The organism is Shewanella sp. SM71, assembly GCF_025653905.1.
In the GTDB taxonomy this organism is placed as follows: Bacteria; Pseudomonadota; Gammaproteobacteria; order Enterobacterales; family Shewanellaceae; genus Shewanella; species Shewanella oncorhynchi.
In genome coordinates, this window is sequence record NZ_JAKKRW010000013.1 from 1 (window position 1) to 57,671 (window position 57,671).

General features: G+C 45.6%; 42 protein-coding genes and 4 tRNA genes (1 of these 46 running past the window's edge). 24 read left to right on the plus strand and 22 right to left on the minus strand.

Annotated elements, in window-relative coordinates:
* From L5L97_RS13610 to L5L97_RS13640, 7 genes are all read left to right on the plus strand, one after another.
* A partial coding sequence (locus L5L97_RS13610) for a VCBS domain-containing protein (RefSeq protein WP_411568958.1) occupies positions 1-5,891 on the plus strand: 5,891 nt, incomplete at its 5' end.
* Between the two features lie 90 nt (positions 5,892-5,981).
* Positions 5,982-8,159 carry a type I secretion system permease/ATPase gene (locus L5L97_RS13615; RefSeq protein WP_173496184.1) on the plus strand — a complete coding sequence of 726 codons (2,178 nt, stop codon included), beginning with the start codon at positions 5,982-5,984 and terminating at the stop codon, positions 8,157-8,159.
* The gene (locus L5L97_RS13620) at positions 8,156-9,538 is read left to right on the plus strand and encodes an HlyD family type I secretion periplasmic adaptor subunit (RefSeq protein ID WP_168825932.1); all 1,383 of its coding nucleotides are present in this window, start codon (positions 8,156-8,158) and stop codon (positions 9,536-9,538) included. The genes L5L97_RS13615 and L5L97_RS13620 overlap by 4 nt, the downstream gene beginning before the upstream one ends.
* 30 nt (positions 9,539-9,568) lie before the next feature.
* A complete protein-coding gene (locus tag L5L97_RS13625; protein WP_212600653.1) occupies positions 9,569-10,990 on the plus strand; it encodes a TolC family outer membrane protein in 1,422 nt (473 codons plus the stop codon).
* On the plus strand, positions 10,987-11,595 hold the full coding sequence (locus L5L97_RS13630; protein WP_105250449.1) for an OmpA family protein: 609 nt from the start codon (positions 10,987-10,989) through the stop codon (positions 11,593-11,595). Before L5L97_RS13625 ends, L5L97_RS13630 begins: the two co-directional genes overlap by 4 nt.
* 19 nt (positions 11,596-11,614) lie before the next feature.
* Positions 11,615-12,322, plus strand: coding sequence for a transglutaminase-like cysteine peptidase (locus L5L97_RS13635; RefSeq protein ID WP_105250450.1), 708 nt, complete (start codon positions 11,615-11,617; stop codon positions 12,320-12,322).
* Positions 12,323-12,330: 8 nt separating this feature from the next.
* A complete protein-coding gene (locus L5L97_RS13640) occupies positions 12,331-14,250 on the plus strand; it encodes an EAL domain-containing protein (protein ID WP_105250451.1) in 1,920 nt (639 codons plus the stop codon).
* Between the two features lie 257 nt (positions 14,251-14,507).
* Here the strand turns inward: L5L97_RS13640 and L5L97_RS13645 are convergent.
* The 4 genes from L5L97_RS13645 to L5L97_RS13660 form a co-directional block, all read right to left on the minus strand.
* A tRNA-Pro gene (locus tag L5L97_RS13645) sits at positions 14,508-14,584 on the minus strand.
* Positions 14,585-14,640: 56 nt separating this feature from the next.
* Positions 14,641-14,717: transfer RNA gene (locus L5L97_RS13650), tRNA-Pro, on the minus strand.
* Positions 14,718-14,749: 32 nt separating this feature from the next.
* Positions 14,750-14,825: transfer RNA gene (locus L5L97_RS13655), tRNA-His, on the minus strand.
* 53 nt (positions 14,826-14,878) lie between these two features.
* A tRNA-Arg gene (locus L5L97_RS13660) sits at positions 14,879-14,955 on the minus strand.
* Between the two features lie 206 nt (positions 14,956-15,161).
* Between L5L97_RS13660 and L5L97_RS13665 the strand changes: the two genes are divergently transcribed.
* Positions 15,162-17,810: a diguanylate cyclase domain-containing protein gene (locus L5L97_RS13665; protein ID WP_263182376.1), complete on the plus strand. Its 2,649-nt coding sequence runs from the start codon at positions 15,162-15,164 to the stop codon at positions 17,808-17,810.
* A 47-nt stretch (positions 17,811-17,857) separates the two neighbouring features.
* Here L5L97_RS13665 and rep read toward each other — a convergent pair whose 3' ends face one another.
* On the minus strand, positions 17,858-19,870 hold the full coding sequence (gene rep, locus L5L97_RS13670) for a DNA helicase Rep (RefSeq protein ID WP_131523358.1): 2,013 nt from the start codon (positions 19,868-19,870) through the stop codon (positions 17,858-17,860).
* A gap of 234 nt (positions 19,871-20,104) precedes the next feature.
* Here rep and ubiK point away from each other — a divergent pair, with 234 nt between their 5' ends.
* From ubiK to L5L97_RS13685, 3 genes are all read left to right on the plus strand, one after another.
* On the plus strand, positions 20,105-20,359 hold the full coding sequence (gene ubiK, locus L5L97_RS13675; RefSeq protein ID WP_006083441.1) for a ubiquinone biosynthesis accessory factor UbiK: 255 nt from the start codon (positions 20,105-20,107) through the stop codon (positions 20,357-20,359).
* Positions 20,360-20,453: 94 nt separating this feature from the next.
* On the plus strand, positions 20,454-20,819 hold the full coding sequence (locus L5L97_RS13680) for a hypothetical protein (protein WP_263182378.1): 366 nt from the start codon (positions 20,454-20,456) through the stop codon (positions 20,817-20,819).
* 36 nt (positions 20,820-20,855) lie between these two features.
* Complete coding sequence (locus tag L5L97_RS13685; protein WP_263182379.1) at positions 20,856-21,203, plus strand: hypothetical protein; 348 nt, start codon at positions 20,856-20,858, stop codon at positions 21,201-21,203.
* Here L5L97_RS13685 and L5L97_RS13690 read toward each other — a convergent pair.
* On the minus strand, positions 21,200-22,372 hold the full coding sequence (locus L5L97_RS13690; protein WP_263182380.1) for a winged helix-turn-helix domain-containing protein: 1,173 nt from the start codon (positions 22,370-22,372) through the stop codon (positions 21,200-21,202). The genes L5L97_RS13685 and L5L97_RS13690 overlap by 4 nt on opposite strands.
* Before the next feature lie 251 nt (positions 22,373-22,623).
* Between L5L97_RS13690 and L5L97_RS13695 the strand changes: the two genes are divergently transcribed.
* The 3 genes from L5L97_RS13695 (at position 22,624) to L5L97_RS13705 (ending at position 25,712) form a co-directional block, all read left to right on the plus strand.
* The gene (locus tag L5L97_RS13695) at positions 22,624-23,154 is read left to right on the plus strand and encodes a hypothetical protein (protein WP_168825954.1); all 531 of its coding nucleotides are present in this window, start codon (positions 22,624-22,626) and stop codon (positions 23,152-23,154) included.
* Between the two features lie 176 nt (positions 23,155-23,330).
* Positions 23,331-24,809: a cell envelope integrity protein CreD gene (gene creD, locus L5L97_RS13700; RefSeq protein WP_263182382.1), complete on the plus strand. Its 1,479-nt coding sequence runs from the start codon at positions 23,331-23,333 to the stop codon at positions 24,807-24,809.
* 93 nt (positions 24,810-24,902) lie between these two features.
* The gene (locus L5L97_RS13705) at positions 24,903-25,712 is read left to right on the plus strand and encodes a phosphatase PAP2 family protein (RefSeq protein WP_263187171.1); all 810 of its coding nucleotides are present in this window, start codon (positions 24,903-24,905) and stop codon (positions 25,710-25,712) included.
* A gap of 83 nt (positions 25,713-25,795) precedes the next feature.
* On the opposite strand, the gene L5L97_RS13710 is transcribed toward L5L97_RS13705, so the two are convergent.
* Entirely contained in the window at positions 25,796-26,521 is a 726-nt protein-coding gene (locus tag L5L97_RS13710) for a substrate-binding periplasmic protein (RefSeq protein WP_263163980.1), read from the minus strand.
* 189 nt (positions 26,522-26,710) lie between these two features.
* On the opposite strand from L5L97_RS13710, the gene L5L97_RS13715 reads away from it, so the two are divergent.
* Positions 26,711-27,211, plus strand: coding sequence for an Lrp/AsnC family transcriptional regulator (locus L5L97_RS13715; RefSeq protein ID WP_105253008.1), 501 nt, complete (start codon positions 26,711-26,713; stop codon positions 27,209-27,211).
* Positions 27,212-27,551: 340 nt separating this feature from the next.
* On the plus strand, positions 27,552-28,916 hold the full coding sequence (locus L5L97_RS13720; protein ID WP_263182384.1) for a sodium-dependent transporter: 1,365 nt from the start codon (positions 27,552-27,554) through the stop codon (positions 28,914-28,916).
* Positions 28,917-29,158: 242 nt separating this feature from the next.
* Here the strand turns inward: L5L97_RS13720 and L5L97_RS13725 are convergent, their stop codons facing one another.
* The 10 genes from L5L97_RS13725 to ilvC form a co-directional block, all read right to left on the minus strand.
* A complete protein-coding gene (locus L5L97_RS13725) occupies positions 29,159-30,022 on the minus strand; it encodes a Tim44 domain-containing protein (RefSeq protein ID WP_263182387.1) in 864 nt (287 codons plus the stop codon).
* 303 nt (positions 30,023-30,325) lie between these two features.
* Positions 30,326-30,652, minus strand: coding sequence for a hypothetical protein (locus L5L97_RS13730; RefSeq protein ID WP_147250511.1), 327 nt, complete (start codon positions 30,650-30,652; stop codon positions 30,326-30,328).
* A 693-nt stretch (positions 30,653-31,345) separates the two neighbouring features.
* On the minus strand, positions 31,346-31,864 hold the full coding sequence (locus L5L97_RS13735; RefSeq protein WP_263182389.1) for a DUF4303 domain-containing protein: 519 nt from the start codon (positions 31,862-31,864) through the stop codon (positions 31,346-31,348).
* A gap of 47 nt (positions 31,865-31,911) precedes the next feature.
* On the minus strand, positions 31,912-32,532 hold the full coding sequence (locus L5L97_RS13740; protein WP_263182392.1) for an imm11 family protein: 621 nt from the start codon (positions 32,530-32,532) through the stop codon (positions 31,912-31,914).
* 185 nt (positions 32,533-32,717) lie between these two features.
* The gene (locus L5L97_RS13745; protein WP_263182479.1) at positions 32,718-33,851 is read right to left on the minus strand and encodes a pyridoxal-phosphate-dependent aminotransferase family protein; all 1,134 of its coding nucleotides are present in this window, start codon (positions 33,849-33,851) and stop codon (positions 32,718-32,720) included.
* A gap of 209 nt (positions 33,852-34,060) precedes the next feature.
* The gene (gene ilvA / locus L5L97_RS13750; RefSeq protein WP_263182482.1) at positions 34,061-35,662 is read right to left on the minus strand and encodes a threonine ammonia-lyase, biosynthetic; all 1,602 of its coding nucleotides are present in this window, start codon (positions 35,660-35,662) and stop codon (positions 34,061-34,063) included.
* 17 nt (positions 35,663-35,679) lie between these two features.
* Positions 35,680-37,539 carry a dihydroxy-acid dehydratase gene (gene ilvD, locus L5L97_RS13755; protein ID WP_131524929.1) on the minus strand — a complete coding sequence of 620 codons (1,860 nt, stop codon included), beginning with the start codon at positions 37,537-37,539 and terminating at the stop codon, positions 35,680-35,682.
* Between the two features lie 57 nt (positions 37,540-37,596).
* Positions 37,597-37,854: an acetolactate synthase 2 small subunit gene (ilvM, locus tag L5L97_RS13760; protein WP_007651625.1), complete on the minus strand. Its 258-nt coding sequence runs from the start codon at positions 37,852-37,854 to the stop codon at positions 37,597-37,599.
* Complete coding sequence (gene ilvG, locus L5L97_RS13765) at positions 37,851-39,524, minus strand: acetolactate synthase 2 catalytic subunit (RefSeq protein WP_263182395.1); 1,674 nt, start codon at positions 39,522-39,524, stop codon at positions 37,851-37,853. The genes ilvM and ilvG overlap by 4 nt, the downstream gene beginning before the upstream one ends.
* Before the next feature lie 675 nt (positions 39,525-40,199).
* Positions 40,200-41,678: a ketol-acid reductoisomerase gene (gene ilvC, locus L5L97_RS13770; RefSeq protein ID WP_263182398.1), complete on the minus strand. Its 1,479-nt coding sequence runs from the start codon at positions 41,676-41,678 to the stop codon at positions 40,200-40,202.
* A 231-nt stretch (positions 41,679-41,909) separates the two neighbouring features.
* Here ilvC and ilvY point away from each other — a divergent pair, with 231 nt between their 5' ends.
* The gene (ilvY, locus tag L5L97_RS13775) at positions 41,910-42,782 is read left to right on the plus strand and encodes an HTH-type transcriptional activator IlvY (RefSeq protein WP_105250471.1); all 873 of its coding nucleotides are present in this window, start codon (positions 41,910-41,912) and stop codon (positions 42,780-42,782) included.
* 195 nt (positions 42,783-42,977) lie between these two features.
* Here the strand turns inward: ilvY and L5L97_RS13780 are convergent, their stop codons facing one another.
* The 4 genes from L5L97_RS13780 to L5L97_RS13795 all read right to left on the minus strand — a co-directional run bounded on the left by L5L97_RS13780 (position 42,978) and on the right by L5L97_RS13795 (position 49,721).
* Positions 42,978-44,294, minus strand: coding sequence for a hemolysin family protein (locus tag L5L97_RS13780; RefSeq protein WP_105250472.1), 1,317 nt, complete (start codon positions 44,292-44,294; stop codon positions 42,978-42,980).
* 755 nt (positions 44,295-45,049) lie between these two features.
* Positions 45,050-46,834 carry a GGDEF domain-containing protein gene (locus L5L97_RS13785; RefSeq protein ID WP_263182484.1) on the minus strand — a complete coding sequence of 595 codons (1,785 nt, stop codon included), beginning with the start codon at positions 46,832-46,834 and terminating at the stop codon, positions 45,050-45,052.
* Positions 46,835-46,879: 45 nt separating this feature from the next.
* Positions 46,880-47,908 (minus strand): ABC transporter substrate-binding protein, encoded by a 1,029-nt coding sequence (locus L5L97_RS13790; protein WP_198573256.1) that lies wholly within the window; start codon positions 47,906-47,908, stop codon positions 46,880-46,882.
* Positions 47,909-48,602: 694 nt separating this feature from the next.
* Positions 48,603-49,721 carry a YwqG family protein gene (locus tag L5L97_RS13795; RefSeq protein WP_263182400.1) on the minus strand — a complete coding sequence of 373 codons (1,119 nt, stop codon included), beginning with the start codon at positions 49,719-49,721 and terminating at the stop codon, positions 48,603-48,605.
* Positions 49,722-49,937: 216 nt separating this feature from the next.
* Between L5L97_RS13795 and L5L97_RS13800 the strand changes: the two genes are divergently transcribed.
* From L5L97_RS13800 to L5L97_RS13810, 3 genes are all read left to right on the plus strand, one after another.
* On the plus strand, positions 49,938-51,464 hold the full coding sequence (locus L5L97_RS13800) for a YifB family Mg chelatase-like AAA ATPase (protein ID WP_263182402.1): 1,527 nt from the start codon (positions 49,938-49,940) through the stop codon (positions 51,462-51,464).
* 112 nt (positions 51,465-51,576) lie between these two features.
* Complete coding sequence (locus L5L97_RS13805) at positions 51,577-52,473, plus strand: acyltransferase (protein WP_105250476.1); 897 nt, start codon at positions 51,577-51,579, stop codon at positions 52,471-52,473.
* Positions 52,474-52,486: 13 nt separating this feature from the next.
* Positions 52,487-53,431, plus strand: a complete 945-nt coding sequence (locus tag L5L97_RS13810) for an acyltransferase (protein ID WP_113941621.1) — start codon at positions 52,487-52,489, stop codon at positions 53,429-53,431.
* Between the two features lie 7 nt (positions 53,432-53,438).
* On the opposite strand, the gene L5L97_RS13815 is transcribed toward L5L97_RS13810, so the two are convergent.
* On the minus strand, positions 53,439-53,933 hold the full coding sequence (locus L5L97_RS13815; protein WP_263182403.1) for a DUF523 domain-containing protein: 495 nt from the start codon (positions 53,931-53,933) through the stop codon (positions 53,439-53,441).
* A gap of 300 nt (positions 53,934-54,233) precedes the next feature.
* On the opposite strand from L5L97_RS13815, the gene L5L97_RS13820 reads away from it, so the two are divergent.
* The 4 genes from L5L97_RS13820 to acnD all read left to right on the plus strand — a co-directional run.
* Positions 54,234-55,001, plus strand: a complete 768-nt coding sequence (locus L5L97_RS13820; protein WP_263182405.1) for a GntR family transcriptional regulator — start codon at positions 54,234-54,236, stop codon at positions 54,999-55,001.
* Positions 55,002-55,054: 53 nt separating this feature from the next.
* Positions 55,055-55,933 (plus strand): methylisocitrate lyase, encoded by an 879-nt coding sequence (gene prpB / locus L5L97_RS13825; RefSeq protein WP_006084450.1) that lies wholly within the window; start codon positions 55,055-55,057, stop codon positions 55,931-55,933.
* Positions 55,934-56,028: 95 nt separating this feature from the next.
* Positions 56,029-57,156 (plus strand): 2-methylcitrate synthase, encoded by a 1,128-nt coding sequence (gene prpC / locus L5L97_RS13830; protein WP_263182407.1) that lies wholly within the window; start codon positions 56,029-56,031, stop codon positions 57,154-57,156.
* An 80-nt stretch (positions 57,157-57,236) separates the two neighbouring features.
* A protein-coding gene (acnD, locus tag L5L97_RS13835) for a Fe/S-dependent 2-methylisocitrate dehydratase AcnD (protein WP_263147565.1) crosses the window boundary here: on the plus strand, positions 57,237-57,671 show its 5' portion. The gene runs 2,169 nt beyond the window's last position; the window shows 435 of its 2,604 coding nt (coding positions 1-435); its start codon is at positions 57,237-57,239; the stop codon falls past the right edge of the window.

Here is a 57,671-nt window from a genome sequence, read left to right on the forward strand (position 1 = left end):
GCGACAGCGATGCCGGCACCGTCACCGAAGACGGCGATACCGACACCYTGCCAGGCACAGTACAAACGGTGGCCGGCACCTTAACCGTCACCGACGTCGACAACGGCGAAGCGGTATTCCAAGTGCAAACCAATGTCGCCGATGGCAACTACGGTTTCTTCAGCATTGATGCCGACGGTAACTGGACCTACACCTTAAACAACAGCCACAGCGACGTGCAGTCACTCAAGGCGGGTGAAACCCTGACCCGTGACATCACGGTCACCAGTGCCGATGGCACCGCCAGCCACACCGTGACCATCACCATTGTCGGCGCGAACGACTATCCAGTAATAAATTCCGTATCAAATGCTACGGTATCTGAAGAGGGGCTACTTAACGGTATAGTAGATGACATTGGTAATTCTGATACTACAGATGATGTTTCTGCTAGCGGCACAATAAATATTAATGATGTTGATGGTGACTCTTTAAGCGTTTCACTTTCTGGCCCAACAGAATTAATGTCAGGCGGACAAGCTGTAAATTGGCTCTGGGATGCAAATACACAAACACTAATAGGCTACACAGGTGTTATTGGCGGCTCTTCCTATGTTGAAGTTATGGCTGTAGTTCTAACCGCTCCAACTTCTGGTGATTCCAATTGGACCTATGATGTGACTTTAAAGGCACCACTTGATCATCCAGACACTACATCTGAAGATACTATTACATTCGATATAGGTATTACTGTTAATGATAGTCATGGTGGCACCTCTACAGGTAGCTTTAGTGTTACGGTTGAAGATGACGCACCTGAAATCGCATCTATTAGCCCTGTCGAAGTAACGAATATAGATATTCCTGATACTTTAGTCGGTCTATTCTCTCTAACTGGCTATAGTGGCAACAACAATCTTCTTGATTTTGATGGTTTTACGATCACAGCCAAAGGATTTACCTCTTCAACAAACTCTAATTTAATTGATGCCGCAATCTATGGAAGTGGTAACGGGATAGGAGTTAGCAGTGTAGGGGCTCCTTATCATAATCTCGCGAACGAAGTCGATTTCCGTAAATTTGCAGATGGAAGTTCTGCATCTGAAGAAATCATCATTACTCTCGATCCAGGTACTGTTGCCTACGGCGTGAATATCCAGTTTTCCCATATGTTTGGCGGCGAGCTAGAAGTAGGAATTGTTGAGTTCTGGCGTGATGGTCAGCTTATTGCCACTCAAACATTTAGCTCTGACGCTAATAGTGGTGACTATGCTGCTAATTTCCAAGTCTTACAAGGCGGATTTGATACCATGGTTATCAAGGCGCTAGATAATGGTCAAGGGCCTCACAGCAGCGATAATAGTGATTTTACAATAACGGCAATTGAATTTACTGGTTCACCAACCCCTCCAGCAATCGCTTTTGCTACGGGAGTAATCAGCCCAGAGTGGGGGGCTGATGGTAAAGGCTCATTAACGTTGACTGGCAGTACAGAAAACAATCTGCTTACAGCATCAGGCAGCACAATTACCATTACTCAAAATGCAAATACGCTTACTGGTATAGATGAAAATGGTGAATTAGTATTTAGATTAGAATTTACGCCTGGAACAGGCACTTGGGAGTTTTTCCAATACCAAGAAATGCTCCAACCTTCTGATGGCGATATTGATTTCACAGTAAGAGCAACAGATCGTGATGGTGACTACACCGACGGTTCTTTCTCGGTTATTCCGCAGTTATACATAGCGCCACCTTCTGCACCAGAAGTGACCATTATCGATGACACTAATAATGACTCGTATTTAAGTCCTACTGAAGTAGGAAATGACGACGTTCAAATACAAGTCGAAATTGATGCTGCTGATTTTGCTGCTGGAGGCTATGTCAATCTCACTATTACAAACAGTGGTGTAACAACCAATGTCGAACTCAAACTGGTCAACGGTGAACTGCAACTTGCAGATGGTTCTCCAGCAACAGGTTTTAGTTATAGTAATGGTGTCATCAGTTGGACCGAAAGCACACCTGCGGCAGGCCAAAACATTACAGTAACCGCCAGCCAAACAAACTTTGCAGGAAATACTTCTCCTTCCGGCTCTGACAGTGCAACTATTTATCTGCCTGATAATCGCCAAACCATTGTTAATGAAAGTGATCTTCGTGACAATATTCCTAATGTTGTCTCAAGTACAATTAGTTTCACCGCAGGAAACCAACCACTGACACAGTTCCGTTTTAATGAGTCCACCATTAACGCTGCGACCAACCTTGCTGCTGGTGTAAGCATAGTGTGGGCCATTGCCACAAATGGCGCGCTAATAGGTTCGATAGATGGTATTGACGTGATTCAATTAACCCTCAGCGGCGGCTCAATTGCTGCTGGTACAACGGGTGATCTCACTATTAATGTTGAACTTCTCGATAACATAAAACACGTAAATGCTCTCGATGGCACAAATCTAAATTCACTGATCAATGGTATTGTTATTGAAGCTGTTAGCGCCGATGGTAGCATTTTGACCGGTAATTTAAGCATCGTCATTAATGACGATCTAATCTCCACCGACCCTGTAAGTACCTCTGGAGTAAATAGCTCTACTGCTGCCAACATAGTAGGCGCCCTCAATATTATTGGAGCCGATGGTAATGATCATACCCTTGATGATAATTACAGCATAAGCCTTACAACGAATATTACGGGATGGAATGGAACAACAGTTACATTCGCTAACTCTGGTATAACGGCCGATGGATTAACTGTCTTTTACTACGTTGATCCAGCTAATCCAAATGTGCTTATTGCATATACAGATACCAATGGTACAGCCTCTGCCTATACGGGAGCAGCCAACCAAACGTTAATATTTACATTAACGACTGATTCTAATAGCAATGAGTACACTTTCGATATCAATCAAAGCATTGATGAACTTTCGACTATCCAAATCGCAGGCTTAGTTGGTGGACAGGGCGGTATCGGTGACGCTGTCTACGTCACGAGCAATAACTCAGCGAGTGGCTATGGTGTCTATAACGATATTTCTAAAATCCCATCAGGGGAGAATATTGCATTCACACTTACCGCCCGAGATCAAAATGGTGATCTTGGCCGTGTCAATGGCACCAACAACGGCTTTGGAGTTGACAATCCAAGTGTTAGTGGTAACGAAGTTTTAATTGTTAATTACTCTGAAGATGCTGCGACTGCGAGTTTTAATTTTACAGGCGCGACATCAATTCATTTTAAAGCCTATGATGAACAAGGTAATCTGCTAGGTGAAGGAAATATTACCAGCGGCCAAGTCATCCAGAACTTAGGTTCGATTGGTTATATTGAATTATCAGCTTTAGCAGGGACAAACTTCCAATTTACTGGCACAACTGCACAGACAATTGTGAGCTCAACTCAAAATGTCGATTTACATTTTGATGTAACAGTCACAGATAGTGATGGTGATACTAATACTGGCGGATTTAACGTCCATCTTGAAGCACCCAATACAACCCCAATCGCACCTGTTGCTCTAACCACTAACGCTATTGCAAGCCTTAACGAAGCTGACTTGCAGGCTGGCGCCCCTGATATGAGCGTACAAACACTCAGCTTTAAGTCCGGTAGCAACTCCATTGGTAGCTTCCAATTTGGTGATTTTAGTAGTATTTCCGTAACTGGTATTAATGCTCAAATTCATTGGGTGATAAATGCCGCAGGTCAATTAATCGGTACCGTTTATGGACGCGAAGCACTTCGCTTAACTTTAGATTGGGATCGTATTAATGCAGGAGAACAGGGAGATGTCACAGTTACCGCAGAATTACTCACTAATTTACCCCACAGCGTAAATGTGGATAATCTTACGGTAAATGGAATTAAAGTTGTTGCTATCGATGGTGCGGGTAATACAGCACATTCCACTGTCATTGTTAATGTTGCTGATGATGTGGATATTGCAAAAAATGATACAGACCAACTAGATGTTGTTGTTGACTCATTTAAGTTTTCTGGAGTTGTTGCTAATTGGCAAGGTACTACTGGTGGTACAAATATCACTAAATATGATGGTCCAGATAACGATACAGGCCTAGATCAGATTCGTTGGGGTGACCCATCTAGTTGGTATGGAAGCCAATCAGGCTATGGCTTTTTGGATAACGATGCAGCTTTACAGGGCTCGCTATCGCTCAACCAGGATATCGTTTTGGGTACATTTACCCACTACAATTATTCAATTACATCAGGTACATCTATTACTGCAGCCACAATGCAAGTGACCTTTAACGTCACAGATGCATACGGAGTAACCACACCTGTAACCTTAACACTTAACTTCAATCATAACGAAACACCTAATACGAACGACCCAATTGCTTCACGCGATATTGTCACTGTAGGGCAAACTAGTGTGACCTTCAACTATGAAGGTCAAGTATACACAATGCAAGTTATTGGATTTAAAGACACTAATGGCAACATTGTCACATCTATCTACACGAATGAAGATGCTGCGACAAGTTACCAACTGGTTGTACGTATGGTTGCTGGTAATGGGTATACCTTACCAAACACTGACGGTAATGTATTGACAAACGATGTAGTTGGAGCTGATGGTCCATTGACCATTATTGGGGTAGCCAAGGGCGATCTTACCAATACAGGCGGGGTATCTGGGCAAGTAGGTTCAACCATAACGGGCTTATATGGCACTCTGGTACTAAATGTAGATGGTACCTATAAGTACCAACTCACAGCGAATGCAAGCCAATTACCAACAGTAGGAGCGGTAGAAACCTTCACTTATACCATTCGTGATAGTGACGGTGATGTATCAAGTGCAACCTTGAAAATCAACGTTAATCCCGTCAATAGCGATGGTATTAATATTGCGGACGCCAACCTTATTACCACTCAAGGCTCTAGTCTGAATGACACTATGGTCGTTGTTAATGGTGAAAATGCTAATAACCAAAACCAAAAAATATTGAACGTCAGTTTTGGTGGTGGCCAAAGCGGTATCATCACAAACAGTAACGGCAAAGAGGTTATTGCTTCTGGAGCTAACAATAAGAGCTATAGCTCTACGGATACCCAAATCGTTAATAGCGGCGAGGGTAACGATCATATTGAAACCGGCAAAGGCAACGATGTTATCTATGCGGGTAAAACAGGCTCGACTGGATATGGTTCTGATGATGCTCTTGAGCTATCAGTCAATACGCTCCTAAATCACCATATTATGACGGGCGAATTAACTGGCTCTAACAGAATGGTTGATAGTAACGGCCTATTATTGGCTAATGATGTCGCTTCACATAACGCTGATATTGTAAATGCTGGCAGCGGTGATGACCGAATTTATGGTCAATCTGGCTCTGACATTCTCTATGGTCATACTGGTAATGATTATATTGATGGTGGTAGCCACAACGATGCACTTCGTGGTGGAGACGGTAACGACACCTTAATTGGTGGACTCGGTGATGACGTCCTGCGTGGTGATAGCGGCGCTGACACCTTCGTATGGCGCTATACGGATGCAGACCAAGGTACTGACCACATCATGGACTTCAATGTAAGTGAAGATAAGCTTGATCTGAGTGATTTACTCCAAGGAGAAACGGCTAATACTTTAGAAAGCTATCTGAACTTTAGCCTAGATAGCAATGGCTCTACCGTTATCGATATAGATGCAAATAAAGATGGAGTTATTGATCAACATATTGTGCTTGATGGGGTTAACCTCTATAGCCAATATGGTGCAACTGATAATGCGGGTATTATTAATGGCTTACTCGGTACCAATGGTAGTGGGCCGTTAATTATCGATACCCAGCCTGTAAATCCAGAAACACCGCAGGGATTAACTAGATTTACTGATGACCCTAATACCAATGGCAATGTGATCCCTTAGATAAAATCGTTTGGATGGCCTATAGAAATATAGGCCATCATGACCGATACTTGCCATAACCATATAAAAATCCAAAGGATAAGTAATTAGGTGTCTGCTGCAGCTTCTGAAAAAATTGATCAATGGACCATTTCTGCCTCACAAAGAGTGTTAGTGGATCCTTTGCTGGATTGTTTAGTGTTACTCACTGAGCATTTTGGCAATCCGTGCTCGAGCGATTCGCTTGCGGCAGGTTTACCCTTGTCAGGTACCGTGTTATCACCCGACTTATTGCCTCAGGCAGCTTCAAGAGCGGGTCTAGCGGCTAAGCTGTCTCGAAAAGGCTTAAACGAAGTATCACCTATATTGCTCCCCTGTATTTTATTATTAAAAGACAAAAAAGCCTGTATATTGCGAGAACTTGATGTTGCATCAGATAAAGCAATTATTCAATTACCCGAGACGGGCGGTGAAGAGACACTGACAATTGAGTCGCTCGAAGCCTTATATGTGGGATATTTATTCTTAGTCAAACAAGAATACCGTGGCGACATGGGCTTCGATGTTTATCTACACGATAATAAAACCCACTGGTTAGTACAAACCCTCAAAGATTCAGCCCCCATTTATCGTGATGCATTAATCGCTTCTGTATTGGTGAATTTATTCGCCTTAGTTTCACCGTTATTTATTATGAATGTGTATGACAAAGTCGTCCCAAACCTCGCCTTTGAATCCCTTTGGGTTTTAGCGATTGGTGCGGCGATTGCTTATATGTTCGATCTTATCATGCGGCAACTTAGAAGTTACCTCATCGATGTTGCAGGAAAAAAAGTAGATATTATTGTGTCTTCGCAACTTTTTGCTAAAGCGATAGGTATTCCCCTAGAAAAACGTTCTCCTAGTATCGGCGGCATGGCGAAACAGTTAGGTGAATTCGATAATATTCGTGAAATTTTAACTTCGGCAACGATCACAACTTTAGTCGATCTCCCCTTCGCGATATTTTTCTTAATCATTATTTTTATTGTCGCTGGTGATCTCGCTATAGTTCCAGTCATTGGCGGCATCATCATTATTGGCTTCACGCTTTATATTCAACCTAAACTCAAAGCGGCAATCGAAGAAGGCAATAAATTTTCAAGCTTAAAACATGGGCATTTAATCGAGAGCTTATCAGCGCTAGAGTCAATTAAAGCTAATGGTGCTGAAGGAATTGTGCAAAAAAGCTGGCAACAGATGATAGGCCACAGTGCAAACTGGCAATTAAGGTCAAAAAAGCTCTCCAACTCTGTATCGAACGTGGCGAACTTTACGGTGCAATTTACCGTTGTCTGCGTGGTGATTTTGGGCGTTTATCGTGTGGCTGATAATGCGATATCTATGGGCGGAATTATTGCTGCGGTCATGCTATCGAGCCGCGCCATTTCACCTATGGCACAACTTGCAGGCCTGATGACTAGAGCAAACCACACAGCCAGTGCACTACGCCAACTGAATGAAATCATGACTCAAGAAGATGAGTTTGAAAATAAAGGACATTTAGTTAGCAAACAAAGACTCATAGGCAAGATCAATGCTGATCATGTCGGTTTTAGTTATCCAGGTTCTGAAAAGCCTGTGTTGCATCCGATGTCGCTGACGATTAATCCTGGCGAACGTATTGCCATTATCGGTCGAAATGGTTCAGGTAAAAGTACGCTCGCTAAGCTACTGGTCGGGCTATTTCAACCCACGGCAGGAAGCTTGCGCTACGACGGTTTAGACTCAGCACAGATTCATCCGAGTGATTTACGTCGTAATTTTGGCTACTTACCCCAAGATGTCACCCTATTCCATGGTTCTATTCGCGACAATATTTTATTTGGTACACGTCAAGTCACTGAACATCAACTCATCCGCGCGGTACAGCTTTCTGGTGTGAGTCAATTCACCAACCTAGAAGCAGAAGGCCTAGACCAACAGGTCGGCGAAGGCGGCATGTCACTCAGTCGCGGGCAAAGACAAACTGTCGCCCTTGCTCGCGCCACACTGAATGATCCCCCAGTGTTACTGATGGATGAGCCTACGGCGAGTTTAGATGCTCGCGCTGAACAACAATTTATTCGTTCAATGCAAAATGTCAGCAAAGATAGAACGTTAATTCTTATTACCCACAAGATGCATTTATTGCAACTCGTCGACCGCATTATTGTACTTGAACGCGGCCATGTGGTTGCCGATGGACCTAAAGCAGAAGTGCTAGAAAAACTCAATTTTGGCCTAGTGAACGGAGAGGCTAAAAGATGAGTAAACATTTAACAACAAACGACTTAGACATGGTTGATGATGTCTATGGCGCCATGATGACAGACGCTCCCAGCGGACACAGATTAATCATATGGGCACTTGCTGCTATGGTAGTGTGTTTTTTACTGTGGGCGGGGTTTGCTCAATTAGATAAGGTTACTACTGGAACGGGAAAAGTGATTCCTTCATCACAAGTTCAAGTTATCCAAAGTCTAGATGGCGGCATAATGCAAGAACTCTACGTTCAAGAAGGTGAGATAGTCACAAAAGGGCAGCCTTTAGTGCGTATTGATGATACCCGCTTTCGCTCCGACTTTGCTCAACAAGAGCAAGAGGTTTATGGCTTAAAAACCAATGCTATCCGCATGCGCGCCGAACTCGACAGCATTCTAATATCAGACATGACCTCTGATTGGCGTGAACAAGTGCTTATCACTAAAGAAGCGTTGATATTCCCTGAAGCTATCATTGCTGCGGAACCCGCCTTAGTGAAAAGACAACAAGAGGAATACAACGGGCGCTTAGATAACTTAAGTAACCAACTTGAGATCCTTGTACGTCAAATTCAACAAAGACAGCAAGAAATTGATGATCTCGCCTCTAAAACAACGACATTAACGACGAGCATGCAGCTAATATCCCGCGAGCTTGAACTCACTCGACCTTTAGCCAAAAAAGGTATTGTTCCTGAAGTTGAGTTACTCAAACTCGAACGCACGGTAAACGACTTGCAAGGTGAATTGAATTCAATGCGTTTACTCCGCCCTAAAGTGAAAGCTGCATTAGATGAGGCTATCTTAAAACGCCGTGAAGCCGTATTTGTTTACGCTGCAGAACTGCGCGCACAGCTCAATGAAACTCAAACCCGCCTCTCTCGCATGAATGAAGCACAAGTTGGCGCGCAGGATAAAGTCAGTAAGGCGATTATCACCTCCCCTGTTAATGGCACCATTAAAACCACGCATATCAATACACTGGGTGGTGTAGTGCAACCTGGGATCGATATTATCGAGATAGTTCCGTCGGAAGATCAACTGCTGATAGAAACTAAAATCTTGCCTAAAGATATCGCTTTCTTACATCCAGGATTACCCGCCGTAGTAAAAATTACCGCCTATGATTTTACCCGCTATGGCGGCCTTAAAGGAACTGTCGAACATATTAGTGCCGACACTTCTCAAGATGAAGAAGGCAATAGCTACTATCTCATCAGAGTTAGAACTGCAGAATCTAGTTTAACCAAAAACGATGGCACACAGATGCCAATTATTCCGGGAATGTTAACTTCAGTTGACGTTATCACGGGGCAAAGATCCATACTTGAGTACATTTTAAATCCAATTTTAAGGGCTAAGGACACAGCGCTCAGAGAGCACTAAGCCTTTTTTTTATAAACCGGGAGGTTGGTCATGAAGACTTCAGCAATACGACAATTTCAATGTTCAAAGATAGCCATAGTGCTGTCATTAATCCTGTTACCTTTATCGGCTCAAAGTCAGACGTTAGAACAAGCCGTTGCACATACGCTAGATACAAACCCAGATTTACGAGTGGCCTTCAACCGCTTTAAAGCGCGAGAAGAACAAGTTAATCAAGCGATAGCAGGCTATATGCCAACTATTGATGTCAATGGTGGCTACGGTTATGAACAAACCGACAGCGTATCGACACGTAGACGACCCAATATCGGCGAAGTCGATAGCAAAGGGGTGGCTGAATTAAATCCCGGAGAGTTTGGTGTTAGCATAAAACAAATGCTTTTCGATGGTTTCTACACCAGCAGTGAAGTTGATCGTTATAGTTTTGAAGCTAGCGCAGACCAGTGGGCACTGCTTGCTGCCGCTGAAGATATGGCACTCGATGTCAGTAAAGTCTATCTCAACTATTTACGCACCGATGAAGTGTTAAAATTAGCCGAGAAAAACCTTAACAGCCATAAAGAAATTTATGACCAGATTAAACAACGTACTGACTCAGGTTTAGGCTCAATCGCAGATCTATCCCAAATCTCGGGACGTTTGGCGCGTGCTAATGCTAACGTTATTTCTGCTCGCAACAATTTACTTGATGCAAAAGCACAGTACGTCAAAATTGTAGCGTCGGCTCCGGCAGACTTAATATTACCAGTGCCAGATGCAGACATGCTGCCAAAGGATCTTAGCTCTGGCATTATTGTTGCGCAAGAGAATCACCCCATACTCAAATCTGCAGCAAACGATATTAGTGCCGCAGAAAATGAACGCTCTTCAGTACAATCCAATTACTATCCTCAGGTTTCTTTAGAACTGAATGGTAACTGGAATAACGATATCAGCGGCGAAGATGGAATATCAGGTGCTGGTGCTTTCCGCAGTGATGTGGGTGGTCATAGTAACGATCTCGTCGCCATGGTGAGGGTGAGATACAACTTATTTGCGGGGGGTAAAGATCTTGCCCGTGAAAAAGAAACTGCTTACAAGTTAGGTGAAGCGAAAGAAATCCGCCAACGCGCCCAACGTGAAGTTGTTGAAGGGGTAAACCTAGCTTGGAACGCATTTGAAATGCTAGCGCCGCAAAAACAATATATTCGCGATCATGTCGTGGCCGCAAAGGATACTCAAACAGCCTATGCACAACAGTTTAATTTAGGCCAACGCAGTCTACTCGACTTATTAGATACCGAAAATGAGCTCTTCGAGGCACGTAAAGACTACTTACAAGCTGAATATGATGAAGTTATTGCTAAGTATCGCGTGCTCAATTCTACAGGGCGATTATTAGACTCACTTAAAGTCACTAGACCTGATGCGTGGCGCGGAGAGCGCAATTATGAAGGAGGAGCTAACAAATGAAAACTCTCACATTTTTTCTAAGTGTCACTCTTTTAGCTGGTTGTTCGATGCGCGATACGGTTAATATTGACGAAATGGTCACAACTCAAACCTATGATCTATCTGATAAAGATAGCGATGGTGTCATTGAAGCCCGTGAACGCTGCAACGACACAGCCCAAGGGGCAGGTATTGATAACTATGGCTGTGGCAAAATAAAAGCGATTAACGAGCGAAAGGAAATAAATATTTTATTCCCGAATGACTCTGCTTATATTGCGCCGGAGTACTATCCTCAAATTGAAGAGGTGGCTATTTTTCTACGTCAGTATCCAACGACCAAAGTGACTATCGAAGGTCACACGAGTCGCACAGGAACCGATGAACGAAATACAGTATTATCTCAAGAACGTGCAAATGCTGTCACCGCAGTACTGGCTGAACGCTTTAGTATTGATAGAAGTCGATTAACTGCTATTGGATATGGGTCTAGCCGCCCAATTGTTTTAGAACAGACGCCGGAAGCAGAAATTCGTAACCGTCGTGTTGTTGCAGAAGTCACTGGTGATGATACGGCAGCAGACATGAAATGGACAATTTACTCGGTCGATGACAACTCAAAATAAAGGACTAACACATTAGGTTATGAACGGCAGACTTGATTATAAAGATTCATTATTGCGAGTCTGCCGCTTTAGCCTAATAGCGTCAGCCTTAGGCATATGTTGCCTATATGCGGCCCCCACACAAAACCTTGATGAAGTGAAGATAACTTCAACCCTAGAAAAACATTACGGCGAACGTGCTGGAATGCGAGCAAGGGCTTGGTTCAAAGTGTTATCGGAAGCGAGTACGCTAGATGAAAAAGAAAAGTTATTGAAGGTGAATAACTTTTTTAATTTATTCCGTTTTGTGGATGACAGTAAATTATGGGGAGACTCGAATTATTGGGCAACGCCGATGGAGTTTATTGGTGTGAATGGCGGTGATTGCGAAGACTTTTCGATCGCAAAATACTTCACCCTACTCCAACTTGGTGTTCAAGAGGACAAGATGCGGATCACTATGGTTAAAGCCACTACGGTTAATCAATACCATATGGTATTGGCTTACTATGAAACACCATCATCAATTCCTTTAGTGCTCGATAATCTTGACCATGAAATAAAACCCGCCACAAAAAGAAAAGATCTACTGCCTGTTTATAGCTTTAACGGTAAACAGTTATGGCTCAATAAAGAGCAAGGTCGAGGCGTACTGGCAGGGTCCTCAAAACGATTAGAAAAATGGAACGATCTTAACCATAGATTAGGTGTTGACCGTCTTAGGCAACCAAAATTAAAACTGGAGTAGCACCAAAAATGACACTGTTTAGACAGATTTATTCGCTGCTTTTTAGCCTGTTCTTGCTTGTAGTTGCAAGCCTTGGCTATGTGCAATTCACTGAGACTCAAAGCTTTTTAACAAAGCAAATGGAGTCCGATCTAAACAATGCCAGCACTTCACTCGGTCTAATGCTTACCCCAGCACTCGAAGCCGGCGATACCGCAGCGGCAGAAACCTTAGTGAATGTTATTTTTGAAGGTGGTTACTATCAAAATGTAAAATTGACTTGGATGGTCGATGGTAAGCAACAAGAGTGGAATAATCCTTTAAAAATTGAAGATGTCCCTCAATGGTTTATCAATCTAGATCTGTTTAAAACCATCAAAAAACAAAGCACTATCACCTCAGGTTGGCTGCAGCTAGCACAGCTTGAAATCACTGCTCATCCTGGTTTTGGTTATCATGAACTATGGCGAATCATGTCCAATACCATCATAGCCTTCTCACTACTTTTTCTCGTTGCTATTTTTACAGCAAGAGTAGGCTTAACATGGATATTGAAACCTCTCCACACCCTGTCTGAACACGCGAAAAGTATCGCAGCACGCCAATTTGGTCCAGACATGGCACTACCCAAAACCACCGAATTAAAAGACTTAGTGACTGCATTTAACAGCATGTCAGCTCAATTGAAACAAGTGTTCCATTCTCTTGACGAAGAGGTTGGCGCGTTACGTAAGAAGAATCTTGTCGATCCGGCGTCAGGCCTGCCTAACCGCCAATATGTAGTAAGTCGTTTAAATGGTTGGTTAAGTGAACCTAGCAGCGGCGCTTTATTCCTCGCCAAGCTCGACTGGCTCGAAGAAGTGCACAGTAAATATGGCTATCAAGTTCGAGATGAAACCATACGGATCCTCGCAGAAAAGTTTCAACAGCAATTAAACGAAATAACGCCTTCGGTCATAGGGCGTATTGCCGCCTATGAATTTGCATTTTTAGTGACCGATGTTGAACACGATCAGATCAGCAAATATTTACAAACACTTATCCGTACCATCAATCAAGAAATGTCAAAAGCAGGCTGTAAGCCCAACGAAGACTTTGCTATCGGTATTGCTGAACGTATTGGGCAAATGAATGTGTCGGATATTTTGGCCCAAGCCGACAATGCCCTTCAAAAAGCATTACAAGAAAATAAAACCTTCCACTGGTTTGAAACCACAGAGCAGCAATTATTCACCCGCGAGCAATGGCGCGATAACCTCAGCCATGCCATCAGCAATAAGAAGTTTAAGTTTAGATGGCAACCCATACAATTTTGCGATGGTGATGGCATAGCGCAACGGGAATTGTATTGCCAATTAGAGCTTGGCGATCAACTCGCCCATGCAGGGCAATTTATGCCTTATATCGAGTTATTATCACTTGGTGCCTTACTCGATAAATGCTTAATTGAAACTGTCTACGAGCAAAAACTGCTCGAGCGGAGCTATGAACCGCTCGCAATTAACTTAACCCACCAAAGTATTAACGATCCTCAGTTCCATGAATGGCTAAATCAATTTTTGCGAAATGCCACATTTATTGAGCGCATCTGCTTCGAAATCCCTGAGGCTGGTGTTTATAGTGATCTTAAGTCATGCCAGCACTTATGTAACATCATTCGCGATAACGGTGCTAAGTTTGGTATTGACCACTTTGGTCGTCAGTTTGGCTCTATGTCTTATCTACAGGAATTAAGACCTAGCTATGTGAAGCTGGATCAATCCTTCGCCTACTATGATGAGACACACCACAATAGCGAATTGTGCCGCGCCCTAATCAACGTAGCAAAAGGATTGGACATTCAAGTCATAGTGACGGGTATTCAAGAAAAAGCTCAGCTAGAACGTTTTAACGAGCTTAGAACAGATGCCTATCAAGGCTTTATCGCCCCGCCAGTGAATCTTGACTAAGCCGTATTATTAAGAAGTGATGCTTGCAAACAAAAAGCTCCGTAAGGAGCTTTTTGTTTTTCTACGGTTGAGTGACTATGCCGATACAGTTCTGCTCTGCCAGGTGTAAATAAGAACTGTGGCCAACTTCTATACTCATTGAGGATACGCTATCAAGCAACAACAAACATGATAATGCAAGTGAGTAAGTTCCATTTCGCCAATGCAAAAAAGCCTCAGTGTATTCATTAATGAATGCTGAGGCTTTTCTACTTATTTGGTCGGTGATAGAGGATTCGAACCTCTGACCCTCTGGTCCCAAACCAGATGCGCTACCGGACTGCGCTAATCACCGTAAAACATTAACTATTTACCTAACTTACATTAAGCTCGCTAGTCACGCGAAGAATTTGGTCGGTGATAGAGGATTCGAACCTCTGACCCTCTGGTCCCAAACCAGATGCGCTACCGGACTGCGCTAATCACCGAGAATGAAAATCTTTATATCAAAGTAAATGAATGGGGTGACTGATGGGGCTCGAACCCACGACAACCGGAATCACAATCCGGGACTCTACCAACTGAGCTACAATCACCACTGATTTTCACTTACTTTACTAACCTTAAAGCTCACAACTCTATTCGGAAGTGGTGCGCCCAAAAGGATTCGAACCTTCGGCCTCACCCTCCGGAGGGGTGCGCTCTATCCAGCTGAGCTATGGGCGCTCGCCTTGGTTAGCGCCGCATATACTAGGGTCAAATCCCCTTTGAGTCTATAGCTGTTTTGCACTTTTTTTACTGACTGCTCAAGTTTTATCACATTAGCTGACTTTTAAAGCGGAATGCAGCCAAAATATGACTTGGATGTTACAGTATTTCATGCTAATTATAGACTTTGGTAAAAGCAAACATATATTTAACTAGTGAGTATCATGTTTAAGGATGAAGATGAAACTGGCCAGCCGCGTGTGAGTGAAACTGAACGCTTACGCAAAAAAATTATTCGCTTAAAACAATTAGCGCATAAATATAAGCATGCTGAGATCATTCAAAACGCATTACTCGAAATATCCAATATTGCGACTCATGCTTCTTCACTCGAAGAATTCTATGTTGGCGTACATAGCCATCTAAAACAGCTCATTCCCGCTGATAATTTTTTTATTTCAACCCTGGATACTCACACAGGTGAACTCGCCATCCCCTTTTTCGCTGATGAGAAAGATGCCCATCCAGCGGAGCTTTATCCTGAACAATCACTATCTACATTATTACAGCAAGGATTAACAGGCTACGTACTCAGAACTGGGAAAGCTTTGTTGTGTAACAATGACACAGTCAATGAACTGATTGCCGCTGGAGAAATTGTTAATTTAGGTTCTCCCTGTCATCTGTGGCTGGGCGTGCCCATCAAACAAGATGATATAGTAACGGGTGTGTTAGTGGTGCAAACCTATGACACTAATATCAGTTATGGTGAAATCGAACTCGAGTTAATGACGTTCATTTGTCACCATATTGCTGGGGTAATGGAACGGCTAAAACATCAAGAACAATTAGAGCAAGCTATCCAGCAAAGGACAAAAGAACTCAGCCAAGCCTACGATAAGTTAAAACTAGAAGTCTATGAACGGCGTAGAGCTGAACGCTTACAAAAATCACTGTTCGAAATCGCCGAGCTAGCAAGTTCCAGTGCAGACAACCCAGACTTTTATGCCCAATTGCATAATGTTATTCGACATTTAATTCCGGCCAATAACTGCTATATCGCCCTATTAGACGACACAGAAACCCACCTCACGTTTCCTTTTTATGTATCGCAATTAGCCAATAAGCACCCAGGCACTCGGCCGCTACAAGACGGCTTAACCGAATATGTGCTCAAACATAAGCGCCCACTATTGCTAGATCAAAGCAGTATCAATGCATTAATTGCCTCTGGTGAGCTGTATTCCCAAGCGCCAGCGTTAAATCATACTCAAACCATGCATCAGTGGATCGGAATCCCGCTTTTTATCCATGATCAAGTTCGTGGTGCGTTAACGATTTACAGTTTTAGCATGACACAGAATTACCAAGTTAAAGACTTAGAATTACTGACATTTGTATCACAACATATAGGCTCGGCTATCGAGAAAAAGCTGTCCGCAGAGTCCTTACAACGCAGTTATGAAGAGCTAGAAGAAAAGGTTATTGATCGTACCAAAGCGTTAGCCGAACTGAATAAAAGTCTTGAGAAAGAAATTCAACAACGCCGTAGTATGGAAGCCAAGCTAGTTCACGATGCCAAACATGATGCACTCACAGGCCTTCCTAATCGCGCTATGTTTATGGAGCGTTTATCTCAAGCGATCAAGCATGTTCGTCGCCATAGCTTAGAACAGTTTGCCCTACTGTTTATCGACCTCGACCGCTTCAAACAGATTAACGATACTATGGGACACCTAGAGGGTGATAAATTCTTAATTGAGACGGCAAGCCGCCTCAAGTCCTGCATTCGTGATAACGACACCTTAGCGCGACTCGGTGGCGATGAGTTTGTGATACTGCTCGATAGCATTAACAACATCAACGACGCGAAAGATATATCAGAACGAGTGATCCAAAAAATATCCCAGCCCTATCGACTTGGCACAATGGAATTTAGTTCTGGAGCCAGTATCGGTATCACCATCAGTGGCAAACACAGAATTGATACCAGTGAATCTATGTTACGTAATGCAGATACTGCCATGTATCAGGCGAAAGCCAATGGTAAAGGTTGCTATGTTATTTTTGATGATAACGCCCAACATCAGGCCATGCAGGATGTCGAGTTAGAAACTGAATTTAGACATGCATTACACCATGCTGAAATACAGCTTAGTTACTTACCAGTAGTCAATTTTAAAACAGGTCAAGTGCATGCATTAGAAAGCCGCCTGTTCTGGCAACATCCGCAGCGTGGGCTCTTACAGCAGGAACAACTTAGCACGCTTGCTGAACAGTCACACCTTACCGTTGAGCTCGATAAATATACGATCAGCATCATAGATAGCAGCTATCCCCAACTCCTCAAACAACATGATGAATCTGTTGAATTACATGTCATGCTTTCGAGCCAACATCTCAAGCATAAGCATGTACTGCGCAGTTTGAAAAACACTCTCAAGCAAACCCAGTTAAACCTGAGCCATTTGTGGTTATTCTTCAATGAAAAAGCCCTAGTGCAAGAAACTGAAAATCATATCAATGGCTTTGAATTGTTGCAGAAACTCGGGGTAAAACTCGGCATCAGCCAATACGGTAGCGGCTATAGTGCATTAAATAGCTTATTGTTTCTGCCGATAAAAGGCTTAAAACTCGATGCCAACCTCACCAAACAAATACAAGGCGAGCAACAGCTTAAGTTAATGTCAGCCTATCAAAAAACGGCATCAACCTTAGAGCTTCAAACCTTTGTCGATGGCATTGATAACCCTGAACAAAAACGTATCTTCAGTGAACTGGGTTATCAGCTGGGCCAGGGGGCTTCTTTAGCCGACACTTTTACCTTATGTGAAACCCAACCACAGATATGTGCTCAGCTCGAATATGCCTAGTAAAAAATAAGTAGCTGATTTAAAAGAATAGTAAGCGAAACCGCTCGCTATTTTTTAAACATATCTCTTAAGCTAGAAATATTTGCTCGCCCCGTTTGCATCCGCTCCTGTTCCGTTTGTTGTGGCTTACGATTTTCCCACACCACATCATCTTGAGGTAACTCAAGTAAGAAACGGCTTGGTTCACAACGCATGGTTTCACCAAATTGGCGCCTTTCGCGGCAGAGGGTGAACCAAAGCTCTCGTTGAGCTCGAGTAATACCCACATACGCCAACCGACGCTCCTCATCGACATTGTCTTCGTCTATGCTGGTCTGATGGGGCAAGATACGTTCTTCTACCCCAACCATAAACACAAACGGGAACTCTAGGCCCTTAGAGGCATGCAAGGTCATCAACTGCACCTGATCGCCGCCTTCATCCTCACTATTGCGCTCCATCATGTCCCTGAGCGTCAATCGAGTCACCACCTCTGGTAGAGTCATAGGCTCATCTAACTCATCACCCGCGAGCATCTCAGTCACCCAACGGTAAAGCTCTGAGATATTCTTCATCCGCATTTCAGCGGCCTTGGCACTGGTGCTGGTTTCGTATAAATAATCTTCATAATTGATCTTACGGATCAAATGCTTCACCGCCTCGACGGGTTCACCACGTTCGGCATGATCCCCAGTCTCCACGATAAAACGACCAAACTGATACAAAGATGACATAGCCGCAGGCGGTAAATGATGATTCAGTTCAGGCTCAAAAATCGCCGCAAACATAGAAATATGCTTCTCGTTGGCAAAATTACCTAGACGCTCTAAGGTCGATGGCCCTATGCCACGTTTAGGTAAATTAACGATACGCAGGAAAGCGTTATCGTCGTCGGGATTCACCACTAACTTCAAATACCCCATGATGTCTTTAATTTCAGCACGGGCGAAAAATGATGTACCGCCACTCAATTTATAAGGAATACGGTTCGTCATCAGTGCGCGTTCGAGTAACCGTGATTGATGGTTACCCCGATACAAAATCGCATAATCGCCAAACTGAGTACGGCCGACAAACTTATGTCGAACAATCTCGGCCACGACACGTTCAGCCTCTTGCTCCTCATTGGCGGCAAACAGCACCCGCAACGGTTCACCATAGGCAAGCTCGCTAAACAGAGCTTTATCGTAAACATGGGGATTATTAGCGATAAGAATGTTCGCAGCCCGTAGGATCCGCTGACTAGAACGGTAGTTCTGCTCCAGTTTAATCAGCTTAAGCTGCGGAAAATCTTTACCCAATAACACGAGGTTTTGTGGCTTAGCACCGCGCCATGAATAGATAGACTGATCGTCGTCCCCCACCACAGTAAAGCGCGCCCGCTCACCCACTAACAGCTTTACCATTTCATATTGGCTGGTATTAGTATCTTGATATTCGTCCACCAGCAAATATTGGATCTTGGTTTGCCAGCGCGTACGCACTTCTTCATGGTGGCGTAACAATAAGGTTGGCATCAGAATCAAATCGTCAAAATCTAAAGCGTTATAGGCTTTCATATGTTGAGCATAACGCTGATACAACATAGCAAATAAGTGCTGTTGCTCATCTTTAGCGATTTTGCGTGCATGCTCGGGAATAACTAAGCCACCCTTCCAGTTTGAAATCGTACTGGCGAGCGCTTTGAGTAAATCTTTATCTTCATCCAACTCGTCTTGGGTTAACTCTTTGAGCAGTGCCAAGGTATCTTGATCATCAAACAGCGAAAAGCCTGGCTTTAAGCCTAAGACCTTATGCTCGCGTTTAATGATCTCAAGCCCTAAAGTGTGGAAGGTTGAAATCCACAGACCTCTGGCTTCCTTGCGGCCCATCGACTGAGCGACCCGCTCTTTCATCTCGCGGGCAGCCTTATTGGTAAAGGTCACCGCCGCGATATTACGCGCCTTATAGCCACATTTTTCGACCAAGTAAGCGATTTTATTGATAATGACGCGCGTTTTACCACTACCCGCACCCGCCAATACTAGGCAAGGGCCTGAAACATAATGAACAGCATCGTTTTGGGCGGGATTGAGTTTCATCTTTGCGCAATATCCAAACAAGTCGACAGAAAGGGATGGGATCATAGCAGAATCGACAGTTTTAAGGCTAACAAATCCCCGCTTAGGGTGAGCAGAACTCAACTCTGTAGATAAGCTTCTCCGTGATATAAACCCCAACAACAGCCAACTAAAGTGTTCACGCGTCTGCTTTACTTTTGAAAGCTAACGTACTGAGTTACAATCGAGCTATTCAGTAAAGAGGCGGACAAGATTATGATCAATCCAAAGAAAATCGAAGAAATGGCGAAACAATTGAGCGAAAGTTTGCCCAGCGGTCTAAAGCAATTTGCCGGTGAATTTGAAGAGCGCAGTAAGCAAGTACTGCAAAATCAATTGCTCAAGTTGGATATGGTTTCCCGTGAAGAATTTGATGTGCAGCAACATGTACTACTGAAAACCCGCGAAAAATTAGAAGCCCTACAAGCTCAAGTCAATGAGTTAGAAAAAAAGCTCAACGCGGCGGGCTAACTTATCATGCATGTTTGAAAGAGCACAGTTAGCAATAGCGCAGCTGTGCTTTTTTGTTTTTAACACTTCAAGCATTGAGTCACTTGGGGAAATAATGCAACAATTCGCCAGCTATATCCTTGCTATTGAAGGCTATCCAAGCCCTGTCTACGTGGTAAGCCAATCAAACGAGCAGCAAACCTATCACGATGATAATGTGGAGATTTGTGAGTCCATAACGCTTTATCACTTCGATAACGGGGTTGTGATTAGCAAGCTAAGCGAGCAAGATAAACAAGCTTATGCGTCAGACATGGTTTGTGAAGATTATTGGCTCAGCTATCGGGTTGTAACAGCTCATATTGCGATTTCGCCGCAGCAAAAATCCTTTAGCAATCTATGTCAGCAAAGCTTTTGGCTTAAGATGCAGCAAGGGCTGGCAGTAAGGCCACCGCTGCAACCAGAGCATAAACAGACTTAATGCTTTAGCGTCGAACAATCAAGGAATGAAGCTACAATGGATGTCACAATCAGCACACACTATCAGGACTATCTTCTTTGGGGATTATTGTTGCTTGGTGGCGTGCCGCTACTCACTTATCCCGGTGTGCTTCTCGCCAGTTTGATGGGACTGGCCAGTCAATCAAGCATTAAACCCGCTTTTATCTATCGATTGATGAATCAGTGTTTTCTATGGGGAAGCCTAGTTTATCCCGCCGTGTATATTCCCTGTTATCGCATTACGAGCGATAGCACTGCGACTTCTTCATCTTTAGTCATTGCTGCGTTGCCACTGCTGTATCTAATCTTACTGTATGGCTGCTTTCGCTTTATGGATGCTCCAACTAAAGAGACAAATAATTAAAGCTTTTGTTGGCGAGCATACTTTTGCTTAAGGCCTTTATGGTTAGCCTTAACTAACTTCCAGCGGTCACAACCATTGAAACGAGCATATTCACTGACTGCGATATCAAAGGCCGCACAGAAATCCTCATCTAAGCCATTCACCATCACGCCCTCTTCTAAAATCAATTGCTGTAATAGCAATAGGTTAGCTTGGCGATCGGCTTTAACATCCACGCGGCCAACAAAAGTGTCGCGCCACAGAATTGCTAAAGAATAATAACCATACTGACGCTTTTCGGCTGGGACATAGACTTCAATTTGATAATCAAAATCAAACCATTGCTTTAATCTTTGCCGTTGGATCAATAAATTATCGAAGGGATTAAGCAGCCACACTTTATTAGGTAATAGTGCATTTAGCTGTAATGAAGGGCGATAAAAGTAGCTTTGGCCCGCAGCCTTAAAACACGCTAATAACCCGTGAGCTAACAACTCTGCCAATTCTTGGGCTACTGCTGATTTCATACCTTTGCGTAAATAAGCCATTTGCGCCGCAGTACCGAAGGCGTGGGCATCGAGATAACGATCAATCAAATAGCTCGTAAACTCGCTATCTGTCGGTGCTTGAGCATCAACATCTTTTGATAGTACCCGCGCAGTGAGATCGTAAACCTTCTGGAATTTTTCCCGCCGCACCACCATCAGCTCACCACGCATAAAAAGCTGCTCTAGGGCTTTTTTCGCGGGTTTCCAATCCCACCAGGCACCGTTTTTAGCTTCACTATGTTCAAAATCACTGGCCTTGAGTGGCCCTTCTGCAAGGATTCGCGCCCGCACTTCCTGCATTATTTTATCGTCGGGGTCAAACCAATGCTTACCGCCATTTTGCAGCTGCTGTTTACGCTGCAAACTAAAACGGTAATCGGCAATAGGTAAATAAGCTGCCGCATGGGACCAATATTCGAAAATCTCTCCTTTGGCTAAAGCCATATCGAGCATCTTTGGCTGATATTCTGGCATACGACTATGCAGCACATGATGATGCGCTCGCTCAACCACGTTGATAGAGTCAATTTGTACATAACTGAGACGTGAAATGGCCTCGGTGACAGAGGTATATGGTTGCAATAATCCTTGCTGCTGCATATTTAATTGCAGCCACTCGCGAGGTGAAAAGGGATTAGACATCGATTCTCCAAATTCAACGACAAGCAAATACCAAACCAGAGCAAAAAAAACATAACAAACTGAAAATAAAAGCATTTAGCACACTATTCAACGAGTAGGTTTGTGAAATGTACGCACAAGTCTACTCACTAGGCAGTATCTTCGGATAACATAAGCCATTTATACCTTAACGGCTATCGGTTTACCTGCCCGTTAGTTTCACGACTCGAAATAGAGCCTATCTGGCATAGGCTCTTCATTAAGGATTGATGATGAATATCTACTATCGCCAAGCACAACTCTGCGGCCGCAAAACGGGTAATGGCACTAAGCTGCCATTTTTGATGAATATCTTGTATTCACTTGCTGCTAAAAATGGCGATCACCAGCCCTTTTCAATGGATGACATTAACGCCGTACTGTTTAATCAGCATCAGTCGATTGGTTGCTCTATCGAGGCGCCGCTACCGATAGTGAGTTGGCGCACCGAAGCGATAGAGTATGAGTTATTTAAAGGCGAAGAACTGGTGTACCTGCCCCAATGTATCATCTTTAGCAATGGCGCCATTGCCTATGTCATTGTCGTCATGGGTGATGAGTATGAGCTACGTATTTGGCCCGATTACAGTAACCGTGATCGAGAAAAACACCACTGGTTTTCTCACCATGCCGTAGTCTATTCCGCAGAACTTGACGTCTTTAAACAAAGCTTCGAAGCACTGCTCAAGCATATTAAAAAAGAAAATGACTACGAGAAAAAACACCCAAAATTTGGCAAAGACATCCCACTATCAGATTCATAAACTTGAATAATGAGTATGGATTTAGCGGCAATCGCCATAATTTTGCCACTATTGATCAGCAACTTGCCCGCAACTTTTGTAAAAAAATCTGTTTTAATACCCGCCGTGATACCGAGTTAACTCTGCACAATCTTAGCGGATAAGTCTCGGTCGTATTTCATAGGGAATGAAATTCAATGTTCAGCATTATTTTCTGGGTACTCACCCTACTTAGTTTGGCCTTATTTGGTAGCGCAGCCTATTTAGTGGTGCGCGCACTCCTCAAAAAATTTAATCGAAGTCAAGGAATCGATATGTCAGCACAAGAACCGTGGGCAGTAGCCACCGCAAAGGGAACGGCATTAAAAAACACCATCTTATTAAAAGCCTTAACCATTGGCATACTGTCAATCCTCGCGTTGATCCCGCTGGGGATCATTATGGATATGACTTCTGATCGCCAAGCCCTTTACCACAGCGTTGTCGATGAAATCGGCCGTTCATGGGGTGAGCAGCAAACCCTCTCAGGTCCTGCGCTGGTGATCCCTTACAGCTATTTTGTGTTGCAAGAAGAAGTCAGTAACGACGGTAAAACTCGCCATGAAGTGAAGCGTACCTATCAAGATGAGCTAGTGATCCTACCGAAAAAGCTCACCCTCGACTTAGACCTAAAACATGATTTTCGCACCCGTGGCATTTATCAATCGCTGGTGTATAACGCAGCTCTACAAGGTCAGGCCGACTTCAGCCTTAACCGTTATGATATTCCTAACCTTATCGCCTTCGATAACAAAAATGCCCGGTTAGTCTTTGGGGTGTCATCGAATCAAGCAATTGATAAAGTAGAAAAAATTGAAATCACCGGTGAATCGACATTACTCTCTGGATCACTGATGTCTGGCACGGGGTTAACCACTGGCGGTTTAGAAAAAGGCTTTAATCAAAAGATCCAAGTCAGCGAAGCGAGTGATTTTAGTGTGGATTTTGCCATGACACTACGCGGCTCTCAGTCTATCAGCGCATTGCCACTAGGCGAGCAAACGCTAATCAATATTCGCGCCGACTGGCCGCATCCAAGCTTTAAGGGATTATTACCCGCAGAACGGGACATCAACGCGCAAGGCTTTACTGCAAGTTGGAATATCAGCCACTTAACCCGTAACTATCCACAAGAGTTTATTAAGAGTAATCAATCGACTCTCACTGAAGTGTCGGCCAATGCGATTTTATTCGAACCAGTGACTCACTACGGCAAGATTGATCGCTCGGTAAAATACGGCCTACTGTTTATCGTGCTGACTTTTATCATGTTGTTTATCTTCGAAATCGGACAAAAAACCAGCCTAAGCACGATTCAATATGTGTTAGTCGGCAGCGCCATGGCCTTGTTCTATTTGCTACTACTCTCGCTATCTGAACATCTAGCCTTCTTGCATGCCTATTTAATTGCCGCCTGTATTCCCGTGCTGTCGGTATCGGCTTATGTAGGGAGTGCCACAGCAAGTATTAAGCGCGGTGCATTAGTAGGCATCATGCTGGTGAGTTTATATGCCGTGCTGTACTCGATACTGCAACTGGAAGATTACGCCCTATTGATGGGCTCAGGTTTACTGTTAGTCGTACTGTTGATTTTGATGTTCGTGACTAGGCATCACCCTAAGAACACGGCGCAATAGCGCCCTACCGATCCACCCTTGAAGACCCCCGACAGCACCATCTTTTGCTGTCGGGATTTTTTTATTGGCAAAACCATTGCCGCGTTGTAGCCTATGGCGTTTTATGAAGAGGCTTATATTTTGACCCATAGCGTCTATCTTTTACGCCGTTTAGGTTTAGCTTGGATACTGTTGGCAACCATTCCGGGCTTACTATTACTGACACAGAATCAGCTGTTTCCACTGATCGATCTGCACTCTACCTTAGCCAAAACCTTATATTGGATTACCATGACAGGTACTGCGCCCTATGGCGTCGTAACAGTCTTGTTTGTATTGGCGATCGCCTATCGTCATATGCCTAAACCACTCTTTATAAGTTTATTTTTTGCCATCAGCCTCAGCCAAGTTATCAGTTTAGGCTTAAGCCACACCCTCAAATCCTATTTTAAAGAACCCAGACCTAATCTCGTTTTTCTAGCAGAACAAGCACTGCCTAAGCATGAACCGCTTTCACTCGATGCCTTTTATCAATTGGATAAACAGTCACGTTCAAAGACAATTGCCAATGCACTCGATGGCTTGATCGCTGCAGAACCCGCCTTAAAACTCGACTCACGGATCCATCAGCATTGGGAAGATGAAATCGGCTATTCTTTTCCTTCGGGACATACCATTTTTGCTGTGACGCTAGTGCTTACCGCCAGCTACTATTTGCTACTCGCTGGATTACCTAGCTTAGTCATGGCGTTATGGAGCTGGGGATTTTTGATGGGATTAAGCCGTATGCTGCTTGGCATGCATTGGCCACAGGATGTACTGTTTTCAACCTTTTTAGCCGCCATCATCAGCGGATGTAGCGTGTTCTTTGTCAGTAAGTTGCGTCCACTCTCGCATGCGTTTGCTAAAGGATCTGAGCGCTAACGCTGTTAATTCAGCGTCTGGATTTGGCTGTCGACTCACATACGACAGCTTCAAACACTATGAAGTTAAATACTTAGGCATTGCTAAGCACTGCCTAAGTATTTTGCCACTAGAGCCTGATAAATTCCATTGGCCTTAATTCTAGCGAGCCCTTGATTGAAAGTATCCCGCGCCACTGAGTTGTGGAACACCATTCGATAGGATGTTGGGGGGAAAATAAAGTGGTAGCTTAATGCTTGCTGGGTATCAACATCATCCTCAACGAACTTATTCAGTTGAGCGAATATATAACGATCGGCAATCACAGTATTAATGCGACCTAAGTACAACATACGGTTCTGGCTTAATTGGCTATCGACTTCACGATAAATAGTCTGTTGCGCTACGGCATTAAACTCAGGGCCAAGTAAGAAGCGAGCATTTTCAAAAGCGGCGACACTGTACTTTTTAAGATCCACAATACGTGTTATTTCAAGGTGTTGTTCGGCCAAACTGATCGCCACATTGGTATATTCAACATAATCATTGGACCAATAACCATCAACGCCATTTGCAGGGTTCATCGTCATTACAGCATCTAATCGATCTTTATTGAAATATAAAACTTGGCGTTTACGAGAGTAGAATTTGAAGTTGACTGGCTGCCCCATTTCCTTAAACGCGGCCTTAATAATCTCGATCTCAAGCCCTGATTCAGCATCTTCGATAATATAAGGCGGTCGATTTAGAGCGCTACCAATGGTTAACGATGCAGAAAATGCATAAGTCGGTAATATGAATAAGCAGATTAGCAACAAACTCAAGCGCATACAGTGTCTCACTCTTATTAGTATCATAACAATAGCGGTAAATAACGGGAGTTCCAAACAGCACGACTCCCAAAATCTCTATCCGTTATCACTGTCACAACCTTAAAATGTCTCATTTGATCAAGATTTTTGGCAAAGTCCGCGAAGACTGGCAAACTAGAGGCTGACTCAGTTAACCCTAAGCTTTCAATGACAGACACTCACCCCTACAAACTCGATCAACTCGATTTAACAATTCTGCGCTTACTGCAAACTCACGGCAGATTATCGAATCTCGAACTGGCCAATAAAGTCGGACTATCGCCATCTCCTTGCTCGCGCCGTGTTAAAGCCTTAGAAGAAGCGGGTTATATTGCCGATTATGCAACGCGTCTGTCGGCGGATAAGTTCAACCTGCATTTGACCGCGTATATCCATGTTCGAATGGAGAAACATACGCCGGCGATTCTCAATCAATTTGAAACCAATGCACTCGCCTACGAAGAAGTCCAAGAATGCGCGCTGATCACGGGCTCTGAGGCCGACTATCAACTTAAAGTGCTAGTACAAGATATGGCGCACTTTCGCACTTTCCTGTTAGATAAACTCACGACCAACGTGCATATCGCAGGGGTGCATTCCAGCTTTGTCCTCAAAAAGGTTAAGGACCACACGGCCATTCCCTTAGGGCACGTCAACATTCAAGCATAAGCCAACACTCAACAGTCACAGCAAACACCGCAAACAAGACAGCGGCACAAGTAACAGTCATAGCACAAAATAGCGGTTAGACATCTGCCATACGGTATTTTTTGACCATAAGATCACAATTCAATGAATTTTTATCATCGCAATGATTCGCCAAATCTCAACCATCAGTCGCACCTGATAGCAATAAAATCTCGCACAAAACAGATAGGCGGCACACAACATTAACTTATAGTCAAAAACCGATAAATTATTGCAAATTAACACCAAATTAACGCACTAAAATTGCGTTGAAATCCTAATTTATCCGCCTAAGATACGCCTTCTTTTTACGGGAGGCACAATGCAATCGGCCAATACAAGTTCGACTAACCACTTCAGCTCACGCTTAGGTTTTATCATGGCGGCAGCCGGTAGCGCCGTTGGTGTAGGTAACATTTGGGGATTCCCCACCCAAGCAGCCACCCATGGCGGCGGAGCCTTTTTGCTGGTTTACCTAGTACTGATTTTCATCCTAGGCATTCCCATGTTAATGGCCGAACTCATGATAGGTCGCCACGGACAGACCAATCCCGCCGATGCCATGGGCAAACTCGGCTTCAACACCCTAACTCGCGGTTTAGGCAAGGCGATAGGTTTGATTTCCATCGTCACCGCGGGATTAATCTATACCTTCTACAGCATTCTTTCTGGCTGGTTTGTCAGCTACGCCATCGCCCCGATTGCCAAAGCTTTGGGCTCGAACGACACCGCAGCTTGGTTAGTGGATTTCTCGCTGTCGCGCAATCTGGTGTTCACGCTGATCTTCAGCACACTCGTATTTCTGGTATTGCTGCAAGGCGTACAAGAAGGCATAGAAAAATGGTCGAAACGCTTGATGCCCTTATTGTTGATCATGCTGATCGCAGGCGTGGCGTATATCTTCACTCTTAATGGCGCGAGCGAAGGCATTACCGCACTATTAACGCCTAACTTTGCCAAGGCACTGGCGCCAGATACCTTGATCAGCGCACTCGGACAAACCTTCTTCTCCCTCACCATAGGCACAGGTGCCATGATGGTTTATGGCAGCTATTTGAGCCAAAAAGAGAATATCGCCAAGCTGACCGTCTGGGTTGCCTTTACCGATAGTGGCATCGCCTTTCTCGCCGCTTTCTTGATTATCCCTTCCATGTATGTGGCCCAGCATAATGGCGTGGAGATTTTTAACGCCGAGGGCAAATTACTCGATTCAGATGCGCTGGTGTTTACTGTTTTACCCGCTTTATTTTCGACCTTAGGAGACACCGCCAACCTCATCATCAGCGTGGTGTTCTTTATTCTGCTGATCATCGCCGGCCTGACTTCAGCCATTTCCATCGCCGAAGTTCCGACTAGCTATGTGATGCAAAAATTCGGACTCAGCCGCAAGCGCGCCACCTTGATCATCGGCCTATTACTGACCTCATTATCTCTATTACTGGCGGTATTTTTTGAGACGTTATTTAGCGTCACTATTATGCTCACCACCCAAATCGCCCAGCCGCTGGTCGCCCTTGGCATCGCGATTTACTTAGGTTGGATTTGGCGCCAAACACAATTACTTAAGGCGATTCGTGGACAAGATGATGTCGATACCACAGGACTCTTCTGGCGCATTTGGCCAAGGTACGTGAAGTATGTGTGCCCAGTACTGATCATCGCGATCGCCATCAGGCAATTTGTATAACCCTTTGAACAAATAACAAAATCCCCGCTAAGTGCGGGGATTTTTTATTTAGCAATTGATGCACTAATTAACTACTTTAAAATAATCAGCAAAGTCTTGCTGCCGCCAATAGTGAATGCGATGACAGCCGGATTTTTTCAATCTATCGATGACGTTGAACTGTTAGGGAAGGCTGGATTGAAACGAAAGGGGATGTAAACAGCAGCCTTAAGAGATTAAGGCTGCTTTAAACACTGAGCTGATTACTGTTCGATACCCACAATTAACCAAGGTGAGTTGGCTTGCGTTACGTTACGCTCTAAATGCCAGATTTCCTTAATGTCCTCTTCTACGCCTTCAACGGTATCGCGGTAGCGGCCGCTAAATTTAACACTCACTTCCGCAAGATTTGCATTGTGTGTGGCACGGACAAGTTCTGCATCCAAAAACATCACTTCTGTGTGCTGATCGCCAACTAACTCGCGACGTTGGTTGCTTAGTTCATTGTAAAGATCAATAGAAACATACTCTTGGATTTTGCTTAGATCATTTTCATTCCAAGCCAATTGTAGAGTTTTGTAGTGACTGCGAGCGCCTTCCAAAAAGCCGGGTAAATCAAAACCCGCAGGTAAATTAAAGGGCACATCACTTGTCGCCTGGCCAAAACCATTGCTGCCGCTGTTTGCATTGGTGGCAAAACCTGTTTGTTCAGTCTGTTGGCGCTGTAGATTAGGACTTGGCTGACTCGCCCCTGCATAGGCCGGTCTTGGCTGCGCACCCGCTTTTGAGGCCATCACAGTACGGACGATTTTGAATAGCACGAATGCCAGCAAACCGATAATCAAAATATCCATGATTTGAATATTTTCAAAACCACCGCCCATAAACAGCGCAGCCAATAAGCCACCTGCTAATAAACCGCCTAACATGCCGCCCATCATACCTTTTTTGCCCGGTGCTCCCGCTGGCGCCGTAGTCGGTGTGTTGGTCGCCGCTGGTTGAGCCGGAGCCGTTTGATGGCTTTTGCCGATAGATTTACTACCGCCGAATTTTTTCGCTTCAACGACTGGGCTAGTAACTAAGCTAACCGCAAAAATCATCGCCAGCATAATAAATAACTTTTTCATTTATAGGATCTTGTTCGTGTAATCTGAGGTGCTGCCATAATAGCGGGATGACATTATATGTCAATTAGCAAAAATCGGAGGCTGCGGAGCGAGGACTTCCTTCTTGCATCAAAACGTTTAATCCAGCTAGCTTAAAATGACTGCACAACTCAATTCACATCGCTACTCCAGTGACACGCCGTAAATATATCCCTATAGGCTCGACGACGGCATCCATGCCGTCAACGGTCACTTCCATATCAATGTGAATTCATTAGCATGGATGAAACAGTTAACCTTTCCCTGTCTTTTCCCCTATCCTGTTCACTCTATCTTTACTGGCAACACGTACCTTCGACTTGCAGATTCGTAAGGGGATGGACAGGTGTAATCAATAACCATCTTAACGGTATAAAAGCTATCATTCGGAGTAAATCCTAAAACTTTAGGAGCTTCATCGGAAAGTGGTAATGTAGTCAAAAATGCAGCAATCTGGTTGTCATTTTTTTCAGCAAAAAAACTGCCAGTTCTAAAAGGACGGCAATCAGAATTAATAACTAAAGGCCCAACAACTTCGATTGACTGACCGATATCACCTTGAGGTTCAATTTTTATAATAAAGCCTAACTCCTTCGCCAATTCAGAAGTCACTATTTCCTCCACTATAGGTGATGATGCAATTGAACTATATGACACTAAAATCAAATAAATTAAACACAATATTCTAATCATCAAAAAATCCTTAGTGATAAATTCAGCGGAGTAATACTCCATATAAAGCAATAACATAATTCGATTTATGTTTTGCTTCAAACACTATTCATGTATCTACTATGCCACTATCATCCTGTCTTTTTAACTATGTTGCAGTTTATCTTGGGTGGTCTGATTTATGTCTTCTGATTGTTCAACATGGCTCAACTAAGAATGCGTCAAAAGATATGACAATTAGACTCTGTGACGTGAGAAGTGATTAAGCACTGTCATTCCAGTCACGCGCCAACTTTGGTTTAAAAATAAGTCATCCCTGAGGGCTCGACGGCTGCATCTGCTGTATATGGACATACGAATGTCGCGATCACATGAATGTGAATGAGCGACCATGCCGCCAACGGTCACTTACATGCCAGTGCTTAATCCCATAAACTACCGTACATTCTGATAGCCAGAACGACCCAAACCGAAGTCCAATCCCCAGATAGGGGTAACCATCTCAGCAGTCATATCTTTTGAATCAAGATTTAGAATAATCGCCATGAAGAAAATATGCGTTTGTCCTATTTTTTCATCTTTTTAAAAAAGATGATTATGTTTCTATTTTTATAGATAAATCTGTACGATTAATTAGTCAAACCTTAAAATAAATGCCATTGAAAGTGGTGCATCGTTTATTAATTTTGCAGAAGAGTTTTCTATTTCCTCAGACTCATCGTCGTCAGTCATTGAAACAAAACACACTGTCGAATTTAGCTCAATAGGCAGTTCTCTTTTTATTCTGACCAGTACGTTTGATAATGTCTGAATTAGTTTATTTTTAAACTTTGCAAAGTTTATTTCTCGAGATGAGTCCTCTCGAAGCATCTTACTTATTTTGGAGAATGCTCCCGCATTATATCCGTCATAAAACCACTCAGATACTGCCCATCTATAGTAATTTTCACACTCTATGCTTTGATCTTCTTCAGCAGCGAGAATGCTTTTAAGCTTACCCTCAGAGCTAGCACTTAATGATGCTGACATGGCACTACTGTCAGTGTAAAGAGATACCGCATAGAATGCCTCATCTTTATTTTCTAACAATAACATCTTGATTGTATCGTATGTAATTTCAAAGCATTTTTCTTCTAACTCAATCCAGTCCATTATTCACTCCTTGTACTTAGCTTCAATATTTTCATTTTATGATGCACTCAGCTCCATGCAGAATACTGATAATTATCATTTATCTCCTTAAAACTCACCCCCGTTAAACCAAGAGCTTCGTACTCATTTTTAAACTGAATAGAACATACAGAAGCCGCTATCTCGTTACAAAAGAATAAATGTTCATGAATATTATTCTTTATTTTAAATTTATCTATAGACTCATAATATGTCTTCTTTAACCCACGTTCCTCTTGCGTGTTCAATTTTCCAGAATCTAAGTCAATCGAGATAGTATAAGTGGACTCATCCTTATCTAAGATAGACAAATAACTTAGTGGAAAAAATAAAAAGTACTTTTTCTGCGGACGAACTCCTCGATGCAAGTTAATATCGACAGGAATACGAATACACTTAATATTTAATTTTTCACACAAGTATAACATTTCATTAGAAACTAAATTTTCATCAACCAAATAATCACCATTCAGTTGATATGTTTTTGCTTTAAGAGAATAAGCATTTAAAAAATCAACCTCACATGGTGGTGAGTCATAAAACTCATAGTCAGGTAGCTCAGGAGTCCAATGTTTATCCATAAAATACGGTATTCCCTTACCATCAGGATCTGATTGCACAATAAAAAATGGTTGTAGATTTGTACTCAAAATAACTACCCTGTAATAGGTTAAAAGTTTAATGTCCCTGAGAAAGCATTAGCACAAACTTAGATTGCCAAAAAGCTGGCTCCCCGCTCAGAAGCATCGCGGGGATAACGATGCTTAATCAAACTTCAGTTACCAAAAAACTGGATCCCCGCTCAGAGGCACTGCGGGGATAACGATGCAGTAGCTTAGCTCAAAACCTCTTCTAATGCCTTGAGGCATAAGGCGACATTTTCGCGACGGGCACCAAAACCCATGAGGCCAATGCGCCATGCTTTGCCCGCAAGGGCGCCAAGGCCTGCGCCGATTTCGAGGTTGTAATCCTTCAGCAAACGAGTGCGCACCGCAGCATCATCCACGCCAGCGGGGATGTAAACTGCGTTAAGTTGTGGCAGACGCGAATCTTCGGCAACCACAAAGTTTAGCCCTAACTTTTCAAGCCCAGCACGCAGCACTAAATGCATTTCGTGGTGGCGTTGCCACGCATTCTCTAAGCCTTCGGCCGCTAAAATACGCAGGGATTCATGCAGTGCATAAAGCGCATTCACTGGCGCAGTGTGATGGTAACTGCGCTTGCCGCCCGCGCTGGTCCAATAGGCCATCACTAAGCTTTGATCGAGGAACCAACTTTGCACTGGGGTCTTGCGATTCTTGAGTTTTTCGACGGCAGCAGGTGAGAAAGACACAGGCGATAAACCCGGTACACAGGAAAGGCACTTTTGACTGCCAGAATAAATGGCATCTATGCCCCATTCATCGACTCTTAATTCGACGCCGCCAAGGGAAGTGACCGCATCAACTATGCTCAAGCAACCATAGGTTTTGGCTAATGCGCACAAGGTTTTGGCATCGGACAAGGCGCCAGTAGAAGTTTCGGCGTGCACAAAGGCTAAAAATTTGGCATCGGGATTGGCTTTCAGCGCCGCTTCAACTGCAGCTGGATCGACAGGAGTGCCCCATTCGTTATCCACCAGCACGGCAATCGCGCCCATACGCTCGACGTTTTGGCGCATACGCTCACCAAACACCCCGTTACGACAGACAATCACCTTCTCACCCGGCTCGACTAAATTCACGAAACAGGTTTCCATGCCCGCACTGCCCGGCGCTGATACCGCCATGGTCATTTCGTTTTTAGTTTGGAAGGCGTATTGGATCAGGCTCTTAAGCTCATCCATCATGCCCACAAACAGCGGATCTAAGTGACCAACCGTAGGTCTGGACTGCGCCGCAAGCACTTCGGGATAAACATCCGACGGGCCAGGGCCCATTAAAATACGGCGAGGAGGATTAAAAGCGGTAAAACGCGGTGCTGGTAACATCATGTCTCCTTAATGCGTGTAGGTCGAGGTCTAGTTGTTATTCGTTAGCCATTACTTTTTAAAAGTCAGCCAATCGTCAGCGACTTAACTGTGGCGCGCTAATCGGCGGCTAGAGTATTAAGTCTACAAAACTACCACAAAAAGGAGCGCCTGTGCGCTCCTCCTTTAGCCTTAGTTATGACGAACATAACTATCACGCGCATGGTGCGCTAAGGTTGTAACGCCTTGTTGCCGTTACCCGCATTTAAAAACAGCTGATAGGCAGGACTTTGAGTTTCCTCTTGATAGACAAAACCCAACTCAGTTAAAAACTGTTGGAACGGCAAAGCATCACTCGCGGGTACTTCAAATCCAGCCAGCACTCGGCCAAAGGCCGCGCCGTGGTTACGATAATGGAACAGACTGATGTTCCATTTACTCTGCAAGGTAGTTAAAAACTTCAGCAGCGCACCGGGATGTTCAGGAAACTCAAAGCTAAATAAACGCTCCTCTAAAGGCTCTGGTGGATGACCACCGACCATATAACGCACATGCAATTTCGCGGTTTCATCCCCAGATAAATCCTGAACTTCAAAACCATTGGCCTCTAAGGTGGCAATGATTTGTTCTAGCTCACCTTGGCCTCGGCTTAAGCGAATGCCGGCAAACACCACGGCAAGATCACGACTGCTGAAACGATAGTTAAACTCTGTCATCACCCGCTTATCGAGTAACTCACAGAATGTTAAAAAACTTCCCGGACGCTCAGGGACTTTCACCGCCAGTACCGCTTCTTTTTGCTCGCCAAGCTCACAACGTTCAGACACATAACGCAGACTGTGAAAATTCACATTCGCGCCACTTAGAATCGCCGCGACTTTCTCACCATTGCCGCAATCGCCATGGGCATTAGCGCTGACATATTTTTTAAGCCCAGCTAAGGACAAGGCCCCTGCGGGTTCGGCGATCGCACGGGTGTCTTCGAAGATATCTTTCACCGCAGCGCAGATTTCATCTGAGGTGACAGTCACCACTTCATCGACATAAAGTTTCGCGACTCGAAACGGCTCAGTACCGATACGTTTAACCGCCACGCCGTCGGCAAATAAACCGACTTGCGCCAGCGTCACAGGTTCGCCCGCTTCCATCGCTGCCTTTAAACAGGCCGCGTCTTCGGGCTCGACACCGACAATTTTCACCTGCGGCATTACCGCCTTGTAATAGGCTGCGATACCCGCGATTAAACCGCCGCCGCCCACGGGCACAAATACCACTTCGAGATCGCGCTGCTGCTGCAACATCTCTTGGGCGATAGTGCCTTGGCCTGCGATCACCGCTTCATCATCAAAGGGCGCGATATAGACTCGGCCCTCTTCTTTGGCCATCGCCATCGCAAACCCATTAGCTTGATCGAAGGCTTGGCCGTGCAATACCACGTTGCCACCTAAACGGCGCACCGCATCGACTTTAATATCGGGCGTCGTCTCAGGCATCACAATCACAGCATCCACACCGCGACTCGCCGCCGACATCGCCACACCCTGAGCATGATTGCCTGCCGAAGCGCACACCACGCCGCGCTGGCATTCTTCTTTCGTCAGCTGGGCGATACGGTTATAGGCACCGCGTAACTTGAAGGAATGCACTGGCTGCATATCTTCGCGCTTCAAAAATACCTGACAACCTAAACGCGCCGATAACTTATTCATGCTGGAAAGCGGCGTCACTTTCGCTATGTCATACACAGATGACAACAGGATTTTTTGCAGATAGCTTTGTGCCAACTGAAAATGGGCTAAATCCGCCTGAGTTTGCGATGCAAGTGGCAACATAGATGCAGTAAACATAATTAGTCCTCCAGTTTACTGCGATCGCGCACCGCGCCCTTGTCGGCACTGGTGGCGAGCATGGCGTAGGCCTTAAGCGCGAGTGACACATAACGCTGGCGACCAATAGGTTTCCACGCCATTGGGCCAAGACTGTGCATTTTTTCGCGGCGAGCATTGAGTTCAGCATCGCTTACCGCCAGCTTGATGCTGCGCTTGGGGATATCAATTTCGATGCGATCGCCATTTTCAATCAAGGCGATAGTGCCGCCAGCGGCCGCTTCAGGTGAGACGTGGCCAATCGATAAACCTGAAGTGCCACCGGAGAAACGACCGTCGGTGATCAGCGCGCAGGCCTTGCCTAAACCGCGTGATTTTAAGTAACTGGTTGGATACAACATTTCTTGCATACCTGGGCCACCTTTCGGGCCTTCGTAACGGATAACCACCACGTCACCCGCCACCACTTCACCGCCTAAAATACCCGCCACTGCGTCATCTTGGCTTTCATAGACGCGAGCAGAGCCGATGAAGGTCAGATTCGATTCATCCACGCCCGCCGTTTTAACGATACAGCCGTTTTCGGCCACATTACCCGACAATACGGCAAGACCGCCCTCTTGGCTGAAGGCAAACTCGCGGCTACGGATACAGCCTTCTTGTCTGTCATTATCCAGTGACGGCCAGCGACAATCTTGGCTAAAGGCTTTAGTGGTCGGAATCCCCGCAGGTCCCGCCATAAAGAAATGTTTTACTTTTTCATCTTGCGTCTGCATCACATCGTATTTCGCCAATACAGACTTCAAATTGCCACCTTCATCGGCCGCCACATGGAACACATCGGTATGCAGTAATCCGGCTCTGTCTAGCTCACCTAAAATCCCCATCACGCCGCCCGCACGGTGCACGTCTTCCATATGATATTTAGGCGTCGATGGCGCAACCTTACAAAGGTGCGGCACCAAGCGCGACATGCGGTCGATATCCGCCATGGTAAAATCAACATCAGCTTCCTGCGCGGCGGCCAATAAATGCAATACGGTATTAGATGAACCGCCCATGGCGATATCTAAAGTCATGGCATTTTCGAAGGCTTTAAAGTTAGCGATATTACGTGGCAATGCCGATTCATCATCTTGATGATAATAACGTTTTGCCAGCGCCATCACGCGGCGACCCGCTTCTAAAAACAGCTCGCGGCGATCCGCGTGGGTTGCCAGCATAGAGCCGTTACCCGGCAGCGATAACCCTAGTGCTTCGGTTAAACAGTTCATTGAGTTCGCAGTAAACATGCCAGAGCAAGAGCCACAGGTTGGGCACGCGCTACGCTCAATTTTGGCACTGTCTTCATCACTTACGTTCGAGTCGGCGCCCGCCACCATAGCATCGACTAAGTCGAGCTTGATGAGTTTATCCGACAGCTTAGTTTTACCCGCTTCCATCGGTCCACCTGAAACAAACACGACGGGAATATTGAGGCGCAGCGCCGCCATCAACATGCCGGGGGTGATCTTGTCGCAGTTGGAGATACACACTAAAGCATCGGCGCAGTGGGCGTTAACCATGTATTCCACACTGTCGGCGATAAGCTCGCGCGATGGCAGGCTGTAAAGCATGCCGCCGTGGCCCATGGCGATACCGTCATCGACGGCAATCGTATTGAATTCTTTGGCGATACCGCCCGCTTCTTCGATGGCGCTCGCCACCAGTGACCCCATGTCTTTTAAGTGCACATGACCCGGTACAAACTGAGTAAAGGAGTTAGCAATGGCGATAATTGGCTTACCAAAATCATTGTCTTTCACCCCTGTGGCGCGCCATAGCGCACGGGCACCCGCCATATTGCGGCCTTCGGTACTGGTAGCTGAACGTAACTTTGGCATTGACTGTATCCTTTATCTCAAATCGAAAATCGTATTCTTAATTCACATGGCTAATGCTTAAGCATTCGCCGTTTGTTGCAAGCTCAGCGGTAACAATACCTTACACTGGGTCACATCAATCAGTTTATTCAGCTGATTACTTAATAGTTCGATGGCGCGTTCGCTATCGACCTCCATATCCAGCGACAGGCTAGCGTCGTCATTCATACGCATCTGCATTTGGGTGATCCTAAAACCACGATGGCGAGTCACGCGCAAAACACGCTCAAGCACTTCGGGGCGTTGTTGAACCGTTAATTCCAGAGAGTGGATCATGTTTGTTTCTCCATTTCGTCCATCATATCGCTGTTTGATGCGCCGGGGGGCACCAGTGGCCAAACGTTAAAAGCATCGTCGATTGCAACGTGTAACAAATACGGGCCCTTAGCCGCTAACATTTCGGTTAAGGCTTCTTCCACTTCGTCGGAAGAGAAAATAGTGCGGCCGGGAATATCAAAAGCGGAGGCCAATTGCACAAAATCTGGGTTATCGGATAAATCCGTTTCGCTGTAGCGCTCTTCAAAAAATAGCTGCTGCCACTGCTTCACCATGCCAAGCTTTTGATTGTCGATAAGCACTATCTTCACTGGCAGCTTGCGGCGTTTGATGGTGGTCAGTTCCTGCACATTCATCATAAAAGACCCATCGCCAGAGACAGTCACCACTGTCGCATCGGGACGGGCCACCTGCGCACCAATGGCGGCGGGCAAGCCAAAGCCCATAGTGCCTAAGCCAGCACTGGACAGGTGATCTTCTGGACGGCGGAACCACATATGCTGGGCCACCCACATTTGGTGCTGACCTACATCGCAACACACTACGCTGTCTTCGGGTAACTTATTGGCTAAACGACGCAGCAACGCTGGGGCATAGATCAAACTGCCGGGGTGTTGATAATCCCATTGATGTTTACGGGATAAATGCTCCACCTCGGCCTGCCAAGGCGTGATGTTCATCGACATGGCTAAGGCAGGTAGTATTTGGCGTAAGTCACCAGCGATTGCCACCTCTGGCATACGTAATTTGCCCAGTTCGGCGGCGTCGATATCTAAATGGATCACTCTGGCCTTGTCGGCAAAGCTCGCTAAACGGCCGGTGACTCTGTCGTCGAAACGGGCGCCAACCACGATTAGCAAATCGCAATCCTGTACCGCTAAGTTAGCGGCCTTGCCGCCATGCATGCCTAACATGCCTAAGTAGCCGGGTGTGCCGTGGGCGATACTGCCCAGCCCTTTCAAGGTTGCGACCGAAGGTATGCCCGTCACTTTGATAAACTCACGCAGTTGATCGACCGCGCCCGCCATACCTACACCACCGCCGACATACAACATAGGCTGTTTAGCCTCAGCCAACAGCGCACGGGCGGCGTCGATATCACTCATCTCGGCTTGGGGTTCGTTCATCACGGCCAGCAAAGGTGTGCGATATTCCAATTGGGCGATTTGGATATCCTTCGGGATATCGACCAGCACTGGGCCAGGGCGACCAGATGCAGCGATTTCGAAGGCTTGATACAAGGTTGGGATCAGGTCGTTGACGTCTGTCACCATAAAACTGTGCTTAGTGCAGCTCAGTGACATGCCCAGCACGTCGATTTCTTGAAAAGCGTCGGTGCCGATAACGGCGGTAGAGACTTGGCCTGTGATGGCCACCATAGGCACAGAATCTAACAGGGCATCGGCTAAGGAAGTGATCAGGTTAGTCGCGCCAGGGCCTGAAGTCGCAAAGCACACGCCAGTTTTACCGCTGGCTCTTGCGTATCCTACGGCGGCAAAGGCGGCGCCTTGTTCGTGACGGCTGAGCAGATGTTCGACAGGGCTTCCATAGAGGGCATCGTATATTGGCATAATGGCACCACCTGGGTAACCAAACACTGTGGTGACGCCATGTGCTGCTAACACTTTAATTACCGCATCTGCGCCTCTGATCATCTGCCCTGGTTCCATATTCTCTCTCGCTACGTTAGTCCTGAATTGCCGAAAATCGACGCTAATTTTTTACTCTTTCGAAGCTTAGGACCTTGCTCTAGGCCCTAAAACGAAGAACCCCCCGGTCCTTTCGGAGCGGGGGGTTCTTTCGAAACTTCTAACCTTTTAGGTCTATCAGTTCGCCATGCGCCGCCCCCGCTGTGATTTAATAATCACGACGGTAATAATCACGAGAATGAGCTTGGCAGCTTGGTTAAACATCAATATGGATTCCTAATCGGTGTTTCTAAAATTTGGGTATTGAATGAAAGTTAGTATCGCTTTGGGCTTTGCCCTAGCGCGAGCTATTAGCTTTACCATAAAGCAACGGCCAAACACAATAAAAAATATCTTTTGTCAAAAAAAATTCAGCTTCCCTGCCGAGACAATGCAAAACAACAAAGTAAAACGTTAACTGTTGAGCCTCAGTCGGCGCGATTCACCTACTTAACGATAGACTCACTAACTGTGTCGTTTTTGCCCGCTCGACAACCCACTGAACAGGAAAAATTTGTTTCTCACTAAACTGATTCATCACTAAGCAAGCTCAAGATGCGCGTTTCACTATCTTGAGCTTGCTTGGGAACTGAGCTGAGACCCAAGTCCTTTGAGTCTCAACCCTCTCCCCCAATGCTGGGCTTAACTCACTATCACTTAAGCCTCAACAATGCTCTTCATATCTGTCATGTAACCGCGAAGCTCAGCGCCAACATATTCCACTGCCGTTTCACGAATCGCTTCGTTAACAGCGATGAGCGTTAGGTTGTCGACACCGGTTGCGCAGTCTTTCAGGCCAGCACCTAAATACTCAGATGACATGGCATTAACATAGTCGCGCAGCATAGGTACGGCGGCGTGATTGAACAGGTAGCAACCGTATTCGGCTGTGTCTGAAATCACTACGTTCATTTCGTACAAACGCTTACGAGCAATCGTGTTAGCGATCAGTGGGGTTTCATGCAGTGACTCGTAATAGGCCGACTCTTCCACGATACCCGCAGACACCATAGTGTCGAACGCCAGTTCCACACCCGCTTTGATCATAGCAACAAGGAAAATACCTTTGTCGAAATAGGTTTGTTCGTCGATATGCTCACTCGATACGGGCGCATTTTCGAAACCTGTTTCGCCAGTTTCCGCTCTCCAACGCAGCAAGTTCACATCATCGTTCGCCCAGTCTTCCATCATAGTGCGTGAGAATTCGCCGCTGATGATGTCATCCATGTGCTTTTCAAATAGTGGCTGGAGGATTTCTTTTAAATCTTCTGCAATTTCAAATGCTTTAATCTTGGCTGGATTAGACAAACGGTCCATCATGTTAGTGATGCCGCCGTGTTTCAGCGCTTCAGTGACCGTTTCCCAACCTTGCTGGATAAGCTTGGCCGCATAGCCAGGCTCAACGCCATCGGCGATCATTTTCTCGTAACCTAAGATGGCACCCGTCTGCAACATACCGCACAGAATGGTTTGCTCGCCCATCAGATCCGACTTCACTTCTGCGATGAAAGACGACAGTAAAACACCGGCTCTGTCTCCACCCGTTGCACTGGCATAGGCTTTCGCAATGTCTAAACCATCGCCATTAGGGTCGTTTTCGGGATGCACAGCAATCAAGGTCGGCACACCAAAACCGCGTTTGTATTCTTCACGCACTTCAGTGCCTGGGCACTTAGGCGCAACCATCACCACAGTGATATCGGGACGAACTTGCATGCCCTCTTCAACTATGTTGAAGCCGTGTGAGTAAGACAAGGTAGAACCTTGCTTCATCAGTGGCATAACTGCGTTAACCACGTTTGAATGCTGTTTGTCCGGCGTCAGGTTAAGCACCAGATCCGCCGCAGGGATTAATTCTTCAAAGGTACCGACACGGAAACCGTTATCGGTTGCTTTTTGCCATGAGGCACGTTTCTGTTCAATCGCTTCAGGACGCAGGGCAAAAGAGATATTCAGACCCGAATCACGCATGTTCAAGCCTTGGTTAAGACCTTGAGCACCACAACCTAAAATAACAATATTCCAATCTTTGATGTAGTTGCAGCCGTCGGTAAATTCAGAACGATCCATGAAACGACATTGGCCAAGCTGTGCTAATTGTTGACGTAAATTCAGAGAGTTAAAATAGTTAGCCATCTGATATACCACCTATAAGTCAGAAATTTTGGACGCAACCAAACTAACATAATGTTACGACTTGGTTGTGATTGAAATCACTATAACCCATGCTTATCATTGCTTAAAATGATATATTCGGAACTTCATATTGCATTATGCGCAACGTCAGCCGCAATAACGCTCAGTAACACTGGCAGCAACATCGGCGGCAATATGCAGCACTCAAGCTCAGGCTAAACAGGATAAGTTATGGATATTCGTACCCTCAAATTGTACCTGCACTTATGTGACAGTTTACACTTCGCCAAGACCGCGGAGCAGATGCATGTGAGCCCATCGACCTTAAGCCGAGCCCTGCAAAGATTAGAAGAAGAAGTGAACGCTAAGCTGTTAGAGCGGGATAATCGCAGCGTGACCTTAACCCACGCGGGACACGAATTTAAACGGTTCGCCGAGCAGACCTTGAACCATTGGAGCACACTCAAGCACAGTATCGATCTCAAGCAGGACGTGCTGCGCGGTCGGCTGAATCTGTATTGCTCGGTCACTGCTGCCTACAGTCATTTACCGGGTTTATTGGATTTATTCCGCCAAGAGCATCCCTTCGTCGAAATCGCCTTAACCACGGGAGATGCAGCCAACGCGCTAGCAGAAGTGCAGCAGAATCGCGCCGATATCGCCATCGCCGCCCTGCCCGATCCTTTCCCCAGCAGCTTACATTTTGCCAAAATCGACGATGTGCCACTGTCGATTATCGCACCGACGATCCGCTGTGCAGTACAGCAACAAGTTAGCCAAACGCCCATCGATTGGTCGAGCGTACCCTTTATCATCCCAGATCACGGCCCAGGACGGCGCCGCGCCGATAACTGGTTCAAACAAATGGGCATCAGCCCTAATATTTACGCCCAAGTGTCGGGCCAAGAAGCTATCGCCTCTATGGTAGCGTTAGGTTGTGGCGTGAGCATGAGCCCCGAAGTGGTGATCAATAATAGCCCAGTGCGGGATCGCATTCAGCTGCTCTCGTCGCCAGTTGCGATTCCACCGTTCGAGTTAGGTTGCTGCTGCAAAGTGAAACGGCTTGACGATCCCATCGTTAATGCGTTTTTGGATGTGATTTAAACGGGGAAAGTAATACAAAAAATAAAAGGGCGAGTGAAGAGTTTCAACGAGATAGAAAACCGAAACGGCTCTCAAAAAACTAAAAAATTAGCTAAAGAGAACCGCTTCACTATCGAACAGTTGCTATCAAATTGGTGCTAACGAACTATTGCCACAGGATTTCTATCGCAAGGCAATCAACACAAGATGACAGGATTACACATCCGGCGAGTTGAGCTTATCAATAGGATCGATACGGGTCACCAATAGCTGATCGACCTTGTACGAATCGATATCGACCACCTCAAATTTATAGCCTGCATAGTTCACGAAATCCGTACGCTTAGGGATTTTACGCAGCATATACATCATAAAACCAGCAATGGTTTCGTAGTTCTGATTATGCGGAAACTCCTCAATACCAAAGGCGCGCATTACGTCGGTAATAGGCGTCACACCGTCGACTAACCAAGAGTTGCTATCACGGGCGATGATCTGCTCTTCGCTCTCGTGCAATGACCAAGCCCCCATTACGGCGCGCTGTAGATCGTTAGTAGTAACAATCCCCACCACTAAGGCGTATTCGTTCATTACCACGGCAAAATCGGCGCGACTATTTTTAAAGTATTCCATCGCTTCTGACAGGCTCAGCGTATCGGGAATGATCAGCGAAGTATGGATTAAGTTACTGCCTTTTAAGATGATATTCTCACCGTTGATCACCCGGATCAGCAATTCTTTCGCATCCACGAAGCCTTTGATCATATCCAACTGACCATCGCAGACTAGGAACTTAGTATGGGGATCTTCAGAAATTTTACGCTTGATATCTTCTTCACTGTCTTGCAGTAAAAAGTACACTAAGCTTTCACGGGCCGTCATGGCCGAAGTCACAGAAACGGTTTGCATTTCAAACACATTTTCCATCATCTGTTGCTCACCGCGATCTAGCACCCCAGCTTCGGCGCCCGCATTCATGACGGCATAAATATCGTCGGAGGTGATGGCATCGTTACGCACGGTTGGGATCTGCAGCAGTTTAAAGATACCACTCGCCATGCCATTGAAAAACCACACTAATGGGCGTAATAGCACAATACAGAAAGACATAGGCCCGACAACAGCTAAAGCGACAGGCTCAGGCATCGCCATGGCAATGCGTTTTGGCATTAAATCGGCGACTAAAATAAAGGCGCTGGTTACCGTTATGAAGGATAAAACAAAGCTCAATTGGCTCAGCCAAGGCTCGGCAACTAAAGGGGAAAGCAACTGATAGAAGTAAGGCCGAAATGCCGACTCACCCACAATACCGCCCATGATGGCAACGGCATTAAGACCAATTTGTACTACCGTAAAAAAGCTACCGGGAACGGCTTGTAACTGCAGCACTTTTTCTGCTCGTGCATCGCCCTCATCGGCTAACTGACGTAAACGAATTTTACGTGAAGCGGCAAGTGCAATTTCTGACATAGAGAAAAAACAACTCGCGCCGATTAGACACAATATAATCATCACGTTATCAAAGAGACTCATGTAACACCTTTCATTTAACACTGGACTAACTAGGACCAACTCGCGCTTTATTGCTCGCGAGTCAGTTGAATTCATTGTATTTGAGCAAAGTTTGCTTTGTCTGGTCGCTGCACAACAAGATTGTATTGACCACTTTCACCCCAAAGATGAATGATCGCTTAGATGACAATCCTTAGGGTGCACTCAGTATATCTGCAAATTCACGAGTTATGCGTGACTCCGCTCTCGCAGCCCACGCATAGCGCTAATGCACTTGCATCATTTAAGTAATGTTTTATGTCGAAGCGACTGAATATACAGCATTTAATTATTTTACTCGACTCGATGGCATTAGACATCCGAGCGCGGTGGCTTTGATATTGAGCTGCTAGAACGTACATTTAAGCCAATAGAATTGACTATGCAGTCGTGGCTTTGCTTAGTTGCGTTACGTAAAATACGTCCAGAATGGCAGCATGGATGTCACTCAGAGTGCATCGCTAAATCGACAATAGGCGACAGATTATATCTCATCTGCCGCCTAATATTACCTCACCTTGAGTAATTTTTATCTTAGCGACTTATCTACCGCTATGTTTCATATAAATGTTATCAATTAGTTAGCATGATTGAGGGCGTCTGTGGCGTAGTGATGCAAACCGAATATGTCTCCAATTTTGCAGCATAGCGCCTAGACTCTTGAAGCTCAGTAGCCAATCCAGCAACGCGTTGGGATATCTTGGCGAAAGAGTAACATCACCTTCAACCGGCTCCCATTAAATCACTTCAACCTCGACTCTATTGCGACCCTTATCCTTAGCGCGATAGAGGCAAACATCGGCGCGGCGTAATACGTCGGCCATCTTAAACCCCGAGATCTTATCTAATGGCAAAAACACGCTGCCAATACTGATCGTCACCACAGCCAAGGGAGATACTTGATGGGGAATATTGAGTTGCTCAACGAGATAACACAGTTGCGTAGCAATAGCCGTTAACTGTGCTGGCGTGACCTGCTCGACGACCAAAGCAAACTCTTCACCACCAATGCGAGCCAATAGAGCATTATGCGGCAGGATATCGCACTGTGCTAAGGCATCAGCCACCCGTTTAAGCACAGTATCGCCTTCAAGATGACCATAAGTGTCGTTGTAGGATTTGAAATAATCGATATCTAACATTAACAATCCCGCTGGAGTGTTAGCTTGTAGCACAGTAGCTAATCTTTCGGTAAAGGGTCGTCTATTAGCTAAGCCAGTTAACTCATCGGTTTCAGCCATCACCTTTAATTGGCTATTCGCGGCAACCAGCGCTTGTTGTAGCACTATCATCTGACGCTCTTTCTGTTCGCGTAGCAGTAACTCGTTCAATGCGGAGGCGAATTGGGTCAGCATATTCTTTTTCTGGGCGTTCCAATTTAATGGCCGCGACACAGTCGACAGCGAGAGCAATCCCAATAACTCCCCAGCATTTTTAATCGCAAAGGCGGCAATCGAACATATCCCCACGGATTTCATTACCTCATATTCCTGTGGTGAAAAAGCCTTTAACGCCTCAAGAGCCTCAATCACTAAGGTCGATTCCGTCTCGAATTTTTTAGCCAGTTGAGCAATATTATCTACCGAAATCACTTGGACCTTATTTGCGTGTAAGTCACTGGTCCAAAAGCTGCGGTAATAGGCATGCTGCTGATTGAATTCGAGAAGACTCACCCTTTCAACATCAAATAACTGACCTATTTTGTGGCATACCTCAGTTAAGGTTTTATCCACATTGCAGGTATCTATACTCAAAAATTGCAACGAAATCTCTGCCAACAATTGATTCGACTGCGACTGCCAATCTAATTCTTTAGTTCGTTCTTTGACTAAGTCAGACAATAAATGCTGCTGTTGTTGCAGTGCACGTTGCTGACGTTTATTGATGGCTAAATCATTACGTATCCTTTGATACATACCCTTAAGTGACAATGCCACATGGGCTATTTCATCGGGTCTTGCGGTTACCGTCTCGGGCACAGATAACTTTTTTAACGAGTTAAGATTGATTTTATTAGTGAAATCTTCCAATGCCGACAATCTATCTGTCACCATGAGTCGCACTAAGGTCAAAATCAAATAAATCATCAATAGGGTCTTTAACCCATTACCGAGCACGATAAAAATCAACTGCCGCCACAGCTCGTAGTAAAGCCGATTGGTATCTAACCCTACGGTCAAAGTCGCTATCGACTGCTCTTGATAGGTCACAGGATAGTGAAATAGAGTTTGCGACTCATCATCGGTTAACAAAGGTTTACCCAGATGCATAGTGACGCCATCGATACTGTCTAAATGTACACTCGACACTAATGGCATCATCCCCAGTCCAGAGAGCAAATCCGATAACAAGCTACGGTCGACGTCCCACAGTGACTTAGCCACGCTTGGCAAAATAGATTCTGAATACTCGCGGATATCCGAAGTCGCATTATCGATACTATCCTGATAGTTCCAAATCAACTGTACCAGCATAGTTAACACAGCAAAAAACGAGCTCACCCCAATAATAATCAGCGTCATCTTGTGGCTAATAGAATGATTATGATGCTTCATGTACACCTGTTATTACGCCTTGAGGGGCAACTTATTCAAAATCTGAGACTGGAAAATCTGTGGCCAATCTCGAGCAACTAACATTTGATAAAATGCCGAATCTGGTTGCAAAACACCGAACAAGGCAACATTGTCATAGGGGAGATATTTTTTATGCTGCTGATAATATTGCAATTCGACCAAACCTAAAGCGCCAACCAAAAAATGCCCGCCACCAATAACACTCACAGAGTGCTGGCGACAAAGCTGTAAAATCTCAGGTGAAGTATTGATCGTACCGACAAATACATCTTTACCAGACACCAAACCTGTTTCCTTCAATGCCTTAAGCACCCCAATCGCCATACGATCACTGGCGGTCCAAATCACATTCAGATCAGGATAACGATTCAGCAGGGTTAACGCTTGCCCATAAGCCACAGCCTCACTCCATTGGCCATAAACCGTTTGAGTCAGAGTGGCATTGGACTGCATAAAGAAATAGTCACTGGCGCCTTGGGTACGTAGCACTGAAGCAGGCGTCGATTTATCGCCCGAAATCAACAGAACTTTAGCCGCCTTTCCTTCTAAATCGTCCATTAAGGCCTTAGCGGTCGCCGAACCAATAGCGTAATTATCGGGAATAATGGCGGGTAACAGATATTCTTGCCAATGGGGATCTTGCAGCAAGGCATCACGCTCGCCAGGGGAAATATCATTTAAAATCAATTGCACATAGACAGGGTGAGGATAAAGCGCCTGCAACATTTTTATCGCGGATTGTTTTTCATTAACCAGAATAACGTAATTAGGTAACGCCTTTGCAGAAGCTAACAACTCATCGAGTTGGGTTATCATCTTGAAGTGATTGCGATCGGAATGAATGATATCGAGTTTAATATCGAGTGTCGTCGATGCCGCCAACATCAATTGGTCGACATCTCCCCAAAAACTGTCATCGACAGCCCCAGGATTAAAAAAAACCACATCGAGTTTTGCCCATGCTGCCCCACCAAAACCCGCAGTACAGATAAACACACACGCTAACATCCACGAACGCATAGGCGAGTTCTCCTCGACCATGTTCCCTCAAATGTCATCCTTCACAAGAGGTCACTTTATTATTATCGATTCACAACCTTGTTACCGCATCGCCGCCCAAAATGTTGCTAAAATCGGCAGCAGATGTTTCGATTAAACCACAAAATGATACAAAGTATACTTTATATGCTGACTATTTATTCCGACACCCTGTCTGTATAAGGAGTTCGAGTGGCTCAGTAGCAGAATGTTTATGGGGATGGTAAGTGGCGGCCTTATGGTCAGTCTTGCAACCTAACCACGGAGAAAATGACGGGGACTTAAAAGGAATACAAGTTAGAACTCAGACGTTAATGCAGCCTAGCGGTCAAGTTGAATCAAGGTCGTGGGGAGGGGAACCATGATTTTCAGTGGAGGGTAAACCAAATGAGACTGCTCAACGATGCCCTCATATAATGGCATAGGTTGACAAATCTCTATTAACTGATTGAAATGATTAAATATAACTATCAAGCACTCAATCTATTCAGTGGTAATCATTTATCCCAGAATCAATCCTTTATAACTCATATTCATTCAAAGGCACTAAATTGTGCTTGTGACTCTTCTTTTAATCGGTCGCAACATACACCTTCAATCGTCTCGATGTACTCCTATTGCTGTGTAGCCCGTATCGCCCAGCAAAAAGGTTGGCTGTAGCCAACCTTTCAATGAACTAATAATCATAAATGCAGTAAATGCGATCGAATTTTCCTAACGTTAAATCGTCCCGGTGGATAATAAAATTCAATTGCATAGAATGCTCACTGTAGACGACTTTGAACAGTACTAGATAATCTTCGGCATTGCCGCCTAATTCAGCTGCGGCGCGGAGTTCGGGTGCTTTATAGCGGCTATCACCATGGCCATTAATGCTGGCTATCCCATCGAAATAGGGCAGCGGCTGCTCGGGAACGAGCAATTCCTGCAGGTTGGATGACTGCCATTCAGGTAGTGCCGCCCACTGCGCTTGAGTGAAAATCTGCCCGGGAATTAACCCATGCTTATTCATTTTCATCAGATCAAAGAAATAGAGCTGATCTTGCCACTCTGGTGCCAATTCATCTTCCGCAACCTCTAGGGCCTCCAGCACCATAGCTTGTTGCGGTTCTGGCAGTGCTTGTAAACGTGCCTTGGCTAACCGCAATAAATGCGGGTTGTCACTGTTAATCATGTCAGTGGCTATCATCTTAATGCTGGCAATCCCCTTAAGTTGATAAGCCGCCTCATACTCATAGTTTGCACATACCGCATCGTCGAACTTAAGCTCGGCAATCGCTTTCCCAGAGTTCAGTTGCTGATCCTCAGCGACATAATAGACATGGCCGCGAAGCATTTCTGAGAATCGCCAGCGCTCCAAAAAGAACAACAATCGCCCTTCTCGAGGCAAATAAGATTGAAACGCCTTCAGGTCGCTGCAGTTGAGCTGTGCGATAAATTGCATGGGCACACGGAAGGCTTGTGCCGCCTCGTCCCAATCCGAATCTTGCGACCAACAATAATGCTCCTCGATATACTCGCGAGTGTGGTCGAATTCCTCAGCGTAAGCATCCAGCATCTCCTCCCGTCCAACCAAAGTCACCGGATAATCCATGCCGACAGGCAAATCCGGCAATCCACCCAGCCGGCTGTTACCTAACTGAGTATAATCTTCGATTGCACAGGGATAGAGATCGACACTACTTCGAATAAATGCCGAAAGCGTATGGGCAAGATGCGGGTCTTTAAACTGCGCCAACTTTTGCTCTAGCAGCTGCTGACGAATGGGGGAATTTTCTGCTAACAACATATCCATATTTACCTCACGACTCCAATGTTTGTTTTTTATCATTTCTATCAACTATTTGCCATCTTCAAATAAGGCAAATTGCCAAGCCTATCACACGATTAGCAAAGCCGGAGTCAACGGCTTGCTAATGAGAAGGGCAACGACCTAGGCGATAGGAAACCCCTCCCATTAATTACTGCTACACTCAAATTCAGCGAAAAAGATCAACAAAAGGATTTGTTTATGGCGATAGCCTGTGTCAATACCCGAGCCAGTTGTGGGGTCGAAGCTCCACAAGTCACAGTTGAAGTGCATCTCAGCAACGGCTTACCAGCATTTAATCTTGTAGGCTTACCCGAAGCTTCGGTAAAAGAAGCCCGTGAGCGAGTACGCAGTGCCTTGATCAATGCGGGATTCGAGTTTCCGATGCGGCGGATAACAGTCAATCTCGCGCCAGCTGATTTACCTAAACAAGGTGGCCGCTACGACTTACCCATCGCCGTGGGCATATTGGCCGCTTCGGAACAGATTCCCATTAACAGTTTAAAAAATATCGAGTTTATCGGCGAGCTGGCACTGTCAGGGCACATACGTTACTGCCAAGGATTATTGCCCGCGATTATCGCTGCAAAGCGCCAAGACCATACCTTGGTCTTACCGCTAGATAACCGCCACGATGCCGAGCTAGTCGGCTATCCCAATGTGTTGTTTGGTTCGCATCTGCAAAGTCTAGCCGCGTATTTACAAGGGCAAAATCAACTGCCCACACTGGCGCCACAGTTAGAATGGGTAAGCCAAGAGACACCCGAGTCTCATACTTGCCTGAGCGATGTGATTGGCCAATATCAGGCCAAGCAAGCTCTCGAAATTGCCGCTGCGGGTAACCACAACCTCTTGATGCTAGGCCCGCCGGGTACTGGCAAGACCATGCTTGCCAGCCGCATGATGGCACTATTGCCTGCACTCAATTATGAGGAAGCGTTAGAAGTGGCGGCAATTCATTCCGTTGCTGGACTCGACATTAAACCGCAGCATTTTTTACAGCGACCATTTAGGGCGCCGCACCACACGAGTTCTTCGATTTCCCTCGTTGGCGGTGGCAGTATCCCAAAACCTGGGGAGATCTCCCTCGCCCATCGCGGTGTATTATTCTTGGATGAAGTGGCTGAATTTCCGCGTAAAGTCTTAGATTGCCTGCGCGAACCGATGGAAACCGGCGAAGTGGTGATTTCCCGCGCCGCCGCTAAGCTGACATTTTTGAGTCGATTCCAATTAATCGCAGCGATGAATCCTAGCCCTAGTGGCGACTTGGATAGCCATCATAGATCCAGCCCTGAACAAATCCAACGTTACCTTTCGCGGCTTTCAGGTCCGTTTCTCGATCGTTTCGACTTGACCATAGAAGTGCCCAAACTTCCCGCGGGCACTTTGACTCAAGCCGCGCCGCAGACAGAAACCAGCCAAGATATCGCCAAACGAGTTAAGCTAGCACGTGAGCTACAACTCGCCCGTGCTGGTGTGCTCAATAGCGAACTTACAGGGAAACAATTGAAACGCTTCAGCGGACTCAGTGATGCTGATTTAGTGTTTTTGGAGCAAAGCGTGGTCAAGCTTGGCCTATCTGTTCGCAGTTTTCATCGTATACAAAGAGTCGCCCGCACTATCGCCGATCTTGAACAAGCCACTAATACCGAACGCCGTCATCTTGCCCAAGCACTGGGTTATCGTGCTATGGATAGGTTGCTGGCACGACTATCCCAGCAATATTGAGTCAGCAGCTTTACAGTGAAGATGAACAAATGCACCGACCAGCTGTGCCTAAGATTGAGCCAAACGCCTACACCGAGTAACATAGGCCTCCAATTTTTGTCAGGGGGCTCGGATGGGAATGCTGTTTTCACAGATAAAAGGCTGTATTGCATTTTTAGGTTACGTTATAAATACCGTCTTTTGGACTATCCCAATCGTGTTAATCAGTTTTATAAAACTGATACCTATCAGTCCATTAAGGACTGCGACTAGCCATGTACTCGATTTTTGTGCCAGCGCTTGGATCAGTGTTAATGGCGTAATTGAACGCTGCTTACATCCCGTTAAGATTGAACTGAGTGGTGACACCGACTTTTCCACTAAAGAGTGGTACATGGTGATTGCCAACCACCAGTCTTGGGTCGATATCCTGATCCTGCAGCGGATTTTTAACCGAAAAATCCCTTTCTTAAAGTTTTTCCTCAAGCAAGAGCTGATTTTTGTACCTGTATTAGGCCTAGCTTGGTGGGCACTCGATTTTCCTTTTATGCGTCGTTATAGCACAGCGCAGTTGCGTAAGAATCCTAAGTTAAAGGGCAAAGACATTGAAATTACACGTAAAGCCTGTGCTAAGTTTAAGGCTAAGCCTGTGAGTGTGATGAACTTTGTCGAAGGCACGCGCTTCAGCAAGGCTAAGCATCAAAAACAAAACTCACAGTTCCAACATTTGCTAAAACCTAAAGCGGGCGGTATGGCCTTCGCGCTATCAGCCATGGGTGAACAGATCCACAAGCTAGTCGATGTTTCCATTTACTACCCAGACGCAGTACCGAGCTATTGGGACTACCTGACAGGTAAGTTGCCAAGCGTTAAAGTACACATCAAGGTCTCCGATATTGATCCTGCGATGCGCGGCGATTATATGAATGACCGCGATTTTAAAATTGGCTTCCAAGAACAGCTGAATCAACTCTGGCTCACTAAGGATCAAGTGTTAAGCCAACTCGCTAGCCAAGCGAATAAAGAATAAAGGTAACGCCACTATGTTGAATTTCCTGCCTGGTTCAGTGTTGTTTATGCTGAGCTTAAGCTTGCTGATCATTAATACCGCCGTTTGGGGCTCGCTTATCAGCATTGGCGGATTAGTGAAACTTGTGATGCCAGCACAAGGTGCGCGCAATGCGGTGACTACGGTCATGAACCGTTTTATGTGGGCTTGGGCCTGCTGCAACGGTGGCATCTTGTATTTGATCGCTAAAATTGAGTGGGATGTCAAAGGGCTCGAAGGACTCGATAAAAACAGCTGGTATTTACTGATCAGCAACCACCTCAGTGGATTCGATATCGCCGCGCAAACTTACGTGCTACGTAACCACATCCCTATGCTGAAGTTCTTCCTCAAAAAAGAACTCGCCTATGTGCCCATCATGGGCCTAGGATGTTGGGCGCTGGATATGCCATTTATGAATAGAACCAGCCCAGCAAAACTTAAAAAGAATCCAAAGCTTAAGGGCAAAGATTTAGCGACCACACGCCGCGCCTGTGCCAAGTTTAGCAATATGCCCACCTCAATCATTAACTATGTTGAAGGCAGCCGTTTTACCCAAGATAAACATCAGCGCCAAAACTCGCCTTATCAACATTTGTTACGTCCTAAAGCGGGTGGTATCGCCTTTACCTTATCAGCCATGGGCGAACAATTTACTAACCTGCTGGATATGACAATCGTCTACCCAGATGCGCCTGAAGATATTCTGTTTGGGGTAATGAATGGTAAGGTCAGTAAGATTATTGTGCGAATTAACGCCCTGCCCGTGCCCCAGGTCGATGCGGCACGTTATTTCTCTGAGTCTGAGTACCGCGTCGAATTCCAGCGCTGGTTAAACCAAGTGTGGGCGGAAAAAGATCAACAAATTCATGCTTTACTCCAAACACATCAAAGTGTGAATAATAAGGCCACCAGCCCAAATCACACTCAAGCAAGCTAGCTCGTCTCTAGCTTTGCTCTAGTTCAGCAACGCATGCCGCTGCAGCGGATAACTCCAATTCATTGAATACGGTTATTCCTGCGGCACTGAGTTTTTCAGCTGTTAATCCTCGTCCCGCAATTAACTGTTTTACAAATTGACCATCGTAAATCTGCCTATTACCACAGGATGGACTGCGGGCTTTTAAAATCGCCACTTTAATCCCGTGTTGCTGCGCCAGCTTAAGCGCGAGATCGGCTCCCAGACTAAAAGCGTGGGTTACATCCTCACCTTGGGCAGTTAAGATGCGCTGTCCAATCCGCTCCGCTGGCGGTCTAGGTGTTGGCAAACCGCCTGCACATTCGGGACAAATCGCCACAATCCGCCCTTGCTCGAGCCACGTTTGCACCAGCTCGCTCTCCATCAAGTTATGGCCACCGTCGTAGCGCACCGCTTGTCCGAGTAAACAACTGCTCACTAACACTTTTTCCACTGTCATCCCCAAATGTCTCATTCCGCCCATAGCATAACGCGAAGGATAAACATGCCAAATGCATTTGGACGATTTCCCCCAAAACCATCAACATCCGCAACGAGGTTGGAAGGTTAAAACCACGTCATTGTTGACAATTTAATATTTAAATATTCATAACATAAAATATTAACAACGAGATAATTAAAATAAAATGATAAAAATCAATAATTAAAATAGAAATTCATTGAAATATAGACTTACGTCTAAGTAAACACATTGTTGACAATCCACCAAGGGAGGGCTATTTTTTACCCATTGTCGACAATCCTATTAATAGTGATGCGTTCTATGTTGAAGCAAGACACGACGTTCGTTTCTGATGACACTCAAGTTCCCCACCTGCACAAGGTCAAATCGACCCCGGCAGATAAGACGTCGACCACATTAGCCGATCAAATTTTGGTGCAGATCCAAACCAGCATCATCAAGGGCGAACTGCCTGCAGGCAGCAAGATTAACGAGCAAGCACTGGCCGAAAAATACGGCATCAGCCGCGGCCCGACCCGCGAAGCCCTACAAACCTTAGAAAGACAACGTTTAGTGGTGCGTGCGCCCCATGTTGGTGCCCGCGTCGCCCAGCTGACGGTGAGTGAACTTAACGATTTATATCAACTACGTAGCGTACTTGAAGGCATGGCCTGCGAACTCGCCGCCAGCCGTATCACCCCAGAACAATTAGCCAAGCTAGAAGATCTGCTCGCAACGCAAGAAGCGGCGCTCGCCAAGGGCGATACTTACTTCCAAGAGGAAGGCGATGTCGACTTCCATTACCAAATTATTCAAGCCAGCGGTAACAAGCATCTGCAGGAAACCTTAGTCGGCGGCCTGTATCACTTGCTGCGTATGTATCGCTACCAGTGCACTAATAAAAATCGTCCCGTGAAAGCGATTGCCGAGCACAGACGCATAGTCGAAGCCATTGCCCAGCGCGATGGTGAGTTGGCCAGTTTGCTGATGCGCCGCCATATAGAACAAGGGCGTAAAAATACCGAATTACGCTTAATTGAATTGCAAGCCAATGCAGCCGCAAAAGAAACCTTAGCCAACATTAGCTAATGTTCTTACGGCTCAATATGCCCACTTCCCATAAAATGGAAAAGGATAAAACCATGACTCAAAGCGCAGGATTACGTTTTCGCCAAGCTCTTGCTAAGGCCAAACCGTTACAAATCGTTGGTACCACCAATGCCTATTTTGCCTTAATGGCAGAGCAAACTGGCTTCCAAGCCTTGTATCTTTCGGGCGCTGGCGTTGCCAATGCTTCCTACGGTTTGCCTGACTTGGGCATGACCTCAATGAATGACGTGCTGATTGATGCCGGCCGTATCACCTCTGCCACGCAAGTGCCTTTACTGGTCGATATCGATACTGGCTGGGGCGGCGCATTCAACATTGCTCGCACCATCAAAGAATTCGAAAAAATCGGCGTCGCTGCAGTGCACATGGAAGACCAAGTGTCGCAAAAGCGTTGCGGCCATAGACCTAACAAAGCGGTCGTGAGCATTGAAGAAATGGTCGATCGCATTAAAGCGGCCGTCGATGCCCGTACCGATCCTAACTTTGTGATCATGGCGCGTACCGATGCGGTTGCCGTGGAAGGTTTAGAAGCGGGTATTGAACGTGCGCAAGCCTATATCGCCGCAGGTGCCGACATGATCTTCGCCGAAGCCTTAACTGAGCTAGACCAATATCGCCACTTCAAGGCTCAAGTTAAAGCACCGATTTTGGCCAACATGACTGAATTTGGTCAAACCCAATTGTTCAATAAAGAAGAACTCGCCGAGGCGGGTGCCGACATGGTGCTCTATCCACTCGGTACTTTCCGTGCAGCCAACCAAGCGGCACTGAACGTCATGCAAGCGCTAATGAATGATGGTCATCAACGCAACGTGCTAGACACTATGCAGACCCGTAAAGACTTGTATAAGTACTTGGGCTACCACGCCTTTGAAGACAAGTTAGATCAACTGTTTAGCCAAGATAAATAACCGACAAGCTGCGCCCTACATCAGCAGCCTTAACCAATAAACGCCAGTGCTCGGCGCTGGCAATAATCAAATAGCGTTAACGGAAGGATTACATTATGTCAGAAGGTAAAAAGTTAAGCGGTGCAGGATTACGTGGCCAGAGCGCAGGCGAAACAGCATTGAGCACAGTGGGCGTGTCAGGCTCGGGCCTAACGTACCGCGGTTATGATGTGAAAGATCTCGGTGAAAATGCCACCTTCGAAGAAGTCGCCTACCTGATTCTTTACGGCGAGCTGCCCACTCAAGCCCAGCTTGATGCCTACAAAACCAAACTCAAAGGACTTCGCGGTCTGCCACAAGCATTAAAAGAAGTATTAGAGCGCATTCCAGCCGACACTCATCCTATGGATGTGATGCGTACTGGCTGCTCTATGCTAGGCAACTTAGAAGCCGAGCACAGCTTTGCCGAACAGAGTGAAATCACCGACCGTTTACTCGCCGCATTCCCATCGATCATCTGTTACTGGTATCGCTTTAGCCACGATGGCGTGCGTATCGATACTGAAACCGATGACGATCAAATTGGCGCACACTTCCTCCACTTATTACATGGCAAAGCGCCGTCGGCACTGCATGCTAAAGTGATGGACGTATCGTTAATTCTTTATGCAGAACATGAATTTAACGCATCAACCTTTACCGCTCGCGTCTGTGCTTCCACCCTGTCAGATATGCATTCATGCGTCACTGGGGCGATTGGTTCACTGCGCGGTCCGCTGCATGGCGGCGCGAACGAAGCGGCGATGGAACTCATTCAAGATATGAAAGATGAAGCCGATGCGCGCGACATCTTAATGGGCAAACTCGAGCGTAAAGATAAAATCATGGGCTTCGGCCACGCAATTTACCGCGACAGCGATCCACGTAATGCCATCATCAAAGAATGGTCAGAAAAACTGGCTGCCGCCAACGGTGACGACCGTCTATACCGGGTATCGGTTGCCTGTGAAGCCCTGATGTGGGAACAGAAAAAACTCTTCTGTAATGCAGATTTTTTCCACGCCAGCGCGTACCACTACATGGATATTCCGACTAAGTTGTTTACGCCTATCTTCGTGTGTTCACGCGTCACAGGCTGGGCGGCGCACGTGATGGAGCAACGCTCTAACAACCGCATCATCCGCCCGAGTGCCGATTATGTGGGCGTTGCGCCGCGCAAAGTGGTACCGATTGCCAACCGTTAAGCAAAATTGACCACACTTGGCGCGAGATTTCACTCAATGTAAGTCTCGCGCCAACTTCATTTTCCGAAATGGATGATGTTATGAGCACTGCTATGAATACCCAATATCGCAAGCCCTTACCCGGCACTCAACTCGATTACTTCGATACCCGCGAAGCCGTAGAAGCCATTCAAGCTGGCTCGTATGCCAAGCTGCCTTACACCTCGCGCGTTTTAGCCGAAAACTTAGTCCGTCGCTGCGATCCGGCCGTTTTGACCGACTCGCTAAAACAGATTATCGAATCTAAGCAAGAACTGGATTTCCCTTGGTTTCCTGCCCGCGTGGTGTGCCATGATATTTTGGGGCAAACCGCTTTAGTTGACCTTGCAGGTCTGCGTGACGCTATTGCCGCTAAGGGTGGCGATCCCGCCAAAGTGAACCCTGTTGTACCAACACAATTAATTGTGGATCACTCACTCGCTGTCGAATTTGGTGGGTTTGATAAAGACGCCTTCGCCAAAAACCGCGCCATCGAA

Bases quoted from the DNA above. Each gene is read 5' to 3' on its own strand.
- L5L97_RS13725 (WP_263182387.1), bottom strand. From the start codon at position 30,022: ATGAAAAAGTTATTTATTATGCTGGCGATGATTTTTGCGGTTAGCTTA.
- L5L97_RS13800 (WP_263182402.1), top strand. From the start codon at position 49,938: ATGGCGATAGCCTGTGTCAATACCCGAGCCAGTTGTGGGGTCGAAGCT.
- L5L97_RS13630 (WP_105250449.1), top strand. From the start codon at position 10,987: ATGAAAACTCTCACATTTTTTCTAAGTGTCACTCTTTTAGCTGGTTGT.
- ilvA (WP_263182482.1), bottom strand. From the start codon at position 35,662: ATGTTGCCACTTGCATCGCAAACTCAGGCGGATTTAGCCCATTTTCAG.
- L5L97_RS13620 (WP_168825932.1), top strand. From the start codon at position 8,156: ATGAGTAAACATTTAACAACAAACGACTTAGACATGGTTGATGATGTC.
- ilvG (WP_263182395.1), bottom strand. From the start codon at position 39,524: ATGGAACCAGGGCAGATGATCAGAGGCGCAGATGCGGTAATTAAAGTG.
- prpC (WP_263182407.1), top strand. From the start codon at position 56,029: ATGTCAGAAGGTAAAAAGTTAAGCGGTGCAGGATTACGTGGCCAGAGC.
- L5L97_RS13695 (WP_168825954.1), top strand. From the start codon at position 22,624: ATGAATATCTACTATCGCCAAGCACAACTCTGCGGCCGCAAAACGGGT.
- L5L97_RS13715 (WP_105253008.1), top strand. From the start codon at position 26,711: ATGACAGACACTCACCCCTACAAACTCGATCAACTCGATTTAACAATT.
- L5L97_RS13710 (WP_263163980.1), bottom strand. From the start codon at position 26,521: ATGCGCTTGAGTTTGTTGCTAATCTGCTTATTCATATTACCGACTTAT.
- L5L97_RS13785 (WP_263182484.1), bottom strand. From the start codon at position 46,834: ATGACGCTGATTATTATTGGGGTGAGCTCGTTTTTTGCTGTGTTAACT.
- L5L97_RS13820 (WP_263182405.1), top strand. From the start codon at position 54,234: ATGTTGAAGCAAGACACGACGTTCGTTTCTGATGACACTCAAGTTCCC.
- ubiK (WP_006083441.1), top strand. From the start codon at position 20,105: ATGATCAATCCAAAGAAAATCGAAGAAATGGCGAAACAATTGAGCGAA.
- L5L97_RS13685 (WP_263182379.1), top strand. From the start codon at position 20,856: ATGGATGTCACAATCAGCACACACTATCAGGACTATCTTCTTTGGGGA.
- L5L97_RS13805 (WP_105250476.1), top strand. From the start codon at position 51,577: ATGGGAATGCTGTTTTCACAGATAAAAGGCTGTATTGCATTTTTAGGT.
- ilvM (WP_007651625.1), bottom strand. From the start codon at position 37,854: ATGATCCACTCTCTGGAATTAACGGTTCAACAACGCCCCGAAGTGCTT.
- ilvC (WP_263182398.1), bottom strand. From the start codon at position 41,678: ATGGCTAACTATTTTAACTCTCTGAATTTACGTCAACAATTAGCACAG.
- L5L97_RS13635 (WP_105250450.1), top strand. From the start codon at position 11,615: ATGAACGGCAGACTTGATTATAAAGATTCATTATTGCGAGTCTGCCGC.
- L5L97_RS13625 (WP_212600653.1), top strand. From the start codon at position 9,569: ATGAAGACTTCAGCAATACGACAATTTCAATGTTCAAAGATAGCCATA.
- L5L97_RS13815 (WP_263182403.1), bottom strand. From the start codon at position 53,933: ATGGGCGGAATGAGACATTTGGGGATGACAGTGGAAAAAGTGTTAGTG.
- L5L97_RS13790 (WP_198573256.1), bottom strand. From the start codon at position 47,908: ATGCGTTCGTGGATGTTAGCGTGTGTGTTTATCTGTACTGCGGGTTTT.
- L5L97_RS13810 (WP_113941621.1), top strand. From the start codon at position 52,487: ATGTTGAATTTCCTGCCTGGTTCAGTGTTGTTTATGCTGAGCTTAAGC.
- L5L97_RS13640 (WP_105250451.1), top strand. From the start codon at position 12,331: ATGACACTGTTTAGACAGATTTATTCGCTGCTTTTTAGCCTGTTCTTG.
- ilvY (WP_105250471.1), top strand. From the start codon at position 41,910: ATGGATATTCGTACCCTCAAATTGTACCTGCACTTATGTGACAGTTTA.
- L5L97_RS13735 (WP_263182389.1), bottom strand. From the start codon at position 31,864: ATGGACTGGATTGAGTTAGAAGAAAAATGCTTTGAAATTACATACGAT.
- L5L97_RS13705 (WP_263187171.1), top strand. From the start codon at position 24,903: ATGGCGTTTTATGAAGAGGCTTATATTTTGACCCATAGCGTCTATCTT.
- L5L97_RS13720 (WP_263182384.1), top strand. From the start codon at position 27,552: ATGCAATCGGCCAATACAAGTTCGACTAACCACTTCAGCTCACGCTTA.
- prpB (WP_006084450.1), top strand. From the start codon at position 55,055: ATGACTCAAAGCGCAGGATTACGTTTTCGCCAAGCTCTTGCTAAGGCC.
- L5L97_RS13680 (WP_263182378.1), top strand. From the start codon at position 20,454: ATGCAACAATTCGCCAGCTATATCCTTGCTATTGAAGGCTATCCAAGC.
- L5L97_RS13690 (WP_263182380.1), bottom strand. From the start codon at position 22,372: ATGTCTAATCCCTTTTCACCTCGCGAGTGGCTGCAATTAAATATGCAG.
- L5L97_RS13780 (WP_105250472.1), bottom strand. From the start codon at position 44,294: ATGAGTCTCTTTGATAACGTGATGATTATATTGTGTCTAATCGGCGCG.
- ilvD (WP_131524929.1), bottom strand. From the start codon at position 37,539: ATGCCAAAGTTACGTTCAGCTACCAGTACCGAAGGCCGCAATATGGCG.
- creD (WP_263182382.1), top strand. From the start codon at position 23,331: ATGTTCAGCATTATTTTCTGGGTACTCACCCTACTTAGTTTGGCCTTA.
- rep (WP_131523358.1), bottom strand. From the start codon at position 19,870: ATGAAACTCAATCCCGCCCAAAACGATGCTGTTCATTATGTTTCAGGC.
- L5L97_RS13745 (WP_263182479.1), bottom strand. From the start codon at position 33,851: ATGTTACCAGCACCGCGTTTTACCGCTTTTAATCCTCCTCGCCGTATT.
- L5L97_RS13665 (WP_263182376.1), top strand. From the start codon at position 15,162: ATGTTTAAGGATGAAGATGAAACTGGCCAGCCGCGTGTGAGTGAAACT.
- L5L97_RS13795 (WP_263182400.1), bottom strand. From the start codon at position 49,721: ATGGATATGTTGTTAGCAGAAAATTCCCCCATTCGTCAGCAGCTGCTA.